The organism is Microcoleus sp. F4-D5 (assembly GCF_036704885.1).
Taxonomy (GTDB): Bacteria; Cyanobacteriota; Cyanobacteriia; order Cyanobacteriales; family Microcoleaceae; genus Microcoleus.
The window spans coordinates 57,672-108,078 of the sequence record NZ_JAUBSX010000017.1 but is presented as its reverse complement, the minus strand read 5'-3'; the positions used below and the strand labels follow the sequence as shown (position 1 = coordinate 108,078).

The 50,407-nt window shown below is 45.5% G+C and carries 45 protein-coding genes and 1 pseudogene (1 of these 46 running past the window's edge); 21 read left to right on the top strand and 25 right to left on the bottom strand.

Annotated elements, in window-relative coordinates; translation table 11 throughout:
* The 6 genes from QUA80_RS11010 to QUA80_RS10985 all read right to left on the bottom strand — a co-directional run.
* On the bottom strand, positions 1 to 264 hold a 264-nt coding region (locus QUA80_RS11010; protein WP_333424047.1), incomplete at its 3' end, for a winged helix-turn-helix domain-containing protein.
* Positions 254 to 379, bottom strand: coding sequence for a hypothetical protein (locus QUA80_RS11005; RefSeq protein ID WP_333424045.1), 126 nt, complete (start codon positions 377 to 379; stop codon positions 254 to 256). The genes QUA80_RS11010 and QUA80_RS11005, both read right to left, overlap by 11 nt.
* Positions 380 to 480: 101 nt before the next feature.
* Entirely contained in the window at positions 481 to 2,373 is a 1,893-nt protein-coding gene (locus QUA80_RS11000) for an AAA family ATPase (RefSeq protein ID WP_333424044.1), read from the bottom strand.
* Positions 2,374 to 2,496: 123 nt separating this feature from the next.
* Positions 2,497 to 2,832, bottom strand: coding sequence for a ribulose bisphosphate carboxylase small subunit (locus QUA80_RS10995; protein ID WP_333424042.1), 336 nt, complete (start codon positions 2,830 to 2,832; stop codon positions 2,497 to 2,499).
* Between the two features lie 45 nt (positions 2,833 to 2,877).
* Positions 2,878 to 3,288, bottom strand: a complete 411-nt coding sequence (rcbX, locus tag QUA80_RS10990; RefSeq protein WP_333424040.1) for a RuBisCO chaperone RbcX — start codon at positions 3,286 to 3,288, stop codon at positions 2,878 to 2,880.
* Between the two features lie 137 nt (positions 3,289 to 3,425).
* On the bottom strand, positions 3,426 to 4,856 hold the full coding sequence (locus QUA80_RS10985; RefSeq protein ID WP_015179212.1) for a form I ribulose bisphosphate carboxylase large subunit: 1,431 nt from the start codon (positions 4,854 to 4,856) through the stop codon (positions 3,426 to 3,428).
* A gap of 632 nt (positions 4,857 to 5,488) precedes the next feature.
* Here QUA80_RS10985 and QUA80_RS10980 point away from each other — a divergent pair.
* From QUA80_RS10980 to panB, 5 genes are all read left to right on the top strand, one after another.
* On the top strand, positions 5,489 to 7,246 hold the full coding sequence (locus QUA80_RS10980) for a serine/threonine-protein kinase (protein ID WP_333424038.1): 1,758 nt from the start codon (positions 5,489 to 5,491) through the stop codon (positions 7,244 to 7,246).
* A 19-nt stretch (positions 7,247 to 7,265) separates the two neighbouring features.
* Positions 7,266 to 7,745 (top strand): hypothetical protein, encoded by a 480-nt coding sequence (locus QUA80_RS10975; RefSeq protein WP_333424036.1) that lies wholly within the window; start codon positions 7,266 to 7,268, stop codon positions 7,743 to 7,745.
* 95 nt (positions 7,746 to 7,840) lie between these two features.
* Complete coding sequence (locus QUA80_RS10970) at positions 7,841 to 8,647, top strand: hypothetical protein (protein ID WP_333424034.1); 807 nt, start codon at positions 7,841 to 7,843, stop codon at positions 8,645 to 8,647.
* A gap of 249 nt (positions 8,648 to 8,896) precedes the next feature.
* Positions 8,897 to 9,166, top strand: coding sequence for a hypothetical protein (locus QUA80_RS10965; protein ID WP_333424032.1), 270 nt, complete (start codon positions 8,897 to 8,899; stop codon positions 9,164 to 9,166).
* Positions 9,167 to 9,689: 523 nt separating this feature from the next.
* Positions 9,690 to 10,469 (top strand): 3-methyl-2-oxobutanoate hydroxymethyltransferase, encoded by a 780-nt coding sequence (panB, locus tag QUA80_RS10960; protein ID WP_333424031.1) that lies wholly within the window; start codon positions 9,690 to 9,692, stop codon positions 10,467 to 10,469.
* Positions 10,470 to 10,546: 77 nt separating this feature from the next.
* Here the strand turns inward: panB and QUA80_RS10955 are convergent, their stop codons facing one another.
* Positions 10,547 to 10,744, bottom strand: a complete 198-nt coding sequence (locus QUA80_RS10955; RefSeq protein ID WP_333424029.1) for a twin-arginine translocase TatA/TatE family subunit — start codon at positions 10,742 to 10,744, stop codon at positions 10,547 to 10,549.
* Positions 10,745 to 10,875: 131 nt separating this feature from the next.
* Here QUA80_RS10955 and QUA80_RS10950 point away from each other — a divergent pair, with 131 nt between their 5' ends.
* The 3 genes from QUA80_RS10950 to devC all read left to right on the top strand — a co-directional run bounded on the left by QUA80_RS10950 (position 10,876) and on the right by devC (position 14,676).
* Positions 10,876 to 11,613: a phycocyanobilin:ferredoxin oxidoreductase gene (locus QUA80_RS10950; RefSeq protein WP_333424027.1), complete on the top strand. Its 738-nt coding sequence runs from the start codon at positions 10,876 to 10,878 to the stop codon at positions 11,611 to 11,613.
* Positions 11,614 to 11,684: 71 nt separating this feature from the next.
* Positions 11,685 to 13,328, top strand: coding sequence for an HlyD family efflux transporter periplasmic adaptor subunit (locus QUA80_RS10945; RefSeq protein WP_333424025.1), 1,644 nt, complete (start codon positions 11,685 to 11,687; stop codon positions 13,326 to 13,328).
* Positions 13,329 to 13,515: 187 nt separating this feature from the next.
* Positions 13,516 to 14,676, top strand: coding sequence for an ABC transporter permease DevC (devC, locus tag QUA80_RS10940; protein ID WP_333424051.1), 1,161 nt, complete (start codon positions 13,516 to 13,518; stop codon positions 14,674 to 14,676).
* Positions 14,677 to 15,054: 378 nt separating this feature from the next.
* Here devC and QUA80_RS10935 read toward each other — a convergent pair whose 3' ends face one another.
* From QUA80_RS10935 to QUA80_RS10910, 6 genes are all read right to left on the bottom strand, one after another.
* Entirely contained in the window at positions 15,055 to 15,651 is a 597-nt protein-coding gene (locus QUA80_RS10935; protein ID WP_333424023.1) for a phage tail protein, read from the bottom strand.
* A gap of 11 nt (positions 15,652 to 15,662) precedes the next feature.
* Positions 15,663 to 18,701, bottom strand: coding sequence for a hypothetical protein (locus QUA80_RS10930; protein WP_333424021.1), 3,039 nt, complete (start codon positions 18,699 to 18,701; stop codon positions 15,663 to 15,665).
* A 70-nt stretch (positions 18,702 to 18,771) separates the two neighbouring features.
* Complete coding sequence (locus QUA80_RS10925) at positions 18,772 to 19,710, bottom strand: hypothetical protein (RefSeq protein ID WP_333424019.1); 939 nt, start codon at positions 19,708 to 19,710, stop codon at positions 18,772 to 18,774.
* Positions 19,711 to 19,890: 180 nt separating this feature from the next.
* Positions 19,891 to 20,889, bottom strand: coding sequence for a hypothetical protein (locus QUA80_RS10920; RefSeq protein WP_333424017.1), 999 nt, complete (start codon positions 20,887 to 20,889; stop codon positions 19,891 to 19,893).
* Positions 20,890 to 20,977: 88 nt separating this feature from the next.
* Entirely contained in the window at positions 20,978 to 21,496 is a 519-nt protein-coding gene (locus QUA80_RS10915; RefSeq protein WP_333424015.1) for a hypothetical protein, read from the bottom strand.
* A gap of 111 nt (positions 21,497 to 21,607) precedes the next feature.
* Positions 21,608 to 22,339: a hypothetical protein gene (locus tag QUA80_RS10910; protein WP_333424013.1), complete on the bottom strand. Its 732-nt coding sequence runs from the start codon at positions 22,337 to 22,339 to the stop codon at positions 21,608 to 21,610.
* A gap of 836 nt (positions 22,340 to 23,175) precedes the next feature.
* On the opposite strand from QUA80_RS10910, the gene QUA80_RS10905 reads away from it, so the two are divergent.
* The 3 genes and pseudogenes from QUA80_RS10905 (at position 23,176) to QUA80_RS10895 (ending at position 26,311) form a co-directional block, all read left to right on the top strand.
* The gene (locus QUA80_RS10905) at positions 23,176 to 24,612 is read left to right on the top strand and encodes an NB-ARC domain-containing protein (protein WP_333424012.1); all 1,437 of its coding nucleotides are present in this window, start codon (positions 23,176 to 23,178) and stop codon (positions 24,610 to 24,612) included.
* Between the two features lie 391 nt (positions 24,613 to 25,003).
* Positions 25,004 to 25,387: pseudogene (locus tag QUA80_RS10900) on the top strand (hypothetical protein); the annotation flags it as partial.
* A 204-nt stretch (positions 25,388 to 25,591) separates the two neighbouring features.
* On the top strand, positions 25,592 to 26,311 hold the full coding sequence (locus QUA80_RS10895) for a DevA family ABC transporter ATP-binding protein (protein ID WP_333424010.1): 720 nt from the start codon (positions 25,592 to 25,594) through the stop codon (positions 26,309 to 26,311).
* Positions 26,312 to 26,327: 16 nt separating this feature from the next.
* On the opposite strand, the gene QUA80_RS10890 is transcribed toward QUA80_RS10895, so the two are convergent.
* Complete coding sequence (locus tag QUA80_RS10890) at positions 26,328 to 27,239, bottom strand: hypothetical protein (protein WP_333424008.1); 912 nt, start codon at positions 27,237 to 27,239, stop codon at positions 26,328 to 26,330.
* Positions 27,240 to 27,558: 319 nt separating this feature from the next.
* Complete coding sequence (locus QUA80_RS10885; protein WP_333424006.1) at positions 27,559 to 27,801, bottom strand: hypothetical protein; 243 nt, start codon at positions 27,799 to 27,801, stop codon at positions 27,559 to 27,561.
* On the opposite strand from QUA80_RS10885, the gene dnaX reads away from it, so the two are divergent.
* Positions 27,778 to 31,125: a DNA polymerase III subunit gamma/tau gene (dnaX, locus tag QUA80_RS10880; protein WP_333424004.1), complete on the top strand. Its 3,348-nt coding sequence runs from the start codon at positions 27,778 to 27,780 to the stop codon at positions 31,123 to 31,125. The genes QUA80_RS10885 and dnaX overlap by 24 nt on opposite strands.
* Before the next feature lie 138 nt (positions 31,126 to 31,263).
* On the opposite strand, the gene clpX is transcribed toward dnaX, so the two are convergent.
* From clpX to QUA80_RS10855, 5 genes are all read right to left on the bottom strand, one after another.
* A complete protein-coding gene (gene clpX, locus QUA80_RS10875; RefSeq protein WP_333424003.1) occupies positions 31,264 to 32,607 on the bottom strand; it encodes an ATP-dependent protease ATP-binding subunit ClpX in 1,344 nt (447 codons plus the stop codon).
* A 9-nt stretch (positions 32,608 to 32,616) separates the two neighbouring features.
* A complete protein-coding gene (gene clpP, locus QUA80_RS10870) occupies positions 32,617 to 33,306 on the bottom strand; it encodes an ATP-dependent Clp endopeptidase proteolytic subunit ClpP (protein WP_333424001.1) in 690 nt (229 codons plus the stop codon).
* A 339-nt stretch (positions 33,307 to 33,645) separates the two neighbouring features.
* Positions 33,646 to 35,061, bottom strand: coding sequence for a trigger factor (gene tig / locus QUA80_RS10865; protein WP_333424000.1), 1,416 nt, complete (start codon positions 35,059 to 35,061; stop codon positions 33,646 to 33,648).
* Positions 35,058 to 35,222 (bottom strand): hypothetical protein, encoded by a 165-nt coding sequence (locus QUA80_RS10860; RefSeq protein WP_172188025.1) that lies wholly within the window; start codon positions 35,220 to 35,222, stop codon positions 35,058 to 35,060. The genes tig and QUA80_RS10860 overlap by 4 nt, the downstream gene beginning before the upstream one ends.
* A 20-nt stretch (positions 35,223 to 35,242) precedes the next feature.
* Positions 35,243 to 35,500, bottom strand: coding sequence for a hypothetical protein (locus QUA80_RS10855; RefSeq protein ID WP_333423998.1), 258 nt, complete (start codon positions 35,498 to 35,500; stop codon positions 35,243 to 35,245).
* A 118-nt stretch (positions 35,501 to 35,618) separates the two neighbouring features.
* Between QUA80_RS10855 and QUA80_RS10850 the strand changes: the two genes are divergently transcribed.
* From QUA80_RS10850 to QUA80_RS10840, 3 genes are all read left to right on the top strand, one after another.
* Entirely contained in the window at positions 35,619 to 36,662 is a 1,044-nt protein-coding gene (locus tag QUA80_RS10850; protein WP_333423997.1) for an aspartate-semialdehyde dehydrogenase, read from the top strand.
* Between the two features lie 106 nt (positions 36,663 to 36,768).
* Positions 36,769 to 37,692 (top strand): 4-hydroxy-tetrahydrodipicolinate synthase, encoded by a 924-nt coding sequence (dapA, locus tag QUA80_RS10845; RefSeq protein ID WP_333423995.1) that lies wholly within the window; start codon positions 36,769 to 36,771, stop codon positions 37,690 to 37,692.
* A 267-nt stretch (positions 37,693 to 37,959) separates the two neighbouring features.
* Positions 37,960 to 39,825: a ribonuclease J gene (locus QUA80_RS10840; protein WP_333423993.1), complete on the top strand. Its 1,866-nt coding sequence runs from the start codon at positions 37,960 to 37,962 to the stop codon at positions 39,823 to 39,825.
* 229 nt (positions 39,826 to 40,054) lie between these two features.
* On the opposite strand, the gene QUA80_RS10835 is transcribed toward QUA80_RS10840, so the two are convergent.
* From QUA80_RS10835 to QUA80_RS10825, 3 genes are all read right to left on the bottom strand, one after another.
* A complete protein-coding gene (locus QUA80_RS10835) occupies positions 40,055 to 40,330 on the bottom strand; it encodes a MoaD/ThiS family protein (protein ID WP_333423991.1) in 276 nt (91 codons plus the stop codon).
* A 128-nt stretch (positions 40,331 to 40,458) separates the two neighbouring features.
* The gene (gene thrC, locus QUA80_RS10830; protein WP_333423989.1) at positions 40,459 to 41,757 is read right to left on the bottom strand and encodes a threonine synthase; all 1,299 of its coding nucleotides are present in this window, start codon (positions 41,755 to 41,757) and stop codon (positions 40,459 to 40,461) included.
* A 454-nt stretch (positions 41,758 to 42,211) separates the two neighbouring features.
* The gene (locus QUA80_RS10825; protein WP_333423987.1) at positions 42,212 to 42,472 is read right to left on the bottom strand and encodes a MoaD/ThiS family protein; all 261 of its coding nucleotides are present in this window, start codon (positions 42,470 to 42,472) and stop codon (positions 42,212 to 42,214) included.
* Positions 42,473 to 42,964: 492 nt separating this feature from the next.
* Between QUA80_RS10825 and QUA80_RS10820 the strand changes: the two genes are divergently transcribed.
* Positions 42,965 to 43,252, top strand: coding sequence for a hypothetical protein (locus QUA80_RS10820; RefSeq protein ID WP_333328448.1), 288 nt, complete (start codon positions 42,965 to 42,967; stop codon positions 43,250 to 43,252).
* A 537-nt stretch (positions 43,253 to 43,789) separates the two neighbouring features.
* Here QUA80_RS10820 and QUA80_RS10815 read toward each other — a convergent pair.
* Positions 43,790 to 45,166 (bottom strand): cytochrome P450, encoded by a 1,377-nt coding sequence (locus tag QUA80_RS10815; protein ID WP_333423985.1) that lies wholly within the window; start codon positions 45,164 to 45,166, stop codon positions 43,790 to 43,792.
* Positions 45,167 to 45,408: 242 nt separating this feature from the next.
* Positions 45,409 to 46,014 carry a hypothetical protein gene (locus QUA80_RS10810; RefSeq protein ID WP_333423983.1) on the bottom strand — a complete coding sequence of 202 codons (606 nt, stop codon included), beginning with the start codon at positions 46,012 to 46,014 and terminating at the stop codon, positions 45,409 to 45,411.
* A gap of 680 nt (positions 46,015 to 46,694) precedes the next feature.
* Between QUA80_RS10810 and QUA80_RS10805 the strand changes: the two genes are divergently transcribed.
* The 5 genes from QUA80_RS10805 to QUA80_RS10785 form a co-directional block, all read left to right on the top strand.
* Positions 46,695 to 47,261, top strand: a complete 567-nt coding sequence (locus QUA80_RS10805) for a COP23 domain-containing protein (RefSeq protein WP_333423981.1) — start codon at positions 46,695 to 46,697, stop codon at positions 47,259 to 47,261.
* A gap of 53 nt (positions 47,262 to 47,314) precedes the next feature.
* Positions 47,315 to 47,644 carry a hypothetical protein gene (locus QUA80_RS10800; protein ID WP_333423979.1) on the top strand — a complete coding sequence of 110 codons (330 nt, stop codon included), beginning with the start codon at positions 47,315 to 47,317 and terminating at the stop codon, positions 47,642 to 47,644.
* Positions 47,645 to 47,807: 163 nt separating this feature from the next.
* Positions 47,808 to 48,998 (top strand): transposase, encoded by a 1,191-nt coding sequence (locus QUA80_RS10795; RefSeq protein ID WP_333423977.1) that lies wholly within the window; start codon positions 47,808 to 47,810, stop codon positions 48,996 to 48,998.
* A 42-nt stretch (positions 48,999 to 49,040) separates the two neighbouring features.
* Positions 49,041 to 49,283, top strand: coding sequence for a hypothetical protein (locus tag QUA80_RS10790; protein ID WP_333423976.1), 243 nt, complete (start codon positions 49,041 to 49,043; stop codon positions 49,281 to 49,283).
* Positions 49,280 to 50,407, top strand: partial view of a COP23 domain-containing protein gene (locus QUA80_RS10785; RefSeq protein WP_333423974.1) — the 5' portion only. 96 nt of this gene lie beyond the right edge of the window; only the first 1,128 of its 1,224 coding nucleotides appear in the window; its start codon is at positions 49,280 to 49,282; the stop codon falls past the right edge of the window. The genes QUA80_RS10790 and QUA80_RS10785 overlap by 4 nt, the downstream gene beginning before the upstream one ends.

The following is a 50,407-nucleotide window of genomic DNA, read 5'->3' as shown; positions in this document are numbered from 1 at the left end:
GCTCTGTTTTGATTTATAGCTCACACCAAACTCTTGTTCTACATAAGTCACTAACTCTTCTAAGTTCCAATATTGTTTATTCTTTAACCACTCGACTACTACATCCGTTTGTCGCTCTGTCAAATACCCTGCCGAGCCTTTATATCCTAGTTTTATTCCTTCGACTCCTTGGGTTTTAAAAATCTTTTTCCAATAACCAACAAAGAATTCACTTACACCTAACACTTTGCTAATTTCATGGTACAGCTTACCTTCAAGCGCCATCCTGACAGCTATTGCTCGTTTTAGTTCTCACAGCATCGATATCGCTTTTAATGAAAGATTCTAATTGGGGTATTTCTTTTTCCATGTCTTTTTGTGGAAGTTGTAAGTTATTCATTTTTTTTTACGATCGAGTATTGCATATAATTGTATCATAATATTGATTCTGATTTAGGATTGCTATATTGCCTCACACCTTAAAATTGAGGATTTATTCATCTATAACCGCTCAAATGTTTGCCAGGTTTTTCCAAACACTTCTAGTTCTGGAGCAGAACAGATTACTGTCAAATAGCTGCCTGCGGTGTGTCGCTTGAGACGGCTCAATGCTACATAAATAGTAGCCAGGTCTTCTGGTAAGTTGGCGCGACTAATATGGATGACCATGCAGCGAGACTCCCAACCTTTAAAGCTGTGAATAGTGGTAGCCTTAACTCTAGCATCACCCATAAAAAAGCCCAATTTGCGGTGCTTTTGCTCGATGCGGTCGTTACCGAAAACATGGGCTGTTTTGACGTTACTTCGTTCAAGTAATTCGACACACTGCAAACCAAATTTATGATCTTGTAAAAGCAAAGTAATGTCAGAATAAGCTAATGTTTCAGGTTGAGTCCAAATTGGCATACTTAACACTGCATCAGTACAAAGACTAACTGCTTGAACATTAGGGTTTAACTGAACCCACCGCATTTGTACAGGCCAAATATCGAGTTCTGAAGTTTCAGCTTCAGGAATATTAATCGAGCTATTTGGTAAATACTGCTTGGCATATTTCTCCAAATAATTGATTAAAGTAGGAGGCATCCGATAGCTGATATCCAGCCTAGTCCACGGGCCAACAAACCCAGCCCCTGCCATACTTTCCTCTGTCCAATCTTTAGCTCGTTGGTAAAGGTCTTGCGTCTCATCTGCCACTAGCAGCATTTCACCTTTGTCCCGACGTACCTTGCGGAGAGTATTCCACCAATCAAGATTAAAATCCTGACCTTCATCAACTAAAATAGCATCGTAGGTGGGGATTTGCCTTTGCTCCTTTTCTTTCTTTCGATCTTGTGATATCACCTCATTGACTAAATTAATTAAATCTACTTCCAGAACTTCATCAATATTTTGTCCGTCCCCCCACAGTGCATCGTACTCCTTTTTAAATCCTGCAGCCAAGCAAACTCCCTTACACCATTCGTGGAAGTGACACCAAGTAATATATTGAGTATCCATTTTCTTGGGCATTTGATAGCGGACAGCTACATCTCTCAAGTAATGCCACAAGGTAATGTTAAAAGTAACAACTAAAATATCTTTCTTTTGTGTAGATAATAGAGCCGCCTTTGCTGCCAAAACCAAGGACTTGCCTGACCCTGCTGAACCCTTGATGCGTCGATAACCTGTTGCGGTGCGAGTTGCTACTAAATCTTGTTGTTTTTTGTTCAGTTCAAGTGGCTGTCGCTGAGTTGACTCAGAATCTGGTTCAATCAACCAATGTCGCAAGTCCTGGGCCAGTTGAGCGTTCATAAATTTAGAGGAACGCCAACGGGATGAAGGAAAAACTTTATTTAACTCTCCTCCTTGTAGCGCATCAATACCAACAATTGGGTAATATTGTTCTTTAGCATCTAAAAGCTTGAAATATTGTTGAAAAGGGGAGAATAACCTCTCGATTTCACTGGTAGTGGCTTTAGTTAAAATGACACCAGCGGTAACAATAGATAAAAATTTACCATCAGTTAAAGCGTTAATCGCCAGTCGCGGACAGTACAGGTTCAAAATGCTATCTTTATAATGAATAGCTTTCTCAATAGGGTTATCCGCCACCTTAAAATCCACACCTGTGCGGGAAGTAGCCCAAAGTTCAGGGATGCCTTCTAAGGAATTTTGCACTCTATAAGGCATCGCATTTAGATCCCAGTCTTTGATCTCATAAACTGCTATCCCGACTTTGGGATTTAATAAAACAAAGTCCGGTCGTAAACCGTTAAGGTGTGGCTGAATGTAAATTTCCCACTCCTCTGGCAAGTGTTTCAGAAAAAAATCTAAAACCTTTCTTTCTCCTTTTGTCAGAGGCGTTCTCAAAGAAGATAGTTGGTCAAGGGGTGGAGAAATAAATCTAGGCATAAATCTAAATCAGAATAAGTTTATTGTGTAATATTCCAGACTTAAATAAAATTAAGCCAAGTAGAAACAATAGGTAAATTGCTTCTACTTGGCTTAACGAACTTCTAACAATTCAAGCGGTCTTTAGTAGCCTCTGGTGTTAGGCTTGTGGACGATGAAGCTGAGCACTTGGCACTGCTTCACGTTGTCAAAACCCATCACGCGGATGTAGCACTGGGGATATTCTTGACGGCAAGCTTGAATTTCTGTCATGATTTCCGGCAGTGATTTTGCACCAAACAAAGGCAACTTCCACAGAGTCCAATAGTGCATTTCAGCGGCAGAGCTTTCGCTGAATTCTACGCCGGGAATGTAGCCTTGATCCAGGATGTACTGGAGTTGCTTGGCAATTTGCGAGTCGCTCAGCGGGGGCAAATAAGACAGAGTTTCGTAACGGCGCTCTTTAGGTAAAGTCTTCATTTTTGGTATCTCTAAGGTGTGTGTTCGATCGCACAAGTCGATCGCTCAACTGGACAAATTATCCAGATTCGGTTCAGAATCAATTGAACTTTCAGGATTGCTGCTAGGGAGAGACCAATTAAGTTGCGTGATTCGCTCCAAATGCTGGCGCCTGTGTTCCATATTCGCCTGTTGAATGTTAGTGCGAACCATCTCCGGCAAAAATTCCACTACATCATGAGCGAGATACTCCCGGACAGTCATGATCCGAAATCCCAAATCTTGATTTTCCAACAGCAGTTCTTGAATGTAAGCTTCTCCGTCTTGGATTTTGGCCTTAGTGGAAAAGTCGTTCAACCAGATTGCCAGAGGAGGATTGGTTTCGCTCAACTGAGCGACCACCATCCGCACGGATTGATAGGTTAGGTAACTTGCCAGCACCTTAGCGGTGTCTTTCGCAACTTGTTTGAGATCCATTTTTGACCCCAGCTCCCTCAAATTTTAGATTTTGGATTTTAGATTTTGGATGCAAACTTACTTGTAAATCTTCTTCAAAGATAAAGACTTCCCAGCAAGTTTGCGATCTCAAACCTAAAATCTTTAACCCAAAATCATCAGACGGTATCCATTGCTTCAAACTCGAACTTGATTTCTTTCCACAGTTCGCAAGCAACGGCCAATTCAGGGCTCCAACGGCAAGCTTCGCGGATAATGTCTCCGCCTTCGCGCATCAGGTTGCGACCTTCGTTACGAGCTTGGACGCAAGCTTCCAAAGCAACGCGGTTAGCAGTTGCACCAGGTGCGTTACCCCAAGGGTGTCCCAATGTACCGCCACCAAACTGCAAGCAGGAGTCGTCGCCGAAAATTTCCACCAAAGCAGGCATGTGCCAAATGTGGATACCGCCGGAAGCAACCGGCATGACACCGGGCATGGAAGCCCAATCTTGGGTGAAGTAGATACCGCGAGCGCGGTCTTGTTCGATGTGGTCTTCGCGCATCAAGTCTACGAAGCCCATCGTGATGCCTTTTTCGCCTTCGAGTTTGCCCACAACTGTACCGGAGTGCAGGTGGTCGCCGCCGGACATCCGCAAGCACTTGGCAAGTACGCGGAAGTGGATACCGTGGTTCTTCTGACGGTCGATCACGGCGTGCATGGCGCGGTGGATGTGCAGCAACACACCGTTGCGGCGGCACCATTTGGCCAAGCTGGTGTTTGCAGTGAAACCACCGGTCAGGTAGTCGTGCATGATGATGGGGGTTTTGATTTCCTTAGCGAACTCAGCCCGCTCCATCATTTCTTCGCAGGTGGGGGCGGTTACGTTGAGGTAGTGACCCTTGACTTCGCCGGTTTCTGCTTGGGCTTTTTCAATAGCTTCTTGAACGAACAAGAAACGATCGCGCCAGCGCATGAACGGTTGCGAGTTGATGTTTTCGTCGTCTTTGGTGAAGTCCAAACCGCCGCGCAGAACTTCGTAAACGGCACGACCGTAGTTCTTAGCAGACAGACCCAATTTGGGTTTAATTGTACAGCCCAGCAAAGGACGACCGTACTTGTTCAATTTGTCCCGCTCGACGGTAATACCGTGAGGAGGGCCTTGGAAGGTTTTCAGGTAAGCAATGGGAATCCGCAAGTCTTCCAACCGCAGAGCGCGCAGAGCTTTGAAACCGAACACGTTACCCACCAAAGAGGTCAGCAAGTTGGTGACTGAACCTTCTTCAAACAAATCCAAAGGATAAGCAATGAAGCAGATGTATTGGTTGTCTTCACCGGGAACTGGCTCGATGTCGTAGCAGCGACCTTTGTAGCGGTCGAGGTCGGTCAGGAGGTCAGTCCAAACAGTCGTCCATGTACCTGTAGAAGATTCAGCAGCCACAGCAGCGCCTGCTTCTTCTGGGGGAACTCCCGGCTGCGGTGTTACCCGGAAAGCCGCCAAAACATCTGTATCTTTTGGGGTGTAGTCCGGCGTGTAATACGTTAGTTTATAGTCTTGAACTCCGGCTTTATACCCAGCCTTTGATTGAGTTTGGGTTTGCGCGTAAGCCATATCTCGCTTCCTAGTATTCGCTTAATTTTTTTGCCCGATCGCAGGCTGTTAAAAATATATCAACAAAGTGGCACTCTCAAATTTTAATATTCTTTTAATCATCATAAGTATTATTTATTTGGCTTTACATTAGGAAAACATTTGTAACATATCTTATAATATGCAAGCGGCGAAGGATGTACGAGGAAAGGCTGGGGATCGCAGAGCGGGGAGGAATTTTGAGCTAGCGAAAAATCGGGTGCAGCGAGCAGAACAGCATAAAAATACGCTATATGTAAAGAATTTAATACTTAAAAATCACTATTGATAACTGGTAATGGGTAATTCTTAATGGGTCAGGGTAATTAGTTAGAAATACCTAAAGTTGTGGTTGGCAGTTGCGATCGATCGGGCGATCGATCTCAACTGCAATTGAGTGTGTAGCAATCTAAAATCCAAAATCTAAAATCTAAAATCCCGTGACTTCCAGACCGCCAACTCAAAAATCGACAGCATAGCACATAATATGGACAGGACTTGTGCTCTCAAACCAAATACCTCGTTACAGCCATTTAACCTCGCTCAAAACCGGGTTTCTGGGTTAGCTGCGCGTAAGTCTACTATGGATATTTAGCCCCATTTTTACTCTGGTTGTGCCTCACCCCCCTTCAAAAGCCGTCCACTGCATCAATCCAGATTGCCCAAGGCCCTACCCTCAGACTTGGGGCAACAATTTTTGTCATAGTTGCGGGGCTCCCCTGCGCCTAAAAAATCGCTACGTGCCTATAGAAAGCCTCGGTTCCGGGGGTTTTGCAGCAATTTTCACAGTCTGGGACACAGAAACTCAAACCGAGCGCGTTCTGAAAGTGTTGCTCGAAACTTCCGCCAAAGCCCTGAAACTGTTCGAGCAAGAAGCTTGGGTTTTGGCACGTTTGCAGCACCCCGGCGTCCCGAGAGTCGAGCCTGACGGTTATTTCCACGTCCAAACGCAAAATTTTGCAGGCGGGGATGGAAATCCTGCAGCGAAGCGGCTGCCTTGTTTGGTAATGGAAAAGATTCACGGCAAAACTTTAGAAGAGGTTCTCGACGAGCACCCTCAAGGATGTCCGCAGGAATGGGTGTTTAGTTGGCTGAGTCAAGCTGTGGAAATTTTAGAGGAGTTGCACAGGTGTCAGATTATTCACCGCGACATTAAACCCTCAAATTTGATGCTGCGAGACCCGGAATCGCCCCAAGTTTTGCTGAGCAAGGGTTTGGGCGGACTGCAATTGGTGGCGATCGACTTTGGGGGAGTTAAACAAATGGGCGGTGTCGAATCCGTGGGAAAAGATTCTCGGAGTTCGACGCGGTTGATTTCGCCCGGGTACAGTCCGCCGGAACAAATTGCGGGCGGCGGTGTGGTGCCGGCAACGGATTTTTATGCCCTGGGGCGGACTTGCATTCACTTGCTGACGGGGAAGTATCCGGCGGAAATTGAAGATCCGATGACGGGGGAGTTGCGGTGGCGGCACATCGTATCTGTGAGTCCGGCTTTGGCGAATTTGTTGGACGATATGGTGCGATCGAACGTGCAGCAGCGTCCGGCGACTGCTGGCGATCTTCGGGCGCGTTTGCAGGAGATTTATGCTAGGAGTAAGGGCAAAATCGCGATCGCCCCAATGGGTCAAGCTATTGTAGAATTCTGCCGGCAAGCAGTGGTGGCGGGGGCGCAAAAAACGGCAAATTTGACGGTTTTGCTGTTCGGCGCGATCGCCCAAATCGTGGTAGCTTCTCTGGATACTGGCTGGGAAATGGTGCTCGGCGGCGTTGGGGGAAGTGCGGGGGCGATCGGCGGTTTGGTTTTGGGCTATGCTTCGCCTCTAGGCCCGCAAATTGCCAGTTTTCTGAATGAAGGTTTGCAGCAACTAATGCCTAACATGACTTTCGCTGTCGGGCCGGAAGTCCTGCTGTTTGGATTTGCGGGATTGGGAACTGCGATCGGTTTGACGGATGCGGGGAGTTTTCGCCAGCAAAAACAGTATTGGCTGTCTGGATTGATGGGAGCTCAGGGCTATTTGTTGGCGGGTTTGTGCTGGATGGAAGCAACAGCTTCTAGTGGTGTGCAGGGGGTTATTTTGGGAGCTTTTGCGATCGCCTCTTTGACTGTGGGAATGGGTTTGCGGAGCCATCAATTAGTTCACGCTTTGGTAGTGGCTGTTTTCTCTACGGGAATGTTTCTGTTTCTGAATGCTTGGAACATTTTTCCGGGGAGTTTCTTTGGGATTTTGTCACTCTCTAACGTTACCTTCGGCTGGCTGCAAATTTGGGGCTCAATTGTGTTTTTTGGTTTGTTGGGAAGTGCGATCGGGCTGTGTTTGGGAGTAAGTCATTATTTAGTTGTGCCCGTGCTCAGGTGGTTGGGATGGCGGTAGAAATTAACATTAAATCACTATGCTAATCGAGTCGTTATCAATTAAGTCTGTCTCAAAATTTTCAATGGTTGGTGCTCTGGCGATCGTCCTTGCGTTCATCAGCCCCAATCTAGCCAAAGCCGAATCGCGAGAACAAGCCGTCGATCGATTGACCGATTTCTTATTCTACAGAGTTAATCCTCAGTTAAACAATCGCAAACTCCAAGCTGGCGATCGCGAATATAGCAATCAATGGCTGAGATTGCGCGAAGCGATCGATCCGCGAGTCAAGTCGGTACAAGAAGTCTGCTTTAGGCCCGCCCCAGGAGATACAGGATGGGAATTCACGACAATTAACGGCGAAACCTACGAACAAACCTACGATTTACTTGCAGATACAATTTTTTACAGCCGCCATCCTCAACGCACCGGACAGCCAATTCCCAAAAGCGATCGGATCGGCATTAGTGAATGGTCAGCAATTCGACGCGAAATGTATATTTCCAATTGTGGACTGTGAGACTCGATCGCCTTACACCGCAGCATTTATCGAAGATAACTCCTAGAGTAGAGGTCATCTCTACACAACTCTGTAAAAAGAAAGGTTTTAAACCGATGAGTATGAAAAGTTGGATATGCGATCGCACTCTTATTACAACCAGAATTATTGCACCATTGATGGGACTAATCGCTATTGGATATACAAGTTTTGCCGGTGCTGCCCCACAGCAACAAGTTCCCAGCATAAATAGTGCAAACATCGATACAACAAGTAAAAAAAATTACCTGAATAATCCACTGAAAAATTCAACAATCGAGGCTTTAAATAAAAAAGTTCAAGTCAGCCTTGAAAATTCTCTAAGTCCCCCCAAAAAAATACCTCTTCAACAAGGTATGCCATACAAAGAGGCGCGTCAAATCCTGATTCAACAACGGTGGCAGCCAAGCTTACATGGTCAAGCCAACCTCAGAGATCGTTCTGTTAAAGAGCTATTTGATTTGGGATATAAAGAGATTAAGGATTGTTCTGGTACAGGAGAGGGGCCTTGTCGTTTTGAGTTTATCAATCAACAAGGAGAACTGCTAGTTATAGTCGCTACGACAAGAGGTTCTGAAAATACCAAACGTTTTGTGAGGAATTGGTGGATTGAGAAAAAGACAGATAGCAATCAACAAAACTCGTCATCAAACATAATTCAAGAAGGTCGTTATTGGTTGGGAGGTACGGATCAGGGTTTAGAGGTCAAGGGAAAACAATATCGATATTATGACGAGTCTAATATCGAGCGACCGTGGCAACCTCTCTCTGACTTACAATATATCAAAAAAGGCGTTGTGTTTGATGGTAAAAATTATTGGTGTTTATCTACTCTCGTACCTAAAACAGGAGGAATTTCTTGTTCTAGAGATGGATGGCAATGAAAGATTGATCGCCAGCTATATTGGGGAAATTCATAATTTTTATTGGGTTTAATCGTGCTAACTAAATCACTTTCAATTAAGTCAAGATCGAAGTTTTTAGGGGTGTGTGCATTAGCTATATCGCTTGTACTGGGTGGTTCCAATCTAGATAGTGCTACAGCGCGCGATTATGAATCACGCACTCAAGCTGTGGATAGGTTTACGGATTGGTTTTTTTATAGAGTGAATCCTCAATTAGGAGGTCGCAAATTGCGATCTGACGATGCTTCCGCCTACATCCGCGAATGGAATGCTATTCGCAGTACAGTCGATCGAGAAATGATTACTACACAAGGAGATTGCGTCGGTGATGCTTTCTGGGACTTCGATTATCGTTCTCATGCGCGATCGCTCGATCGGATTGCAGATACAATTTGGGATATCCGCGATCCATCGGGTGACAAAACTCGTGCAGATGTTTCTAAACAAGAATGGCAGAAGCTTCGCAACTCAATAATTAGAGAGCATTTTTGCTATTAATTTGCAACAATTGTCAACCCAAATTCAACAATAAATAACAACAGCGCTCTCAGTTACATATATTATTTAAAAATAAAATATGTACCCTGAATTGTATTATCGCTCAGTTAAGTTTAACCCTTGTTGGTGAAATCCAAGGAAATACAGCAATAGGAACCAGAAAATTTCGTCTGTTCAAAAATGTTACTCTTGCCGTAGCTGGACGAGAAGGCAGGTATGGTTGTGTAGAACGTCCCGCAGGAGAAGAAGCTTGACTCGGCTTAATTATCCAGGAAGATTTGGGTTGAGAAGGGGACTTGAAAAATCAGGAGTTGATTGTTTTGTCTGCTGAGGGAATGCAAAGTTATATTCGCGTATAAAATTTATATAATTTTCTCATCTTACTCTTAGTCCCCCTCGGCTGGAACAAAAGTTTGACTCTTAAGCGATTTCAATAGCATCATGATAAATTATATAACCTGCGATCGCCCGAATTTGATATCATAAGTAATAGCGGGAGATAATATTATATTTTTGCACTAAAATGTCAGTCACGACTCATCAATTAATTCAGTGGAAACAACAACGGCGACCAATTGTCGCGCTGACAGCTTATGATTATGCGATCGCCCAACTCATAGATCTAGCAGGGGTAGATATCATCCTAGTCGGCGATTCTCTGGCAATGCCCATATTGGGCTACGAGACAACACTGCCCCTCACTCTCGATGAAATGCTGCACCACGCTAAAGCAGTGCGTCGCGGTGTTCAACAAGCATTAATTGTTGTCGATTTGCCGTTTTTAACCTATCAGGAAAGTCCCCAGCAAGCCATCCACTCGGCCGGGAGAGTTTTGAAAGAAACTGGCGCTCAAGCTGTAAAATTAGAAGGTGGATATCCAGCAATGGCCGCCACAGTTTCGCAGCTAACATCCGCCGGAATTCCGGTGATGGGCCACGTTGGTTTAACTCCGCAGTCGGTACACCAACTCGGCTACAAAAAACAAGGAAAAACGGCCCAAGCAGCCGATCGCATCATAGCAGAGTCGATCGCGCTTCAAGAAGCAGGCGTTTTTGCGATCGTGCTAGAACACATTCCCGCAGACTTAGCCGCTCAAATTACCCAAAAACTAACTATTCCCACCATTGGTATCGGCGCCGGGCCGCACTGCGACGGACAAGTTTTAGTTACTTCTGATTTGTTGGGACTTTCACAAAAGCAGCCCCCTTTTGTGAAAGCTTACGCCAATTTGCGAGAAACAATTACCCAAGCTGTCAAAGATTATTCCCTAGAAGTTAGAGAAGGAAAATTTCCCGAACAGTAATTAATAGTAGGTTTTGTAGTTAGTACGTCCGTCCTCATAAAAATCGGTCGGAGGGCGTTACTGACTGCAAATGTTATTTAAACCTTCGGCTGCCCCTCTTCCTCCTTCTCATTTTCCTTCTGGGCAGATTCATCATCAGCTAGACCTACCCCTTCCTTAAAACTCCGCAGCGTTTTTCCCAAAGCATTTCCCAACTCAGGAATTTTCTTGGGCCCCAAAATTAGAATAGCGACTACCGCAATAATGCCCAATTCGGGCAATCCCAGACCAAACATACACTCATCTCCTGTAAAACTTGCTCGATCGGCAAGTCGATCTGCTGATATCCTTAAAAGTATCTACCTTTTTTCCTGCATCCTGCAACAGTAGAATCAAGTTTTATTAAGCTATCGCCCGATAAATAGGAATGTTAGAAATATCCAAGCCTTCCCTGCGCGAGCAACAGCACTACCTCATCCGCGAGTTAGCAGACCGGATGGAAGCAGTATGGCACCGCTATCTCGACCTTGAACCCTACTACCTGCCCGCTGAGTTGGGATACGTGGAAGGGCGCTTGGAAGGAGAAAAACTGATCATTGAAAACCGCTGCTATCAAACGCCCCAGTTCCGCAAAATACACCTAGAACTCGCTAAAGTCGGACCGCTGCTGGATATCCTGCACTGCGTGATGTTTCCGAGACAGAATTATGCTTTGCCGATGTTCGGTACGGATATCGTAGCAGGCAAAGGGCAAATTAGCGCGGCGATCGCAGACCTTTCTCCCCTCAATTCCAGTCGAACTTTGTCGGAAACCTACCGAGCTCGACTGCAAAATTTGCCGGTCAACCACTTTTCTTGTCCCCGCCAAATTCCTGAATGGGGGGATATTTTCTCAGAATTTTGTCTGTTTGTACGGCCAGAGTCTATCGAAGAAGAAAGCAGATTTCTGAACATAGTTGAATCCTACGTTGAAATTCACTGCAAACTAGCAGTAGCTTCCGAACCAGTCTGTGCGGAGGAAGAATCGAAAATTATCGAGGCTCAAATTTACTACTGCACCCAGCAGCAGCAAAACGACAAAACCCGTCGCGTACTCGAAAAAGCTTTCGGTCAAGATTGGGCAGAACATTACATGACCGAGGTGCTTTTTGATTTCCCTCAATAGCTGCAATTTGTTTACAATACTTCACCGTGGGTGGAAAAAACTTAATTAGGAAATCACCTACTTTATAAGTCATGGGAAAGGAATCACGGGTTAAGGATAAATCATTTTTAAAACCCCCAGGGCGAGGAGTCATCGGTTTAGCGATCGCTGCCACTCTTATTACCACAGGAGTCGGTTTTTGGCAAGTATCTGAAATTAGAAAAGCCGAAGAGTTAAAGGTGGCCGCTGCCACGGCTGCTGCAAGTCCAGCCTCCACCCGCACCAGCGTTACCGCTTTGGGTAGGCTGACTCCGCAGGGAGAAGTAATCAAATTGTCGGCCCCTTCGGCTTCGGAGGGAGCGAGGATCGAACAGTTGCAGGTGGAAGAGGGCGATCGAGTCAGTCAAGGACAAATCATAGCAGTTCTCGATACGCGCGATCGGCTCCAAGCAATCCTCCAACAAGCCGACAAAGAAGTCAAAGTCAAACAAGCAGAATTAGCGAAAATTCAAGCAGGCGCAAAAACAGGTCAAATAGGTGCCGGGAAAGCCGAAGTTGCCAAGTTTGAAGCACAACTCCAAAGAGAAACCGAAGCCGAACAAGCTAACGTCGCCCGCTTAGAAGCTCAACTGCGAAGAGAAACCGAAGCCGAACAAGCTAACGTCGCCAAATTCGAGGCCGGGCTCCAAAGAGAAACCGAAGCCGAACAAGCTAATCTTGCCAAATTTGAGGCACAACTCCAAAGAGAAACTGAAGTACAGCAATCCAAAATTGCTAGGCTAGAAGCTCAATTGCGCGGCGAAATTGCCTCTCAAAACGCTACAGTCGATCGCCTCAAAGCAGAATTGAAAAATGCCGAAGCCGAGCAACAACGTAACAAAGAACTAGCCGAAACAGGTGCAATTTCTGCTTCAGTTTATGACACAAAGCGCTTAACTGCAGATACGGCTCGTGAAAAAGTCAGAGAAGCTGAAGCGATATTAGAAAAAACCGTGCAAACACTGCAAGAGCAAATAGTCGAAACTAAAGCCACACTAAAACAAACAGTAGAAACAGGCAAGCAGGAAATCAATCAATCCCGCGCCAATCTCAGACGCAAGTTAGAAACAGGCAAGCAGGAAATAAACCAAGCCAGAGCCACCTTAAATCAAAAGATAGAAACTGGTAGAGAACAAATCAATCAAGCCGAAGCAATACTCAAACAAAAAGCAGAAACAGGCCAAGAACAAATCAATCAAGCCAAAGCAAATCTAGACCAAATTGGTGAAGTCCGTGCCGAAGACGTGCAAGCCGCCCAAGCAGCCGTCGAAAGTGCGATCGCCGCCAAACAAAAAGCTCAAGTAGACTTAAACTTAAGCTACGTAAAAGCACCCGTATCCGGCTCCATCCTCAAAGTTCACACCCGACAAGGAGAACGCATCAACACTCAAGATGGCATCGTAGAACTAGGCCGCACCGATCAAATGTACGCCGTAGCAGAAGTTTACGAAACCGACATCGGCAAAGTGCGAAACGGCCAGCGCGCTACCATCAGCAGCCCCGTTTTTGCAGGCACTTTGGAAGGAAAAGTCGCTCGCATCGGCAAACAAATCAGCAAAAAAGATGTCCTTAGTACAGACCCCGCCGCCGACACCGACGCGAGAGTTATCGAAGTAAGAATTCGCCTCGATCCGGAATCGAGCAAGAAAGTTGCATCGTTCACAAACTTACAGGTTGAAGTTAAAATAGACATCTAAATTGTACCTGGACAGGACTTACGCATGGGGAATCAAGCAACCGGGTTTTTTAACGAGATTAAGGGTGTGAATCAAATAAGGGTAAAAAACCCGGTTTCTCAACACCCATTCTTAAATCCTAAAATTATTCAATCCAAAATCCAAAATCTAAAATCTAAAATCTAAAATCTAAAATTGATTGACTATTATGGGCAAAATACCGCTAGCTTGGGCACAGTTAACCCGCGAAAAAATGCGCTTAGCCGTCGCATTAGCAGGCATTGGCTTTGCCGACTTGCTAATGTTTATGCAGTTCGGGTTTAGAGACGCGCTTTTTGAAAGTTCGATCACCTTTCACGCTAAATTAAAAGGGGATATTTTTATCACCAGCACTCAATCTACGGCTTTAATAGCCATGAAAAGTTTTCCCCAGCGTCGCTTGTATCAAGCCTTGAGTTTTGACGGCGTTACAGCAATTAGTCCGGTATATTTAGGCTTTGGATTGTGGAAAAACCCCGATCCCAACCAGCGAAATACTCGGCAATTGATGGTAATCGGTTTTGACCCCGCTCATCCCATCTTTGAGCTGCCTGAAATCCAAAATAATTTGGACAAAATCAAAATTTCGGATGTGGTTTTATTTGACCAAGCTTCCCGCCCAGAGTTTGGGCCAGTAGCAGAGTATTTCAAACAGGGAAAAGTTGTTGAAACTGAAGTTGACAACCGCCGCGTTACGGTCAAGGGGTTATTTACTTTAGGAGCATCTTTCGGTGCTGATGGCAATCTGGTTACTAGCGATTTGAACTTTCTGCGAATTTTTGCATCGCGCCGAACGAAAGGTTTAATTGATATAGGAATTATTCACTTGCAGCCGGGAACCGACGTTCAAGCTGTTGTGGAAAAAATGAGGGCAACTTTGCCGAATGACGTGCGAATTTCTACTAAAGCAGAGTTCGTTGAAATTGAAAGAAAATATTGGGAAGAAAGTACCGCGATCGGCTTTGTTTTCACTCTCGGCGCGGCTATGGGATTTATCGTCGGCATCGTGATTGTTTATCAAATTCTCTATACCGATGTTACCGACCACTTGCCGGAATACGCGACGCTGAAGGCGATGGGATATAAGGATTTTTACTTTTTGAGCGTGGTTTTTCAAGAAGCTTTGATTCTCGCAGTTATCGGTTATTTGCCGGGGTTTGGAGTTTCTTTGGTGCTGTACAATTTAGGGAGAAATGCTACAAGTTTGCCGATGTACATGACTGCGGCAAAAGCTCTAACTGTGTTTGTAATGACGCTAATTATGTGTGGTGCATCGGGGGCGATCGCGGTGAGGAAATTGCAGGCAGCCGATCCGGCAGATATATTTTAAATTTGGTAATGGGCGCAGCGTAGCGGAGGGAATTGGTAACTTGACCACAATAATGGGCGATCGTACTTTAAGAGAGACAATCAGTAACGAGAAAAAATGCGTAGGCGCAGCCCGTCGCAGAAATCGCTCAGGATAAATGATTTGAGGGGCGATCGCAGACGGTGGTAGCAAAAGAATTACCTCTTCTGGTGTATTACCAGGTTTGCAAATGTCTGTGTTAGAGGAAGCGTTGCAGTTAAGTAGAACGCAGGATCAATCTCAGGTAGGTGCTTGGTTGATGGATCGATTTCGATCGTAAGATTTATTATAGGACGCAGAGAAAGAGGTGAGGAGAGCGATCGCATCGAGTCAAACTGCGGAATTACCCTCCCCAAATAATCAGCCATAAGTATATTTGATGATGTAATAAACGTATACATTCTTGGGACGGGTTTCCTTACTGGTACGTGCTTCTGAATCCAGCGGTAGGGCTGTAAAAGTAGTAGCTTTTTCTACAAGCATTGCAGCCTTATTCTCCCCCAACCTCCCAGTTATCTCGTTGACAAGTTGGTATGAATGTTGATGAATTTGTAGTGCATCTTCCTGCCGCGAACCAACCCCATTGTTGTTATCCTTATTATTACTACGATCGGGATGTTTGCGGCTTGATGCGTCTGGATCATCGTTGTTAGTACCGCCATCAACGCCTCTGAGAAATTGCCCTTGATAATCTGGTAGCTTGAATTTGCCACCTTCACCCCCATAAAGGTATCCGAGAACTGCAAAGAGTTCGGGATATTTAGATTTTTCGCGCAGTGTTCCATCGCACAGCAACCAACCTAGTGCTTCAATGTTGGTTGTGTACTCTGATGGTGGATCTGAGGCAAATGATGCAATCTTTCCGGCAAAAGCAACAACAGTACCAACAGGTAAAGCAACGGGTGTAGTTAAACCCATACGAGGAAGGGGCAGAGGGGGGATAGGTAGATTGAACATGAATTTTTACCTCATAAAACTACTGGAAATTGCGGCAGTTTCGAGCTATCTTGCAGCATAATCATCGAGGTAGGAATTGTAATTTCCCACGGCTTGCTGACATACTTGCACTCACAATCTAGCTTTGGTAATGTTTTGAGTTCGTTGACAACTGAGACATATTTCTCGTTTGTTGGGGTGAGTGAATTTTCCCCTGACCAAATCATCCCTGAAGACAGGTAATATAAGACCAGCATCGTATAGTTAGGTCTTACAGGTAGCAGCACTCTTGCGGATTCTGCTTGCAGAAAATTAGTGAAGATAGAATCAGTACCTGAGTAATAATTTAAGGCTGTTACCGTAAATTCTTCAGGGCTTACTTGTTCCTGCAAAGGCGGGGAAAATTGATAGGTCATCTCATCCCATTCAAAAGCTTGCTCAAAAAATTGGATATACCTTAGTTGAGCGATCGCATTATTTTCAGAAGTACCCACAAGTTGCAAGTGCTGCTGTAAAAGTTGCTTTGTGCAACCTTTTTTGAGTTCGTTGTTTTCAATTTGGCGGTTTTCTAGCGGATTGTGCGACCCAATTTCGGTTTTTTCTACTCCGGCACGTTCGTAATATTCCGCTTTTTGTTGGCGATACCCTTCCTGAATGGCGTTATAGGTTTTTATTTGCCATTCCTCATTTTTTTCAGAAGTCAGAGTGCATTTAACTTCAATAGTTACACAATATTTTTTATTTGTTTCCTCGCTATTGCACATCACAGAGACAGCGATCGCCGAATCTTCTTGATTCATTGTTAAGCTGTCGAGCTGCCTAGTAGATGCGTTGAGAGTAAAGGTTTCTTTACCAACAAATCCTTTCAGTTCAGCGTCATTGGAAAAAACACCAGCAACACAAGCAGAATCAGCTTTGTAGCCTTCAGGAATGGGTATTTTTTTCAAATTGATAGGCTCTCCATCTTTAAACGCTATTGGAATAATTTTAACTTCAATTGGTGGTGGTTGGATATCGTAGATTGTCGCTAGTTGAGCGTAATCCTTTCTCTTGACATCTGAGTAAGATTTCAGATTCAGTTTATCTGGACTAATTGGTGGCTCAAGAGAGATACCTTTAAGCTGAAACAAATTCCTAATGTAGGATTGAGCCGGATTTGGCAGCAGGAATTGAATCATCAGACGATGACCGTAATTCACCACATGGACTCGATAAATCTTGTTCACCCAGCGATAGATACCTATGACATTGCTCGTAATTTCTGTATTGTCAAAGGCGTGGATAACGATTTCTTCAGCCTCATTTAAGGTGCTGAATGTCCGCACTTGGCTGACATATCTAGCAATGCGATTTGCCGTGCTGGTCGTGATTTTTTTAGCAAAATTAGTGACGTTTTCTAGATATGGGTTTTCTGATGCGGGTGCATTTCCGACAGACCACGAACCTGTGTATGTGACGATTGTTGGCGAGCCATAGGTAGCTTTCAAGTCGTTGAAAGTAGTGGTAATTTTATCTTGAGCCAGAGTTTTTCGGGTTTCGGTTAATAGATCTGCTCTAGTACCTTGAATATCGGTGTCAATCTCTTCTAACTGTTCGCTGGCGTTGGTTACCGATTCATTAACTCGATTTAGTTTTCTTTGGGTAGTCTCTTTTCGCTCCCCTTTTAAAACGTTTTCAATATGAGCTACTTCTCCCAGTTCATATCTCAGTAACCGTTGTCTAACTAGCTGTAAATCTCCTATGGCATAAGGTTCAATCCATCCGGCTGGTTTAGATTCTGATGGGGATTCACCTTGACTTGCTGGCGGTAAAGGAAAGATATCTTTGGGCAATACAATTGTAGCTTTTGCTGCTTCTAGAATCTCTTCAGTCGTAATAATTCTACTTCCTGGATGGCAATGTTCATCATCTTCAGCAATTTTCTCAATTAGATGACACATCACCAAAGTCTTGGTGAGTTCTTCTAAGAGACGTGGGCGATATTCAGGGATGATAGTCAAAGCAAAATAATTCTGCCATACCCTATCTTTTGCAATCATGTAATCTGTGATAGCACCCTCTGTATTGTCAGTAATCTTCTCTCCAATCAGTTCGGGTAGATGACGACTGTGACCTTTGACGTATTCTTTGATATCATGCCAGCTACTTATATGTAGAACCTTTTTAATATGGAACTTGATTGTTGCTAAATCAATACATCTTTGATGACGCAACCATGTGTAAAGCAATGCAAAGAATTTTATATATCCTGGTAAGTCATTAACACTTTGCAGGAATTGACCTTGATAAGATTTACCACTTTTTGCTGTTCCCCCTTTAATAAAATTGTTCGCCTCGTTTTCGATGTCAGAACGAGCATTATTGTCTAGCTTAACTAACTCTTCATATAGATAGCCAGCTTTACCATCTTTACCATATTTGATTTTATCCGGTACTTTTGTCGGATCGTACTTGACAAAACGTTTCTGTAGTTCATCCGGCTTAATTTCTGACCAAGTATGCAGATAAACAAAAGGAAAGAGGTCTTGCTGTTCTCCACTGTTTACAAGTACTGTTTCTGGTAATGTTTCTGGAACAGGATTAACGATATGTACTGGCTTTTCCTCATATACTGGATTGTCAATATGGATTGGTTCTATTGGCTGACTTGGTTCTTCAGGTTCAATGATATCAATTGGTTGAGGAGGCTCATTTGGCTCCTCTGACTGACTGAGATCAATTGGTTTACTTGATGCCTTTGATTCAATGATATCAATGGGATATTTGGCATCGGTTGGATATAAAATGTAATCGGTTTGGTTGATAGATGGTTCACATATAATATCGAGACTTAATACAGGGTTTCCCTCCGTATCATGTTGGAATTTAAATCTCCCTCTGAGAAGATAATAAGGGCCACGATACCCAGGTTTTGCACGAAATGGAATTTGGTTGTTGTCGTTGTGTAATAAACCGCTACACAATTCATCACCACTTAAAAATACCTTGACTTCAAATCCATCGTTAAAATCGGCGATGCGCCAGTAAATGCTAACTTCATTGAAAGTTTTTGAGAAATATTGCTGAGTCATATTAGTGACTTCCTTTGCTAGGAGTAACGATTACTTTTACACTAAGGCGCTCATCTTCTCCTTAAACAGGCTATAGCTGTATGGCTGGGTAGATGGCAATACGGTTGTCTGGATCTTGCTCAATGTATCCAGGTGTCTGTGCATCCAAAGTCGGATTCCATTTTTGGAGTTCCTGAACAGGATCTGCGCCGTAACGGAGGATCTTTACGCAGCTTGATCTTTTCATTCCTTGACCGCCATCGGATCTGAAAAGAACACCGTTATTTCTAGCAACAATGTTCTCTTTCTGCAAAGGCATTCCAGCTGCCACCAGTAGATGAACATCTACACCCACTCCTTGATTTAAGTTTTGGTAATTCTCAAGATATTTAGTTCTCATGACACCATACGTATTTGGAGGATCATCTAGCGTCAGGTGATCCAGACAGATCTCAATGCCGAACAGAATAGGTTTTGTAGGGTCGTTCTTGAAATTGATCTGGAAGAATGGCGTTTGGCTCGAATCCAGGATTCGTTTGTAATCTTCTTCATCTCGATCCCATACCTGGGGTCCCTTGTTCAAGCCATCCAGACGAGAGAGGCGCTCCTTTTGCCATGTATGGATTATATTGCCAGCAAATAAAATCGGCACAGTGTTATGCACGATGACTTTACGCGCATCCTTAGTTGGTTCGCTCCACCAGATCGAACCAGGCACAATCATTACTTCAGAGAAAGCCATACTGATAGCCTGCAGATATTCCAACTTATTGAAGAAAGTTGTTCTCTGATATGGCAGCCCATTGCGATATTTAAAGTAAAATTCTGGTGCCATAAAGATAGTTAGAGTATCGTCGTTAAGGTATTTGACAACCTGGCCTTGAATCTTATTTTTTAGCTCGTTAGCTTGACAGGTGAAATAGTCCTCTTCCGACATCTCATCGTATTGGATGCCTTTTGCCTGGAGGATATCATTCAACTTGGTTGGATCGTGGGTATCAATTTCATAAGCTATTAGCTGAATTTTCATCGATCAAAATTCTCCCTTCGATTGATTTATGACTGGTCTATTACTTGAAAAATCTAGGCGTATTAGTCTTAGTACATCCTTCTCAAACACACCTTGCTAAGGAATTTACAGTTTCTAGAAATTGATCTTGCAAAGACTGATTCGTTGTCAGTGCCTTTGAAGTGCCTTGCCTTCTAGACTTCACCTGCGCCAATCTTTAAAAGTGGCAACCTTAACATTGAGCGCCCTTTCTACCGCATCAATATGATTTGCCGTACCCCGTGAACCATCACTATTACCTGAAACGTGCAAACCAACTATATAAACCTCATCATCAGATCCCGCCATCACGATCGCCGCTCCTGAATCACCTTCTTCTGTCCAAACTGCACTTTTTTTCGGATCTGGGACAATCGTGATTTGATCGGTAAGGGTGATAGCTCCTATGGGATCGGGATAGTTAATTTGCACTGTGGCATGACAACCATCAACAATACCGTAGGTAAGCCCTGTTGTACGACCGCGTTTGCGCACCTGCATACCCAAAATTGCACTTGTTGTTCCCTTAACTTTGCCAATCTGTTCAATTTTGGCTTCAGCAGCACGGCTGTTTCTAATACTGGCTGTGGCACAATCAACAGAACCACCATCTTTCAAAGCGGCTCGCATGACTACACCAAAGATATCATCTGGATATTTACCACCATCTCTTCGGCTTGGTTGGCCGATCTCAATCTCATTGATCAGTGGATTGATATTACCTGCTAGTAGAACGTGGTAATTACTCAATGCCAACAGGTTATAAGGAGGATTGTTGTCCTCGACAATAGCTCCTAATGTCCCAAAATAGAGGATGCGATTAGTGCTTCGATATGGGCCAATACTGATACCACCAACTAATGTATTGTAGTAAGGGAGATTTATTTCACTATCTGCTATTAGTTCAGTTATGACTGTTGATATTAAAGCATCAAACGTCGATTCAATTACATCAGTTTTGATACCATGAATTTCGCGAGGAATTGCTTCATAGGATGCAAGAATTTTCTTTTTTGTTACATACACACGAATTACAATTTCATCAGTTCTCTCTCCATTCACATATTTGTAGCCAATATCTACACCAGTCACGCCCGGTCGCCTTAGTAATTCGGCTTCTATAGATTGTTTGAGGTTTTTAATTTCTTCTAAATTTGTCATAGTTTTTTGTTACTCAATAAAAGCAACCCAAATCTGCTAATATTTTTTTAGCAAGCAAGATATATCGATATCTTGACATTTGCTGAATTTAATAACCGTAAGATAGAGTCTTTTTGTTAACCTTATCAACTTTAACCAAGACAGATTTATCTTGAGCGTTACCGACAAACTTAACCTTGTTACTTTTGCCATCAATATTTAATGTGTAAAAATTTGTTGCTCCTGATGCTGTTAAAATTGCCTTCACTGCTTTTGCCATCCCATCATCAATTATGTACTGGAGATAGAGTTTCTCTTGCTCAGGTGTTAGGGAATCATCCTGCCAAATATAGTCAATCATGCGAGCGTGAATCTGTTGCAATTCCTCTTTATTTGACCAGGTATCAACTCCAATAATACAGATGTGCTTAACTCTCTTCCCTTTCACTAATTCCCCAACTTGAGAAATGATATAGGCAAAAGCATAAGGGATCAAGACAGCATGACCTCCAGCGATTGTTCCATCACTGCATATACAAGTAACTGTCATGCAGCTAGTAAGGTTACTGTATTCCAGAGTACCCGGTGATACTATTTCTCCCCACTGATTTTCTTGTATTAGTGGCATATTAAATCCTTAACTTTTTCTTTGTGTTTCAAATATCAATTCCGTAATTATTCCGATTCCGTTACTTGCCCAGGAAAAGTCTAACTGGACTCGATCCTGGGCATTTACCTGTTAGTTGCTATCAGGTTTTTTTGTTGAGTAAACAAGGAATTTGAGCGGATTTGAAGGATGATTACCCTTGATGAAGGCATTTTCTAGTTCTCTGTCGTTAAAGTCGTAAACCCAATTGGCAAAGGCAGCGAATTGCGGCGCGTTAGGGTTACTCCCATCGTTATCACCCAAAAGACGTGCTGTGATGTTCATTTCCATCAGCCCGTCAGTGAGCGAGGCAAATTCTAGTATGTCAACATAGAAGTTAGCACCAGGAGTTAGATGACCGCGTCTTGTAGGATTGGTGACATTTTCATCATCAACATCCAAATCTGCAAGGTTCCAGTTTGAAAGGTTGGCTGTATTATAAGTAATCTCATAAGGCAGACCAAAATTTGACAGCACAGTACCCGGGCTAAGTAGGTTATTGGGAGAAAGAATTTCGTCGGGGTTGAGATATATAATCGTGGCGACGAAAGCCTTAGTCTCAGTTGGCAATACTTGACCATCGGGTGTTTTTGAGAGTGGCTTATAAGCTGTAGGATCGCCCCCAGGAGCAGGAGGAGGAGGGCTGAGGTAGGGACCTAGAGACCAGATATTCCACCAAGTATAAGGTGCAGAAACGCCTCCTGTAGGATCGAACTCACCAGCTTGGGCGCGTTGTACATAAGCTTTGCTAGCTCGTTGCACCTTTTTGATGATTTGCTGACGCAGAGATTCTGTGTGTACTGGATTCATTAGTGCTGATACCATATAAAATTTTTCCTTGCTTATTTCCATGTGGTGTGTTCGTAAATCCAATTTGTCCTTTTCACTGCTGAATGGCAACCGAATTTAGCCAAGTTAAGGCTTTGAAAAACGAACTTAAGAATTTTATGTCATTTATTTCCAAAACCAATAAATAGTAAGGGTTTCGGCTAATTTAAACTGGAATGAAGGTCGCCGCTGATCTTCCTGACAGTCTGACAAAATACTTGATCTTGTGATTAATTTAGGATTGACAAAAATAATGACAATTGCGATCGCTGCAAGAGATTTACTCAATCGCTGCTTGAATCGAGAAACCCGCTCCTCTGAGTAAAATTGGCTTAGACATAGGCAAGCGCCACTATCCATGACACCGAGCCACCGATATTCGCAGACTCGCGATCGCACTCATTGAGCAATTATCTCCTGAGCGGTTAACTGCCACTACCTCTTTGTTGACTAGCTGGTACTAACTTCCTTAAATTCGGCAAAAATTCTTAACTTCGGAATCCCAAAATTATGATAATTTAAAAATAAACATTGTGCCTCTACTCTAGTCAGTCTTCCAACCTTAACTTCCCTTAACAATCTGGACAAGTTTCATCTCACTTTTGTAACTATCTATTAAGATTAGACTTTTTTAAAAAAGACCTTAGATAGGTGAAGCGCTCAAATAAAAACTTTGTCGATTGGTACATAACCCCATATTTTTCGCCTTGAAACATTTTAAAGACTGACTTTGGCAAGAAGTCTATTCACAGAAGGGTGTATCTGGCCTGTATAGCACAGGCAGGTTGTTTCACGTGTTTTATCAGCGTATTTAAAAAACGGAGAACCTTCCTATGAATCCGCAAAAAGGCAGCCGCAGACGCGGTGTAATCCTGACGCTTCAAGGATTGAAGAAACTTCAAGATGCAAAATCTGAAGCCGAAAGTCGCGACAATTTTGACAAACGTTACACCTTTGAAGCCTTAAGCTTTCGCACTGGCTTAGACTCTGATACCCTCAGAAAGGTCTTTGCTTGTGAAGTTGGGGTTGATAAAAGTACCCTCCGTCAATGCTACACGGCTTTTAACCTCCAACTTGAAGCCAGTGATTATCAGCTATCTCAACCGGATGCTGCAATTAGCACTCAGCATCTAATCGAAAATCCACAATCCTCTAGCGTAGCGGCGCGTAGCGCTATCCAAAATCGAATTGATTGGGGTACAGCACCCGATGTTTCTGTTTTCTACGGACGCACGGAAGAACTCGCAACCCTCAAGCACTGGATTTTAGCAGAACGCTGCCGGCTGGTGACGATTGTCGGCATGGTTGGGATGGGTAAAACCAGCTTGTCCGTGAAGCTGGCACAACAAATTCAAAATGAGTTTGAGTTTGCGATTTGGCGCAGTCTCCGCAATACCCCACCCATCCAAGACTTGTTAGCAGAGTTAATCCTATTCTTTTCTAACCAGCAAGAAAACACAGAAGTATCGCCCCTACCAGATACGATAGACCGCAGTATCTTGCGGTTGATGGAGTATTTGAAAAAGCACCGCTGTTTGCTAATTCTCGATAATGTCGAATCAATCCTCAGCAACAGTAATGGCACTACTTATCGATCGGGATATGAGGGTTACGGGCAGCTATTTCGATGTCTGGGAGACAGCATCCATCAAAGCTGTTTAATCCTCACCGCCCGTGAAAAACCGACATGGTTAGCCCATAAAGAAGGCCAAACTCTACCCCTGCGCTCGCTCAAATTGACAGGTTTGCAACCAACAGATGCAAAGGCAATCTTTCAATCCAAAGGATGCTGCTGCCAATCACCCGTCGAGTGCAGCCGCTGTGAATCACTACCGCTATGTAGCAGATTAACTAATTACTACGGTGGCAATCCATTGTTATTAAATCTCGTCTCTGCAAGTATTTGCAATTTATTTGATGGGGGCATTACGGAATTTTTGAATCAAAATATCGGAATTTTTGGCAAAATTAGCCAGGTTTTTGAACAGCAGCTTAAAGGTTTATCAGAGGAAGAAAAAGAAGCGATCGAATGGCTAGCGATTAATGGCAAACCGGCTTCATTTGCAGAAATGCGATCGCACCTCCTCCGCTCGCTATCACCGCAAAAACTGTTAGGGGTGTTGGAATCTCTCCAAGAGCGCTCTTTAATTGAAAAAAAGGCGGCGCGTTTCTTCATGCAGCCGGTGGTGATGGACTATGTTGCCAACCAAGTAGCCGCAGCTAATATTACCCAATTCCCGGTAAAACATGGCTTTTCATCGGTTGGGTAGCCGCAGCGGATGTTTCTCTACTCACTTGCAATCCGCTGTAAGAGCTCGCGGGGGAAGTTCCGTTTAATTATGGGGCGATCGATCGCTGACTTTGCTACTGCCATGCGATCGCGCTTTCAGAGTCAGGAACTATGCAAAAAATCAATTTTTACACTATCTTTCGCGGTAAGGTACGCAGTGCCAGCCCGCGTCTTGGTGTTCTTGATTTAGGGACTTTTTCCTGCCATCTTGAACGGCAACATTCCCAGGCTTTGAGCTTGGCAGCTCCACGAGTAGACTTAATTTTAGAGCGCCAGTCCAGTAAAAGAGGTTGACAAAAAGCATTCTTGGCAATATACTCCCAAAACCATCCATATCGGCGCACTCGCACAGAAATAGTATGTTGGGTGGGTATCGGCGTTTGGAACCGAACGATCGCGGGCATTACCCGATCGAGCTGATGGGAGTAGAGTTGGGTGTATGGTCAGGTAGCTATCAAAATCAGACACAGCATTGGTTGCGCTGGTGGGATAGCGAGGGAAATTTGTTGCTGACGGGGAGCGAGCGAGCTAGGGTGGAAAGCCTGCACGCTGAACAAGAACGCGAACGGGCCGACGCCCAACGAGAACGGCCCAATCGCGAACGAGAACAAAAAGAGCGATTGGCGACTTATATCATGTCCGGTCGAGGGATCGCGATTTTTGTAGGGGCTCCCCTCACCAACAATACCTTCCAACAATCTCCAATCTCAAAAACCCGCCCCGACCGGGATATTATGGTTAATCATCGCACATGATATTATTTGCGATCGCAGGGAATCGATCCCGATCGCATATGAGCCTGGGCTGTTGCTAAACAGCGTATTCCAGGTTGATTAAGTGTAGGGACAAACGCTTTCGCCGTTTCCCTACGGGGATAGAACGATAGGCGGGGGTACTTCATAAACGTGGAATCTGCTGTATATAGCATTAGTTATATCTTGTTAAATCTAGCCATTACCATGAACAATGTACCAGTTGTCTCAATTAAAAATCTCAATCATTCCTTCGGTGAAGGACAACTTCGCAAACAGACATTATTTGACATCAACCTCGACATTTATCCGGGCGAAATCGTGCTGATGACAGGGCCTTCGGGGTCTGGTAAAACAACATTGCTAACCTTGATTGGAGCTTTGCGATCGATCCAAGAAGGTAGTCTGAAAATTCTCGACCAAGAATTGCGGGGAACGCCGAAAAATAAATTAGTTAAAGTCCGCCGCGACATCGGCTATATTTTCCAAGCTCACAATTTGCTCAAATGCTTGACAGCTAGGCAAAATGTGCAAATGTCTTTAGAACTGCACAATCATCTTTCTCCCCAAGAAACTAATGATAAAATAGAGGAAATACTGCAAGCTGTAGGCTTGGGAGAAAGAATAGATTATTACCCCGACAGTCTTTCTGGCGGGCAGAAACAAAGAGTTGCGATCGCCCGGGCATTAGTCAGCCAGCCAAAATTAGTCTTAGCAGACGAACCGACAGCAGCACTAGACAGTAAATCAGGTCGAGATGTGGTAGAAATTATGCGAGGTTTGGCAAAAGAACAGCACTGCACTATTTTGCTGGTCACGCACGACAACCGTATTTTAGACATAGCCGATCGCATTATTCACATGGAAGACGGCTACCTCGCACAAGACACATCAACAACGGCAACAGGCGTTCTTTCGGGAAAATAAACTTAATTCCCTCAACTTATTTCCGAGCACCGGGACGCTTTCCTCCTACCTTAGCAGGAGTTTTTGTCCCACCTTTGGCTGGACTTTTAGAACTACTTTTGCCACTTTTTTGACCCTTAGCTCCTGCCAATTGGCTCTCAGTAGCATTTACAGGTCTGCCTGCTGGCGTTCTCGTAGTCCTAAAGGTAACATTCACCCCTTCATTCGACTGTTCCAGCACCAACATCGGCGTCGGCTTGGCTTTTTGATCCCATTCAATGTGAACGATGCGACCTTGAATTGTAGGCTGCCAACTGTCGTGGTCGTCTGAAGGACTCAGATAAGTTTCCAAACAGTCAATAATTTGATTAATTGTCGCCGATGTTGCCTGAGTCGGCAGTTTCATCAGCTTAATTTGAATCCTAAACAGCACTCGTTTTTCTATTTTTACAGCCGGATCGCCAGTTTCGTATTCGATATCAAACATCGAATCCACTTGCCTGCCGCTGCCAGCAGACCCGTTTTTATCTCCCACCGCAGCCTGCGTCGGACGCAGGGCAATACTAATTTTGTCTTTGACTTTTACCTTAATTTGATTCACAATGGCAAAGTGAAATACTTCTTCCGCCATCCGCATTCTTAGGTAGTCTAAATTAAAGTCTCGCGAGTGGATAAGGTCGGGATTCTTTTCCATTTTTGACATAGTTTCCAGAGCCATTTTGTATTTTTTCTGGAGTTCTCTATTTCTAAACTCCTCAAATTTAAGCTTTTTGCTCAAATCGTCGAGTTTTATCTTGGTAAACACCGCTAAACCGATAAGCAATAACAACAGTAATCCCGATGCTCCCATGAAGAGTTGGTCTAAGGACGGATCTCCGGGTTTAGCCTGTTTAGGTTTGGGAGAGGCTACTGCCAACCTTGGTTCTACAAGGATTATTTGGGTTGACATGGGCTTTTAAAGGGTAAAATTTGACGCTATATTTATACAGGACTCCAGAGCATAGCTGGTAGTGCAACTCGATCAACACATATTGACATCATTCCACCATCATCTTGGTACAACTGGATTTCTGCAATTGGAAGACGCACCCTCTAATTAATACTTTATCTTTAACTGCAACCAGGTTCCCGAAATATTAGAAAATCGTGCGCTGGCACTGGCAAAAAGAAATGGTGAATTGTCTGTAATATATTATACCAATACAGCTAAAAAAAATGTTGGTTCGGCGGTCTCCATTTCTAGCAACATCAAAAGAAATACACATAAATTAATAGTAACTCTGGGATCGAGCAGCGGAAAAGATCGAGCACAACAGCCGATCGCCCGGACGATCGAGGGGCGGACGTTGGGAGGGTGCTCGTGGCTGCTGTTCGATGGCTGCCGCCGTGCCAGCCCAGCGAGTGGCTTGCTGTGAAAGTCGAGCTGTGGTGCGATCGAACAACGTCTCCTTAGCTAAGATTACAGCTAATACCACCCATATTCGATCGTGACCTACGAACCCCTGCATCACAAATACCGCCCTCAGACATTTGCCGAATTAGTCGGTCAAGAGGCGATCGCCCAAACCCTCACCAGCGCCATCCTACAAGAGCGCATAGCACCAGCATATCTATTCACCGGCCCCAGAGGCACCGGTAAAACCTCCAGTGCCAGAATTTTCGCCAAATCCCTCAACTGTATTTCTACGGTTGCCCCCACCCCGACACCCTGCGGCAAATGCAACGTTTGCCAAGAAATTGCCCGAGGTTCCACACTAGATGTCATCGAAATTGACGCCGCCAGCAACACGGGAGTAGATAACATTCGGGATTTGATCGAACGAGCTCAATTCTCGCCCGTACAGTGCCGCTATAAAGTATATGTAATAGACGAATGTTTGACCGGTGATTCTCAGGTAAAAACTAGCGAAGGTCTGATGCGTATCGACAATCCCAACATCACAGGAAAACAAGTTCTAAGCTATAACGAAACTTTAGAAGTTTGGGAATTTAAAAAAGTTTTGAGGTGGTTAGACCGAGGGGAGAAACAAACACTGGTGATTAAAACCGCCAACCGAGAAATCAGATGTACTGGCAATCATCCAATCAGGACAGAACAGGGATGGATACGAGCAAAAGACGTAAAAGAAGGAGTGAAGATACTATCCCCTGTGAATGTGGGTGCGGCACCGTCATTCACAAAATTGGAACAGATGGACGCTTGCGGAGATTTGCCAGAGGACATCAATTTTACGGGAATACCTACGGACAAAAATCCTACGACTTTGCCTCTATTCTCGAACAGGCTCAAGCCATCCGACCTGTCTGTGCGTGTGGCTGTGGAGAACAACTCGAAATACCAGACTTTTTACAAAAAAAAGGCAAAGGGATTAAGAGTATTCAATCTCATTGGCAGTGACATCCGTATAAAAAAGGACATGGACTTTGGGATGCAAGAACGGAAAAGTTCTTGGCAAATGCCGAAATTTTGCAACCAGAAACACTCGGACTCATCTACGGAACATTGCTTGGAGACGGTTTTATCACCTACCCAAATAAATATAGCCGATTTCCAAGATTGGGCTGGACACACGGAGAAAAGCAGCGAGAATGGTTGGAATACAAAGCTTCTTGCCTTTCGACACTGCGACCAAAGTTACGAGTTACACCTAACCGAGGATACGGAAATATATCAGTCTGTTGCAACACAGTCTGCCATCCCCAACTTAGAGATGTCTTTGACGCTGTTAAACCCAACGGAAACGGAAAATACGTCACAATGGATTGGCTCGATCGCGTCACTCCAGAAGGACTTGCTTGGTGGTACATGGATGATGGCTCGCTCAGCATTTCCCCAGAAGGAAGTCCAAGCATCCAAATTCATACAGAAGGATATTCTAGGGCAGAAAATCAACTCCTTGCCAATTGGCTTACAGGTTTGGGATACCCAACAACAACTAAATTTTACAGAAGGTCTAACACCTGTAAAACCTACGACTACATACACATGGGTGCTGAAACCAGTAGAAAATGGGTATCAGACTTTAAAAAGTATTCAATCCCTTCAATGGATTACAAGTTTGGAGACAGTCGAATCTGTAAAAGTCGCTGGGGTCGAGAGAGTTTATGATATTGAAGTAGAAGACAACCACAATTTTGTCGCTAACGGTCTTCTGGTTCATAATTGCCATATGCTAAGCACCCAGGCATTCAACTCTCTACTCAAAACCCTAGAAGAACCGCCCGATCGCGTTGTATTCGTCCTCGCAACAACCGATCCACAAAGAGTATTGCCAACTATTATTTCTCGGTGTCAAAAGTTCGACTTTCGCCGCATACCCCTAGAAGCAATGATTGCTCACTTGCACAAAATTGCCAAAGTAGAAAATATCAATATTGCCAGTGATGCAATACAAATGGTCGCTCAAATCGCCCAAGGAGGTCTGCGAGATGCCGAAAGTTTGCTCGACCAACTGAGCTTATTTCCGGGTGAAGTAACAGTCGAAAAAGTTTGGGATTTAGTCGGTGCTGTCCCTGAAAATGACTTAATGGATTTGCTGCAAGCTATTGATACAGATAACGCTACAGCACTAATAGACATGACCCGCCACCTCATGGATCGCGGTCGGGAACCGCTAATCGTGCTGCAAAGTCTCGCCAGCTTTTACCGAGATTTGCTAATAGCCAAAACAGCACCAAAACGGTCAGATTTAGTAGCTTTAACATCTGCAACTTGGGAAAAACTTGGCAATTTTGCCCGCCATTGGAATGCCGAGTTGATTTTGGCAGGTCAGAAACATTTGCAAACCCACGAAGTGCAAATTAAAAATACTACTCAGCCGCGTTTGTGGCTGGAAGTCACGCTGTTGGGATTGTTGCCCTCAGCAATTAGAACTCAGCAGCAACCGGCAGCCGAACCAGGTAAAAATATTACTCCATCACAAATTCACCCCCCCCAAACCCCCCAAGCTTCGGGGGGGGGCCAGACATCTAATATTGAACAACTTCCGGCTGCCAAACCTCAAAATCCTCCACCGACTTCGCCGCCTGTGGCTAATCGAACAGAAAACACACCTCCTGCAGCGATTCCCGCACCTGTACCAACTGCTGAAACGAATCAAACAAATTATTCACCGACTAATTGGGCCGATGAAATCGATTTAAATCGAGTGTGGGAACAGGTACTTGACCGCGTGCGGCCACATGGCACTCAATCGCTGCTTCGCCAACATGGACAGCTAGTAATTTTTAGCAATAATACTGCTCATGTTAAGATTAGTTCGCAGCCGTTGCTCAATATGGTTAAAGACAAAGTAGCTAATATTGAAGAAGCTTTTGTGCAAATTTTCAACCGTCGAGTAACAGTAAAAGTTGGCTTGACAAATCCCGCTGAAACTAATAGTTCCCGCGCCAAGGATTTGCCCACTTCTAACGGACGTGTTGGCGAAAATCCCAGGAATTCTCATCCTGCGGATGATGCGGGCCAACAGGTGCAGAACTCGGCGGGTTCTGAGATTACAGATAATTTTTTGGGGAATAGGGGAGAAGAACAAAAACACCCGCCAGCGGCTGAAAATACCGCCGTTAATGTGCCGGCAATTTCCGAATCGCGATCGCCCACAAACGTTTCTACAGACTCTCAAAATGACTTTAACGCTCAGGCTGTAGCGGTGCGTGATGACGCTCAATATGTCGCAAATTCGGCTAGGAAGTTGGCTGATATGTTTGACGGGCAAGTAGTCGATTTGTCGGATGACTTGGAGATTTGGGAGTCGGAAACTTTTAGATTGGAATCTGAACCGGATTTTTCCGAGTTATCTTCTGAGTTAAATGAGGATGATTTTATAGATTGGTAAGTAGATAGCTAAAAAAAACCGAGAAACCCGGTTTTTGTAGTAGGGGCGCTGCTAAGAGTGGCCGCCCTTCCAGGTTTCTTAATACTCTAAAAGTTTTAGGTTTAATTAGAGTCACCTAGTGATTGTGAATATCTACTTTTAAGCTGACTCTGGCTTGGGTAAAGAAGACGGAAGTACCAACAACTCAGCCGTCGATCGCTTCTCGACCATTTCCTTAGTAATCGTACACCGGGCAACATCCTTGCGCGACGGCAACTCGTACATCACATCCAACATCAATTCTTCGACAATTCCCCGCAGCGCCCGCGCTCCAGTTTTGCGGCGGTATGCTTCCTGGGCGATCGCCCGAATCGCCTCCGGCTTAAAGTCCAACTGCACGTTATCCATTTTCAGCAGCTTTTGATACTGCTTAACCAAAGCATTGCGCGGTTCAGTCAAAATCGCCATCAGCGTTTCCTCATCCAGCGGCTCTAACACCGCCGCCACCGGCACCCGCCCGATAAACTCGGGAATCATCCCAAACTTCACCAAATCATCCGGTTCCAGTTGCTTGAGAACGTCAGCAGCCCGCTTTTCCTTCGGCTGAGCTTCTCCTGGCTGAATAAAACCCATTGACTTTTTACCCGTTCTCTGCTCTATCACTTTCTCAAGACCGACAAAAGCACCGCCGCAAATAAACATGATATTGCTGGTATCAATTTGGATGCAGTCTTGATAGGGATGCTTGCGGCCGCCTTGGGGAGGTACATTGGCGATCGTCCCCTCGAGCATTTTCAGCAGCGCCTGCTGCACGCCTTCCCCAGACACATCCCGGGTAATCGAAGGATTTTCGCTCTTGCGGGCTATTTTGTCAATTTCATCAATATAAATAATTCCGCGCTGCGCCTCTTCCACGTCCATATCTGCCACTTGCAGCAGCCGCAGCAAAATATTTTCCACATCTTCCCCGACATAGCCCGCTTCCGTCAGCGTCGTCGCGTCAGCCACCGCAAACGGCACATCCAGCATATCCGCCAAAGTCTGAGCCAGCAGAGTTTTTCCGCAGCCCGTCGGCCCGATTAACAAAATATTCGATTTTTGCAGTTCTACTTCTTCCGGCGGGTGCTTGCCGCTATTTTTGGCATGGATAAAGCTGAGGCGCTTGTAGTGGTTGTAAACCGCCACCGAGAGCACCTTTTTCGCCTCATCTTGCCCGATCGCATTTTCGTCGAGGTAATTTTTAATTTCCCTCGGCTTCGGAATTTGGCTCATCGACATACTTTTGCCCGAGGTAGCGCGGCGCTTTTGCATCGTTTCCTGCTTCGGAGCCGCCGCCGCTGCCGGCACTGCACTCGAGTCAAACAACTCCTCATCTAAAATTTCATTGCACAAGTCCACGCATTCGTCGCAGATATACACCCCGGGCCCTGCGATCAACTTGCGTACTTGCTCTTGAGACTTGCCACAAAACGAACATTTTAGATGGGAGTCGTACTTAGACATAACAGCCTCTTAATTCAGTGCAGTGACATTCTCTCCCGCTGCCGGAAGGTTTTCTCTAGCGATAACTCGATCGACCAAACCGTAATTTTTGGCTTCTTCGGCTGACATAAAAAAGTCGCGCTCTGTATCTGCCTCTAATTTCTCGATCGGTTGACCTGTGTGGTGCGCTAGCAGTTGATTCAGCTTACGTTTATGATAAAGGATTTCTTTGGCTTGAATCTCAATATCAACTGCTTGACCTTGAGCGCCCCCCAGCGGCTGGTGAATCATAATCCGCGAACTCGGAAGAGACATCCGCTTTCCGCGGGCTCCTGCTGTCAGTAGAAATGCGCCCATACTCGCTGCCAAACCGTAACAAATCGTCACCACATCCGGGCGGATTTGCTGCATTGTGTCATAAATTGCCATGCCGGCCGTCACCGAGCCGCCGGGGGAATTTATGTACATTTGGACATCTTTTTCTGGGTCTTCGGCATCCAGATACAATAGCTGAGCCACTATCGAGTCAGCAACTTCGTCGGTTACGGGAGTTCCTAAAAACACAATTCGTTCCCGCAGCAAGCGCGAGTAAATGTCAAAAGCCCGCTCGCCCATCCCCGACTGTTCTAGTACCATCGGCACTACATTGCTGGGGCTGGAACTGACATCAAAATCGTTATAGCTTGTAATTAGGTAATTGGAAGATTGAGATACAACCATAAGACACCAGTCAAGGATTCTAGACAATTTGCTGCTGCTGATGAAAGCTTTAAACTAAGCCGCCAGCTTTTAACTATTATGCCTCTTCTGAACGGATATCGGGGAAATGCGGAGTTTTGAGTACGTGAGATTGATTTCTGCGCTTTGCACAACGCTGGCGGGGTGAATGAGTTAAAACACTTACTTGTAAATCATTGCTGCTTCTAGCAGACACCCGCAGCTTGCAGTCAGGGTCGGGCGTGCGGCGCGCACCCGCAGCTTGTAGTTAAGGAGCGGGTGCGCGGTTAAAACCACGGTTGATTCCATGCCCCCAATTAGGACATTTGAACAGATTAAGTTCTATTCTTCGCCTACAACTTCCACTTCGACGCTCGCGGCTGCTTCTGCTGAATCTTCAGCGTCCGATGCTTCTGATTCTTCTGATGGGGGATTCAGAGAGCCTTCAGGGACGAGTTCGATTGTCCCTTTTTCTTCCAACCATTTCAGGGTTTTTTGTTTGAGCAAGTCTTCCTTTACAAATTCCTGCAACCTTTGGAGGTCAAAATCTCCTTTGGGAAACTGCTTTCTGACTTTTGCTACTTCTGCTGCTACTTCTGCATCTTCCACAGATAAGGATTCCAACTTGGCTACTTCTGCCAAAGCTAAAGTCTGCTTGAGGCGTTCGATTGCTTCCGGGCGCGAGCGTTCCCGCATCGGACCCATATTTTCTTCGGTAAAGAGTTGGTTGATATCTATACCGTAATTTTTCAATTGGAGGGCTTGTTGATTCAGCAAATAATCGATTTCGCGATCGATCATTGTTTCGGGAATTTCCACGTCTATTAGCTGCACGAGTGCTGCTGATATAGCTTTTTCCTTATTAGCTGATGTCTGGTTTTCTTTTTCTGCTTTAAAGCGAGTTTCCAGGGACTCGCGCAGTTCTGCTAAAGTTTCAAACTCGCTGACTTCTTGAGCGAAGTCGTCGTCCAACTCCGGCAATTCTTTTTCCTTAAGTTCTTTGAGAGTAATCGTAAAGACTGCCGGTTTTCCCGCTAGTTCTTCACTGCTATACTCATCTGGGAACTGCACGGAAACTTCTCTAGTTTCTCCGGGATTCATCCCGATCATGCCTTGGATAAAGCCCGGTACAAACTGATTTTCCGACAATTCTACTTGAAAGTCTTCTGCTTGACCGCCGGGAATTTCTGCGGGAGTTTCGCCTTCAGGTGCTTCGGCAAATCTACCGGAGAAATCAACCAAAGCTATGTCTCCCAATTGAGCCGGCCGGCCTTCTACGGGGATTAAAGTAGCTTTGTCCGATCGATATTTTGCCAGTACCTCATCTACCTGAGCCCCATCATACTTAGCTTCTTCTGCTTGAAGCTGCAAACCAGTGTACTGACCCATTTTCACTTCAGGTTGTACGTCAACCTTAGCCGAAAAAATCAGAGCCTGTTCTGGATCGAACTTAGCTAGTAATTCTTCAAACTCGGTACGCAGTTCAAAACTGCCAATTGCCGCAATTTTTTCTTGTTCCAGGGCTTTTTGCAGGGAATCATTAATCAAATTTTCCAAAGCCGTCGCCTTCAAACGAGTCTGGCCTAGGCGCTGTAGCAAAACTTGACGGGGAACTTTGCCTTTGCGGAACCCAGGAATGTTAACCTCGCGAGCGAATTGTTTAATTACTTGCTCGTAGGCTTGTTTTGACTTTTCTGACGGTACTTCGATTTCCAGACCAATTTGGCTAGCTGGAAGTTTTTCCTGGGTTACTTTCATCGGCTTTTTTGATATTTAACAATAGTGTAATAAAATACATACAAATCTGACTTTGCCTGCATTTTAAGTTTGTACGCTTTGACTTGTAGCGGCACAACTACAAACACCTCTACCGGATGAGACTGTAAGTCGTAACCGGCTACTTTTTTGGCTTTTGCCAAACAGTTTTAGTGTGAGGATACTAGCTTTTGCTGCTAGGAAAGTGGAGGTTAAGTCCACTAATCGCCGATGCACCATAGCACATATCGCCCTTTGATGTCAATGTTTTGGGCCGCCCGTCAAAGTCAACGGATGCGCCTGCTGGCAGAACGATTCGGATTGGCGCGGGACGATCCTCTGCGAGGTCTTCGCTAAAGCCAAAAGATGCTAAACTGGTATCGGGTACGATCGCACCAATCAATCGTGAAGTTCGATCGCCCGTTTCGGTTAACTGCACCATTGCTATCCTCTCATGCTCCTGATGTCGCATAACATTAATTAAGTTTGATATTGAGAATTGCAGTTATTTAAATTTTTGATTTCCATCGTTTAGACTTTAATTTGTGGAGGAAACTAATTTGTCTCAATCCTATCGAGTTGCCATTTTAGGAGCTACCGGCGCAGTCGGGGCCGAGTTGCTAGAACTCTTGCACAGCAGGAGTTTTCCGATTTCTAACTTGAAGCTGCTGGCTTCGGAACGTTCAGCAGGCACTACTTTGCCTTTTGGCGGCGAGATGCTGCCGGTCGAAGCAGTTTCGGGGCGATCGTTTGATAATGTAGATCTGGTGCTCGCCTCTGCCGGCGGCTCTACTTCTAAATTATGGGCTCCGCAAGCGGTGGCAGCCGGAGCAGTGGTCATTGACAATTCTAGCGCTTTCCGCATGGATGCGAACGTACCGCTAGTGGTTCCAGAAGTCAATCCCCAAGCGGCGGCAGCTCACCGAGGTATAATTGCTAATCCCAACTGCACCACGATTTTGATGGCAGTTGCCGTTTGGCCGCTACACAAAGTTAAGCCGGTACAGCGCATAGTTGTAGCGACTTACCAGTCTGCCAGCGGCGCGGGGGCGAGGGCGATGGAGGAAATGAAAGCTCAAGCAAGAGCAATTTTGCAGGGGGAAACGCCCAAAACAGATATATTTCCCTACCCTTTAGCATTTAATTTGTTTCCGCACAACACCCCGATTAACGATTTGGGGTATTGTGAAGAAGAGATGAAAATGGTAAACGAAACTCGGAAGATATTTGGTACGGACGAGATTAAAATTACGGCAACTTGCGTGCGGGTTCCCGTACTCCGCGCTCATTCGGAAGCGATTAATCTAGAGTTTGCAGAGCCTTTGAGCGCGATCGAGGCCAGGGAAATCTTAAAGCAGGCAAGCGGGGTGAAGCTGGTAGAAGACTGGCAAGCTAATTATTTCCCGATGCCAGCAGAAGCCAGCGGTAAGGATGAGGTGTTAGTTGGCAGGATTCGCCAAGATATTTCTCACCCCTGCGGGTTGGAGATGTGGCTGTCTGGCGATCAAATCCGCAAAGGGGCTGCTTTAAATGCTGTGCAGATAGCTGAGTTGCTGGCCCAAAAAGATTTGTTGCGAACCCCAGTGGCGGCGGCTTCTAATTAGGGGAACTCCGGCAAGTGGAAAATTGAAATTGAGGATTTTAGATAAACCTTTCATCTGAAATCAAAAATTTAAAATCAAAAATCAACAGTCTAAAATCGGAGAAAGTGTGGTAAAGTTTGGACGGGTTCTGACTGCAATGATTACGCCGTTTAAGGAAGACGGCAGCGTTAACTATGCGGTAGCAGAACAATTGGCAGTTCATTTAGCCGATCGCGGTACTGATAGCTTGGTAGTGTGCGGCACAACAGGCGAGTCTCCCACTATGACCTGGGATGAAGAGTACGAATTATTTCAGGTGGTACAAAAAGCGGTGGCCGGTAAGGCGTTGGTAATCGCAGGAGCCGGATCTAATTCTACTTCAGAAGCAGTCGCAGCTACGAAAAAAGCAGCTAAACTAGGGTTAGATGGTTGTTTGCAGGTGGTTCCTTATTACAACAAACCGCCGCAAGAAGGTTTATACAATCATTTTCGGACGATCGCGCAATCTGCTCCAGAATTCCCTATAATGTTATATAACATCCCCGGTCGCACTGGTCAAAATATGTTGCCGGAGACGGTGGCTCGCTTGGCAGAAATCCCCAACATTGTGGCCGTAAAAGAAGCAAGTGGCAACTTGGATCAAGCAAGTCAAATTCGGTGCTTGACATCCCCTGAATTTGCCATTTATTCTGGAGATGATTCCCTAACTTTGCCAATGTTGGCGGTAGGAGGATCTGGTGTAGTTAGCGTAGCCAGCCATCTGGTAGGAGAACAACTGCAACAGATGATCGAAGCTTTCGAGACCGGTCAAGTTCAAGTCGCTACCCAGATTCACTTGCAACTTTTTGACCTGTTTAAAGCTCTTTTTCTCACCACAAATCCCATTCCCGTCAAGACAGCTCTTAAACTTCAAGGCTGGGATGTAGGTTCCACCCGTCCGCCCCTGTGCGATCCGCCCGTTGAGGTAACTAAAAAGTTAAAGGACGTACTGAGTCAGCTAGCGGCAGTATCAGCTAGCAAGACGGGCGAGAACGAGTTTTCAGACAACTGAATATTGGTTGTTATCAGTCATTAGTTCTGAGTCATCAGTCATTAGTAATTAACTGTTAGTAAGTAGCCAACAGTCAAGGATTAAAGACTGAAAATAGAAGAATGAAGGCAAAAGACAACTGACTGTACGGGATAGAAAGACCCGCCGGCGAGTTTTCCATAAATAGTTGGAAAAATATCGCCTTACCAAAGAACAGCAGACGAAAGACGAAAGACGAAAGACAACAGACAACAGACAAATAACAAAAATAACTAACAAAGGATACGCATGATCAAAAATACAACTGCATCTGCTCTAAAAGTTATTCCCCTCGGCGGGCTGCACGAAATCGGTAAAAACACTTGTGTGTTCGAGTACGGTGACGAAATAATTCTTTTAGATGCAGGTTTAGCCTTCCCGACAGATGGAATGCACGGCGTAAATATTGTCCTTCCCGACATGACTTACCTGCGGGAAAACAGCCACAAAATTAAAGGCATGATCGTGACTCACGGTCACGAAGACCACATAGGCGGTATTCCTTATCACCTCAAACAATTTGAAATTCCGGTTATATACGGCCCGCGTTTGGCGATGGCTTTGCTAGCCGGAAAACTCGAAGAAGCCGGAGTGTCTCACCGCACAGAATTGAGAACGGTTCGACCCAGGGATACTGTCAGAATAGGGAAGAATTTCTTAGTAGAATACATCCGCAACACTCACTCGATGGCCGACAGTTTTACGGTGGCAATTCACACTCCCGTGGGAATTTTGATCCACACCGGCGACTTTAAAATTGACCACACTCCTGTAGACGGCGAGCATTTTGATTTGCAAAAGCTGGCAGAGTACGGCGAGAGAGGCGTGCTGTGCTTGATCAGCGATTCTACTAACTCGGAAGTTCCCGGTTTTACCGCTTCGGAACGTTCTGTTGCTCCGAATTTAGACAGAATTATCGCTCAAGCACCGGGACGGGTGATGGTGACGACTTTTGCTTCGTCGGTACACCGATTGCAAATTGTTTTGGACTTGGCTAAGAAAAACAATCGCTATGTCGGAGTGGTGGGCCGGTCGATGCTTAACGTCATCGCTCACTGCCGCAATCTCGGCTACATCAAATGCGAAGATAGTATTTTCAAACCGCTGAAAGAAATCCGCAATTTGGCTGAAGACAAGGTTTTAATTTTGACGACGGGTTCCCAAGGCGAACCGATGGCGGCGATGACTCGCATTGCTAACGGCGAACATCACGAACTGAAAATCAGAAAGGGCGATACAGTTATTTTCTCCGCTAATCCCATTCCCGGAAATACGATCGCAGTGGTAAATACGATCGATAAACTAATGATGCTGGGAGCACACGTGGTTTACGGCCGCGACAAAGGCATTCACGTTTCGGGACACGGTTGTCAAGAAGACCAAAAGTTAATGATTAACATGACTCGTCCCAAGTTCTTCTTGCCGGTTCACGGAGAACACCGGATGCTGATCCAGCACTCCAAGACGGCTCAAAGCATGGGCATTCCCGCTAGCAATATGGTGATTGTCGATAACGGCGATGTCGTAGAATTAACTGAAAATTCGATACGAGTTGCTGGTAAAGTGCCTTCAGGAATTGAATTAGTAGATTCTTCTCGATCGGGCGTTGTCAAAGCAAACGTACTCAAGGAACGCCAGCAGTTGGCCGGAGATGGCGTTGTAACAGTAGCGGCAGCTTTGAATTGGGAAGGCAAATTAGTTGCCAAACCAGAAGTCCACTTGAAAGGTGTAGTGACATCAGCCGATCGCGAAGTTGTGATCAAATTAATCATTCAAACCATTGAAACAGTTTTGAGCGATCGTTGGTCAGAATTTGTCAAACCCGCCACTGCGGACTCGCAAGCTGACATTGACTGGGTAGGAGTGCAAACCCAAATAGAAAAAGCAATTCAGCGGGTAATGCGCCGCGAACTGCAAAGCAATCCGCTGCTGGTATTCCTGATGCAAATTCCTGAAGAAGCAGTGCGTTCGGAAACTGTTCAAACATCTCAGCTTTCCATTGAAGCGCCTAAACTAGCATCATCAGCACCATCTCCAGTACCAGCCCCTGTGAATAAAGTAACAGGCCGCCGCCGTCCCCGGACTGCTGCAAAAGTAGCTTCCGTCGCCTCATAGTTCGATCGTAATTTGCAACTGCAGATCGACGCAAATAAACGCAGATCGATTTAATTTAATCATTATCTGCGTTCATCTGTGTCGATCTGCCCCATCTGCGATTGCAACAAATCAGAGAAATTAAAACTTTGATTTGCAACTAACTGCAGATATACGCAAATAAACGCAGATAGATTCAATAACTATCTGCGTTTATTTGCATATATCTGCCTGCATCTGCGGTCAAAAATCAACCACCAGCAACCGCCGGTACAATACTCACTTCATCACCATCTTTAAGAGCAGTTTCTGTACCTTCCAAAAACCGGATGTCTTCACTGTTGACGTAGAAGTTGAGGAATCTGCGAGGTGTTCCTTGTTCGTCGCACAGGCTCTTTTTGATGCCGGGACAATTTGTTTCCAGCGATTCAATCAGTTCGGAAATGTTATCGCCGGCGCATTCGATGGTGGCTTGATTGTTGGTAAATTTTTGCAGTGGAGTGGGAATTAAAACTTTAACAGTCATGGTTGGTTGTTAGTTATTGCTTGTTGGTTGTGGATAGTTCTGAGTCAGAGAAATCAGTCATTAGTCAGCAGCTTAATCACCAATAACTAATGACCAATGACTCATGACTAATGACTAATGACTATTTATTAAACCGAAACTTGTTGCCATTCTAAACGTTCGAGGGTGCGGGCGCGTTCTAGGGCACGCTCGAAGGCTTCTATTTTTGGTTCGAGGGTGATGGGTTCCCCGATGTAACCTTGGACGGCTTCTTGGGTTTTTAAGCCGTTGCCGGTAATGTAGGCGACGGTAGTTTCGTCGGGGTCGATTTTACCTGCTTCTACGAGTTTCTTCAATACTGCGATTGTAGTGCCGCCTGCGGTTTCGGTGAAGATGCCTTCGGTTTCTGCTAGCAGTTTGATGCCTTCGATGATTTCGGTGTCGCTGACGGATTCGATGTTGCCGCCTGTTTTGCGGGCGATGTCGAGGGCGTACATACCGTCGGCTGGATTGCCGATCGCGAGGGACTTAGCTATTGTATTCGGTTTCACAGGTTTGACGAAATCCCGGCCTTCGCGGAAGGCTTGGGCGATGGGGGAACAGCCGTCAGCTTGGGCACCGCTGAATCTGACTTTCTTTTTATCAACTAAACCGACTTCGATGAATTCTTGAAAACCTTTGTCAATTTTTGTGAACAAAGAGCCGGAAGCGAGGGGAGCGACGATGTGATCGGGCAATTGCCAGCCTAGCTGTTCGGCAACTTCGTACCCGAGGGTTTTCGAGCCTTCGGAATAGTAGGGACGCAAGTTGATATTGACAAATCCCCAGCCATGTGTGTTGGCGACTTCGCAACAGAGGCGGTTAACTTGGTCGTAGTTGCCGTGAACTGCCATGAGAGTTGGATTGTAAATCAGAGTGCCTAGGACTTTGCCTGCTTCTAAGTCGGAGGGGATGAAGACTACGCAGTCGAGTCCGGCGTGGGCGGCGATCGCAGCCGTAGAGTTAGCTAAATTACCGGTGCTGGCACAGGATACTGTTGTGAAACCCAATTCTCTCGCTCTGCTGAGGGCGACTGACACCACTCTGTCTTTAAAGCTGAGAGTGGGCATATTGACGGCATCGTTTTTAATATAAAGATTTTTTAGACCGAGGCGGCGAGCCAAGCGGTGGGATTTTAATAGAGGAGTCATGCCTGTGCCGACATCGATCACGTTATCTGTAGCGACTGGTAAAAATTCGCGGTAGCGCCAGATCGAGTTGGGGCCGGCTTGGATGGTTTGGCGAGTGACGGTGCGGCGGATGGCGTCGTAGTCGTACTTGACTTCAAGCGGGCCAAAACAGCAATCGCAGACGTGCTTGGCTTGGAGTTCGTACTCTTCGCCGCATTCTTTACATTTGAGGGCTGTGAAGGTTGCTGCTGTGGATTGGGTTCTGGTCGCCTGGGTCATAGCTCAACTCTCTAGTTTTGCAATGTTTTCTTAGTCTTGTGCAAGATTAGCACGGTCAATTTACCCCGTCAACAATACCCGATTTTTTTAGTCGGGATTGATTTTTCAGTTAAACAGCGGTGTATTTAACTTGGATATTTGGGCGGGCTTTCTGGCCCAACCTCTACTCCCCACAAGGATTTGGCTTGTTTTCAGGATCGGGCTCTTAATCCAGATTGTCAGGCCCGCACGCGAACCCGATCGATCTCGATGATGATTTGCCGACGGAATTGTTACAAAACTTAATAAATCTTTTTTGGGCTAACAATTGGGCAGTCGCGCGATCGAACACAACTACAAAACCTCGAATTTTTGATTAACTCAGATCTTGCACCATTCTCAAGAACAGGCCCGAAAGCCTGTTCATAAAAAGCTTATTGAGAATGGTGCAACATTTCAGATTAACCAACTTAGCCTACCCGCCGCTGACGGGAGGGATGAGGACAACTTCGTCGCCGTCTTGGAGGATGGTGTCGGGGGAAACGAATTCCATGTTGACGCCGAAGCGGGTGCGATCGCGCCATTGTTCTAATTGAGGATATTGGGCGATCGAGCTTTCGAGCACTTGAGACACTGGGGTTTCGGGAGGAAGTTCTAATGTAAGTTCCGAAACACCGTAGGCTTCACCGAAGGCGGCGAACAGTTTAACGGTGACGGTAATCGAAGAGTCAGACACGGTAGTTTAGTGCGATCGACGGTTTGGCAATTATCAACTACACCATACAATTAATTAGGAATTAGGCGCGCCGAGGCTTAAAATTGAAAGCGGCAACCTCTAATTAAGTTTTACCCCATCGGGTCAAGATGATAGTTGATTGCAGCAAAAACTCTTAACAGGATTGTATGCCGAGCGCTCTCACCAACCAAGGGTTATAAGCCGTTGGCATCCACTTAGATGCAGCTAGCTAAGCTCTAGTTTGCTGCTATTGATGCAACTGAGAGACTAATTTTTGACGCTGCGGTGTAAATACTTTACGGTAGTTGTGGGAGAGTACAAAAACATCGCACTAAATTTAGCAGTCAACAACGCAGAGAAGGCCCTGCCAACCGCTTATATGACCAAAAATCTGGTTTTAAAATGTGGCTTGGATTTTCCCAACCTTTCTCCTGCAAAGCAAGTATGCCGTTTTATCTAAGAAGAATTCAGAAATTAACGCGATAGAGATATATGGCCAATAACGATTTTAAAGTGCTTCAAATTATTGAAGCTAAAGGCTGGTATGCCTTTGGAAGTACAAAGCAAAGCCAGCACGTTGAAAGGTGGGTAAGACCTGTCGTGTGTTGGGTTTTAATAGAAGATAAAAAAAAGCGGCGGATTGTGACAGCTACCGCTAGCTATCAGATCGAGATTGACGACAAAGAAGTCGAGTTTTTTGCCCACGAAAGCGAAATTCAAGATCTGGAGAGCCTGCCGAAGTCTGTTTCGGTATCGGAATTTCTGAAAACAGAAGATTGAGAGAAGAGCAGAAGGAGATAATTTAACAAGTTATTAATTATTCCTTAGTGATTCCTTAAACTTGCTGTCTGATTCTATTGGAATTAGAGGCAGAAGCTCTAGATTGAGGAGAGGGGGAGATGATGACAGGGGGAGAATTTATACTTTTACCTTGCCTTCTGCATCTTGTCCCCAATGCCTCAAGTACCGCAAAAAATAAAGAGGCCGGAAGATTGCTGGCAATGCCAACACGCTTCCGACCTTGCTGAATAACAGGGTATGCATATGTTTTTAAAGTATGGCAGGCAGGCTTTTGAGATATCAAGAGGACTATTGCAATCACCCACTTTTGCTTTCAGGCTGTGTTTGCAAGGCTCCTAATATTTTAGACTGAAAATTTGAAAATTGAGAGGGGGTGAGGGTTACAGGTTAAGGATTCTAGCTATTTATCTGTAGCGGGTGCTACAAAAAATGGTGGCAGCGGACGATCGCACCTTCTCCCTAAATTGTTTGCACTCAAAGCTGAAAGTTCGATCGTCCGCTGCCACCGCTGCGACTTTAAACCCCACTAGCGACAGGTTCAGGCTTCTGCTGCCGCATCCGGCGCCCCAGCAGGGACATCCGCACGCCGCCGGCAGGCCCTAAAGTCACCCCTCGGCGTTTGGGCTGTACGGGCTTTTTCTCGGCCAATACTAGGTCAAAATTCCGCAAAATGGTTGCCAGCACCAGTTTCATCTCCAACTGCGCCAGCGCCAAGCCGATACAGCGGCGGCTGCCGCCTCCAAAGGGCAAATACTCGTAAGGCGAGAATTGTCTCTCCAAAAACCGTTCCGGTTTAAATTGCAGCGGTTCAGGATACAAATCCTCCCGTCTGTGGGTCAAATAAATCGAGCCGAAAACAACCGTACCCGGTTCGAGTTGATGTCCCATCAGTTCCACTGGCTGACGCACTACTCGCGGAAACGTCAGCATTCCCACCGGATAAATTCGCAGCGTCTCCTGACAAACTGCACTCAGGTAAGGTAAGCGGAAAATCTCCATCGGGTCGGGATTTTCCCCCAAACTGTCCAATTCTTGCAGCAACTTCTGGCGCACTGAGGGTAAATGGTGAATCCAGTAAAACGCCCAAGCTAGGGCCGTTGCTGTGGTTTCGTGGCCTGCAAACAGCAGCGTCATCAACTGGTCGCGCAATTCTTCATCGGTCATCGGTTGCCCGTGGTCGTCGCGGGCGGCCATCATTAAGCTGAGAATGTCGGTGCGATTGGCGTCTGGTTGGAGTCTGCGTTCGGCAATTTCGTCGTCCATCAGTTCCTGAATTTTCCGCTGCTGCTGTTTCATCAGTCCCCAAGGACTCCAAGAGCCCCAGTCTTGCTGCATCCAGGGCAGAAATAGCATACTCGATCGCAGGGGAGAACTGGTCATGTCGACGACTGAGGCAAGTAAGGGCCTGAGTGCTTGTAACCGCGGCCCTTCGTCCAGACCGAAGACAGCTTGCAAGATTACCCGCATGGTGACTTCCTGCATGGCGCTGCGGGCTACAAAAGGTCGATCGACCGACCACTTGCTGGCAACATCTAAAGCAATATCGCAAATTTGCTGGCCGTAATTCCGCATCCGTTCCCCGTGAAAGGGCGGCATCAATAATTGGCGGTCGCGTTTGTGCTTTTCTCCAGAGCTCGCAATCATGGATTGTTCTCCCAGCAATGGCTTGAGAATACCGTTGATATCGCCTGGAGCGTCAAAAGCTTTGCTGTTGAGCATTTGCTCGATCGCTTGCGAGTTGTGGACGATCACAAATGGTTTGAGGTTGCTCCATCGACCGGTGAAAATCTCCCCGTACTTTTTGGCACATACATCCATGTATGTCAGCGGATCGGCAATCCATTGAAATAGCTGCACGAAGCGGGGGTTTTTGGGGCCGTCAGGTAGTGTCATAGAAATTGTGGTTGTCGCAGGACTTGAGGAACATCAATACTCTTAGGCGCAAAAACCGGGTTTTTTCCTAGAAAAATCCGGTTTTTGCGATCGGCCGCGGTTAGAGAAACCGGTTTGTGAAGTTTTTGCGCGTAAGTCGCGATCGACAAGAATCAAAGGCTTTGAACGTTTATTCAAAGTCTCCGAACTCCGCTTTTTTAAGCGAAAATTGCGTAATTCCTATCTTCAATAATTTTAATAGATTATTCTCGAACCGTACTCAAAATATCCTCTCCAAGCTCTGTAAAACGGACTGTTTTGATTTGCCAAGGAGCATAACTGGTTAAAGTTTGGCGCACGCCCCCGAACAAACCTAGCATCTGACAACTGGACAGATTTTGCAATTTCTGCCGATAATTTCCCGAGGCACGCAGATCCACGGTAGCTATTCCGAGGTTGCGATCGATCCTCAGCCGATAACCAACCAAACCAAGACTATCGAAAATCTCCTGCTTTAACACTTCATTAACCGCCGATGACATTAACTCGTTGTTTGGGCCTGTAACTGTTTCCGGCTTCAGACTTTGACACAAATTGTCTACCTTATAAACCGTAACGGTGGCAGTATTTTCTGAGATGGCAGGATTGCCTAAAACTGAGGCAAGAGAGTTAGAAGGGTGCGTGAATTGACTCGATCGAGCCTCAATTTGATTTCCCGTTAGCTGTAGCTGTTGAAACCGATCGGCGCTTCGGAAGAGTTGGCTCTGGTTTTTGGTCGAGGTAGCTGCATCTGAGCTAGAACAACTGCTACCGCCCGTCAAAATTAACCAAACGCCTAAATATCCTAACTGTTTGCAGATACGGTTCATAGTTTTTAATACTTTACTAAACGTCAGTGTATGGAGGGTGAACTTTGGTGGTAGAAAGCACTTAGTCCCTGATTACACTCACTTAGAAGTATTTCCTGCAGTACGGAGATGAAAACAAGTTAAGAGTTCTTGTTAATGCCTTGATTTTAGTGTTAGATCAGGTAAGAGGGGTTAAACCCCTCAATGGTGTAACCAAGCAGCCTACCTGTCTCAGCAGATCAAGCTCGCGACACAGCTCGTAAGTGATATCAAATACCTTGTCAGTGGTGTGATGTACCGTTGCAACTCGACCTATTCCAAGGTCTGAGGTGAAAAGCCTCTTTCCGGTTGGTAAAAGCCTGAGTTTGATTAGTAGTAATGAGGACGGAATTCAGACTTGCGCGCGTATTTTAAGCTCGCATTCGGAGCGCTTTTTGAACAGCGCCGAAAGCGCGGTTAGAGGGAATGCCCAAATCGCGAACAATATCAAAACTTACGCATCAAGAGCAAAAAAACCGGGTTGTTTAACCAGGCATAAGGGCTGTAACGAAGTGTTTTCGTAAGAAAAACTAATTTCTGGTGAAGTCGCGAATCACATCGTTCCCTACTCAGCGGATCTTTAACGAACAGGCGCGTCAAGGGTGTTATCGCAGCATTCGGTGATTTTTGTCCCGAATCTCATAAACAAGAATGAAAAAATCATGCAACAGCAATTATTGACAAAAGTTTTGGCGGCAACCGCGATCGCCCTCAGCGGCCTGACGGTTGCTTCTCCACCTAGCTACAGTCGGCGAGCACCGGGGGAAAGTGGATTTTGGTGCAGCACATCGACCGGTGCGCCGGTGACGGTGTACAAAAACCCTAAAGGTGCCGTAGAGCCTTGGATTGAGTGGACTTCCGATTATTTCTCCGGTTCTGGCTACGATCCGGCAACTCGGTGTCAATTAGTGAGTAAACGCCTGGAAACCTATCGTCGCCAACGGGTGCTCAAGTATATTACTGCAGGCCAGATGAACGGCCAGAACGTCATCTGCACGGCAAATCAAGTCAATGGGCTGTGTCAAAATTTGATTTATACCCTCAGACCCGACCAAGACCCGATCGGCTCTTTGTATAATTTGTTGGCTTGGCGGCAAGGATATGTCGGGATGCCGTCTTTTGATGAAGCAAGTAAAATTCCTTACATTGATGTCAGCGAAAAGCTAGGGGAAAACATGGATGATGAGGCGCAACAGCCCTCTTTTTCCCCGCCGTCCGGACAGCCTTAAAGATGGGCAAATTTTCCATCCCGTCACCAGTTCCAAGGGTTGAGGTGGAAAATTTGGCGCGTCAAACAGCAGTGCGTATCCAGACGGGGAAATCTTCTGGTTGCGGGACGATCGTCCGGCAGGAAGGGGAAACCTATACGGTGCTGACTAACTGGCACGTTGGGGCCATCGTCCGGGGCGATCGCACAATTGTCACCGGCGACGGCCTGCTCCACCCACCGCTGGGAGTTCCGATGCTGCTGGGCGATAGCGATCTGGCTACCGTTCAGTTTCCCAGCGCTATCGAGTATAAAATAGCACTATCAAGTATTGAGCCAGGAGCGGTGTCCGATCCCGTGCTGGCAGCCGGCTTGCAGGTGCTGAGGTTGGGGCTTCGGCGGTGACGCGCGGCTTCGTTTCGGTGCTGCTGCCCAAATCTTTGCCTCAAAGTTATCAGGAAATTGGGTCTAAAACCCCGTCCTTCTAGGACGGCTTTAATTGTAAAGTTTAAATAACTCGTCGAACATCCTATGCTGAATCGTGTAGCATAAGGTGGGAGGTAAAACCATGCTAGTTTTCGAGTTTAAAGCATACGGAAAATCGAATCAGTTTACTGCCGTAGACCAAGCAATTCGTACCGCAAAATTCGTCCGCAATAGCTGTATAAGGTATTGGATGGATAACAAAAAAGTCGGTAAATACGACTTGAATAAATACTGCGCTGTACTGGCTCGTGATTTTCCCTTTGCTGACGAACTCAACTCAATGGCTAGACAAGCTAGCGCAGAACGAGCATGGTCTTCTATCTCCAGATTCTACGATAACTGCAAGAAGGGTATTGCTGGCAAAAAAGGGTATCCACAATTTCAGAAAGATTGTCGCTCTGTTGAGTATAAATCAACTGGATGGAAACTTGCCGCCGATCGGAAATCAATCAATTTTACCGACAAAAAAGCAATTGGTCGATTAAAACTGAAAGGCACACGCGACTTACACTTCTACCAAATCAGCCAAATAAAAAGGGTGAGACTGGTAAAACGTGCTGATGGTGTGTACGTTCAATTCTGTGTGGATGTCGATAGAAAAGAAAGCACAGAGCCTTCTGGTAACACTATCGGATTAGACGTGGGACTGAAAGAGTATTACACCGATTCAAACGGAACTACGGTGGAAAACCCTAGATTCCTGAGAAAAGGTGAAAAAGTTCTTAAGCGTTCAGCACGTCGTGTCTCCAGGAAAGTAAGAGGTTCACAGAATAGGGCCAAAGCTAGGCAGATTTTAGGCAAACGCCATCTCAAAATAAGTAGGCAGCGTAAAGACCATGCAATAAAACTTGCACGGTGCGTAATCTCATCAAACGATGTAGTCGCTTACGAAGATTTGAGAATAAAAAACATGGTGAAGAATCATTGTTTAGCTAAGTCCATTAATGACGCATCTTGGTATCAATTCCGTGTAGGGCTTGAATACTTCGCAAAAGTATTTGAAAAGATTACGGTTGCGGTAAACCCGCAATATACCAGCCAAGAATGCTCTAGCTGCGGTTTAATTGTAAAGAAAACGCTATCTACTAGAACGCACGTCTGTAAATGTGGGTGTGTAATGGATAGAGATGAAAACGCCGCTAGGAATATCCTTAATCGAGGATTGGGTACGGTAGGGCATACCGGAACTTTTGCGCTTGACGCAAGCAACGCTTTAGGAGAATCAATCTCTACTTTGGCTGGAGAAATCCTGCCTCAGCAAATTGGCTCGTAGATTAAAGAATCACCGTGCGTTTACGCCGGGGAGTGTCAAAGCTTGGGCTATACAAATGAGGTTAAAATCGGCATGAGTGGCGGCCCGATTTTTAATGCCAAAGGTTTCTTGGTTAAGATTAACGGTAGGGGCAAGTATCGAGATCCAAATTTTGGCGTCTATGCTTTTGAAGATGGAAGTGAACAAACAGCGGAATTATTGGAGAAAATGGTTAAATCCAGTTGGGGAATTCCGATCGGTATATATTTGCAGTTCGCCTCGTCTTATCTAGGGAGTTATCGATGAATGTGTGGAGTTTGCGGTTTGACGCGCTGACAATCATCTTGACAGGTGCATTAACGGTGACGGCGGTTGTCAGCCAACAATATGCTGCCTGTGCCAAAACAGCCGAAGAAATTGCCCAGCTAGCGATGTTCACAACTGTGGAAGTCAACAACACGCTGAGTTTTTTTGGTAGTGGATCGGGAGTAATTATTGCCAAACAGGGTAATATTTACACTGTTCTGACAGCTAATCATGTGGTGGCAAGCCTCGCTCAAAAATATAGCATTCGCACTCATTTAGAGAAGGATTATGCTGCGATTAGAATACAGCGCCTACCAAAAAATGACCGCGATATAGACTTGGCTTTGATACAGTTTCAGAGCCGAGAACAGTATCCAGTAGCACCAATGGGCCAGTCAGAACGTGCTGTTGTCGGTTCTGCTATTTACGTTTCTGGCTATCCGCTGCCAATTTCGGGATTTGAACGAAAACTTGAGTTTACTGCTGGTATCATCTCTTCTCGCTTGGGCAGCGCCTCATCAGGTTATAGTCTGCGCTACCAAGCTGTAACCAGGCGCGGGATGAGCGGCGGGCCTGTATTTGATGCTGATGGCAGGGTGGTAGGAATTCACGGCCAGGGGGATACTGTTGGCACAATTAGGAGTCAGTGGAACGGTCAGATTGAAGAGATAAAAACGGGGTTGAACGCGGCAATCCCGATCGATGCTTTTAGGGAGTTGCTTTCAGAAAATAACCGTAACGGCTTTGATATCCTCAGCAATCTTGCTATGAGCAGCGCCTTCGATCAAAACCAACCGAATCTGGGTTATGGAGGATTTGTGTGCGATACCTCAACGGGCGAGCCGGTGACTGTGTATCAAAATCCGCAAGGGTTCAGGGAGCCTTGGATTCGCTGGAATTCTCATTTCTTTTCTAGTTCGGGCTACGATCCTCTAACTCGCTGCCGACAAGTGACTCAGCGCCTTGAGAATTATAACCGAAATAAACAGCTAAATTATGTGACTGTGGGTATTGTAAATAACCAGAAAGCGATTTGCACGACTAGCCGCGTTAATGGGCCTTGCGAAGGTTTGATCTACACGCTGCGCCGCGATCAAGATCCGATTCCTGCACTGAGCAGTTTC

Coding starts and splice junctions, on each gene's coding strand:
- QUA80_RS11005 (WP_333424045.1), bottom strand. CDS start 379: ATGAATAACTTACAACTTCCACAAAAAGACATGGAAAAAGAAATACCC.
- QUA80_RS11000 (WP_333424044.1), bottom strand. CDS start 2,373: ATGCCTAGATTTATTTCTCCACCCCTTGACCAACTATCTTCTTTGAGA.
- QUA80_RS10995 (WP_333424042.1), bottom strand. CDS start 2,832: ATGAAGACTTTACCTAAAGAGCGCCGTTACGAAACTCTGTCTTATTTG.
- rcbX (WP_333424040.1), bottom strand. CDS start 3,288: ATGGATCTCAAACAAGTTGCGAAAGACACCGCTAAGGTGCTGGCAAGT.
- QUA80_RS10985 (WP_015179212.1), bottom strand. CDS start 4,856: ATGGCTTACGCGCAAACCCAAACTCAATCAAAGGCTGGGTATAAAGCC.
- QUA80_RS10975 (WP_333424036.1), top strand. CDS start 7,266: ATGCTAATCGAGTCGTTATCAATTAAGTCTGTCTCAAAATTTTCAATG.
- QUA80_RS10970 (WP_333424034.1), top strand. CDS start 7,841: ATGAGTATGAAAAGTTGGATATGCGATCGCACTCTTATTACAACCAGA.
- panB (WP_333424031.1), top strand. CDS start 9,690: ATGTCAGTCACGACTCATCAATTAATTCAGTGGAAACAACAACGGCGA.
- QUA80_RS10955 (WP_333424029.1), bottom strand. CDS start 10,744: ATGTTTGGTCTGGGATTGCCCGAATTGGGCATTATTGCGGTAGTCGCT.
- QUA80_RS10950 (WP_333424027.1), top strand. CDS start 10,876: ATGTTAGAAATATCCAAGCCTTCCCTGCGCGAGCAACAGCACTACCTC.
- QUA80_RS10945 (WP_333424025.1), top strand. CDS start 11,685: ATGGGAAAGGAATCACGGGTTAAGGATAAATCATTTTTAAAACCCCCA.
- devC (WP_333424051.1), top strand. CDS start 13,516: ATGGGCAAAATACCGCTAGCTTGGGCACAGTTAACCCGCGAAAAAATG.
- QUA80_RS10935 (WP_333424023.1), bottom strand. CDS start 15,651: ATGTTCAATCTACCTATCCCCCCTCTGCCCCTTCCTCGTATGGGTTTA.
- QUA80_RS10930 (WP_333424021.1), bottom strand. CDS start 18,701: ATGACTCAGCAATATTTCTCAAAAACTTTCAATGAAGTTAGCATTTAC.
- QUA80_RS10925 (WP_333424019.1), bottom strand. CDS start 19,710: ATGAAAATTCAGCTAATAGCTTATGAAATTGATACCCACGATCCAACC.
- QUA80_RS10920 (WP_333424017.1), bottom strand. CDS start 20,889: ATGACAAATTTAGAAGAAATTAAAAACCTCAAACAATCTATAGAAGCC.
- QUA80_RS10915 (WP_333424015.1), bottom strand. CDS start 21,496: ATGCCACTAATACAAGAAAATCAGTGGGGAGAAATAGTATCACCGGGT.
- QUA80_RS10910 (WP_333424013.1), bottom strand. CDS start 22,339: ATGGTATCAGCACTAATGAATCCAGTACACACAGAATCTCTGCGTCAG.
- QUA80_RS10905 (WP_333424012.1), top strand. CDS start 23,176: ATGAATCCGCAAAAAGGCAGCCGCAGACGCGGTGTAATCCTGACGCTT.
- QUA80_RS10895 (WP_333424010.1), top strand. CDS start 25,592: ATGAACAATGTACCAGTTGTCTCAATTAAAAATCTCAATCATTCCTTC.
- QUA80_RS10890 (WP_333424008.1), bottom strand. CDS start 27,239: ATGTCAACCCAAATAATCCTTGTAGAACCAAGGTTGGCAGTAGCCTCT.
- clpX (WP_333424003.1), bottom strand. CDS start 32,607: ATGTCTAAGTACGACTCCCATCTAAAATGTTCGTTTTGTGGCAAGTCT.
- clpP (WP_333424001.1), bottom strand. CDS start 33,306: ATGGTTGTATCTCAATCTTCCAATTACCTAATTACAAGCTATAACGAT.
- tig (WP_333424000.1), bottom strand. CDS start 35,061: ATGAAAGTAACCCAGGAAAAACTTCCAGCTAGCCAAATTGGTCTGGAA.
- QUA80_RS10855 (WP_333423998.1), bottom strand. CDS start 35,500: ATGGTGCAGTTAACCGAAACGGGCGATCGAACTTCACGATTGATTGGT.
- QUA80_RS10840 (WP_333423993.1), top strand. CDS start 37,960: ATGATCAAAAATACAACTGCATCTGCTCTAAAAGTTATTCCCCTCGGC.
- QUA80_RS10835 (WP_333423991.1), bottom strand. CDS start 40,330: ATGACTGTTAAAGTTTTAATTCCCACTCCACTGCAAAAATTTACCAAC.
- thrC (WP_333423989.1), bottom strand. CDS start 41,757: ATGACCCAGGCGACCAGAACCCAATCCACAGCAGCAACCTTCACAGCC.
- QUA80_RS10820 (WP_333328448.1), top strand. CDS start 42,965: ATGGCCAATAACGATTTTAAAGTGCTTCAAATTATTGAAGCTAAAGGC.
- QUA80_RS10815 (WP_333423985.1), bottom strand. CDS start 45,166: ATGACACTACCTGACGGCCCCAAAAACCCCCGCTTCGTGCAGCTATTT.
- QUA80_RS10810 (WP_333423983.1), bottom strand. CDS start 46,014: ATGAACCGTATCTGCAAACAGTTAGGATATTTAGGCGTTTGGTTAATT.
- QUA80_RS10805 (WP_333423981.1), top strand. CDS start 46,695: ATGCAACAGCAATTATTGACAAAAGTTTTGGCGGCAACCGCGATCGCC.
- QUA80_RS10795 (WP_333423977.1), top strand. CDS start 47,808: ATGCTAGTTTTCGAGTTTAAAGCATACGGAAAATCGAATCAGTTTACT.